Genomic DNA, 57268 nt, shown 5'->3' on the forward strand with positions numbered 1-57268 from the left:
CTTGACAAGATTGGGCTAAGCCCTATATCCTCCTCCCTAAGCTGCGGAGGGAGGAGGACATGGATAGGAGGTTTTTGCTCAAGCTGAGTGCGGCCTTAGGGGCGGGCTCGTTCCTCAGGGCCCAGGCCAACGAGCGGGTGGAGTATAGGGAGTTTAAGAAGGAGACTCCCATCGCTGTGGTCTACCATCTGGACTTCGGGGACCCGGGCCGCTTCGGCCAGATGCTCACCAACATCGCTAACCACCTCTCCGTCTACGACAACGACCCCTTCAAGATCAAGATCGTGGTGGTGGCCCACGGGGCGGGGGTTCAGTTCTTCTTGAGGGACCTGGAGGGCACTCCTTGGGCCCAGGCCCAGTACGACCGGGAGGCCCTCTTTTCCCGGGTGCGCCAGCTGGCCCAGCTGGGAGTGGAGTACTACCTTTGTGAGATCACCTTCGCCCGCAACAACATCCCCAAGGACAAGCTCCGCTCCGAGGACTTCCTCAAGTGGGTGCCTTCGGGCGTGGGGGCTCTGGGGGAACTCCAGGCCAAGGGGTACGCCTATATCAAGGTGGGTTAAGTCCGCAGAGGGCTCGGCGGGTGGGGGCATATAATGCCCCCATGCGGCTTCTTTTCATCGGGGACGTGATGGCCGAGCCCGGCCTCCGGGCGGTGGGCCTCCACCTCCCGGACATCCGCCACCGCTACGACCTGGTCATCGCCAACGGGGAAAACGCCGCCAAGGGCAAGGGCCTGGACAGGAGAAGTTACCGCCTCCTGCGGGAAGCGGGGGTGGACCTCATCTCCTTGGGCAACCACGCCTGGGACCACAAGGAGGTCTACGAGCTTTTGGAAAAGGAGCCCATCGTGCGGGCCCTCAACTACCCCCCGGGCACTCCGGGGAAGGGGTACTGGCGCCTCGAGGCCGCCGGGGAGAGCCTCCTTTTCACCCAGGTGATGGGCCGCATCTTCATGGACCCCCTGGACGACCCCTTCCGCGCCCTGGACGCCCTCCTCGCCCGGGAGCGGGCGGACTACGTGGTGGTGGAGGTCCACGCCGAGGCTACCAGCGAGAAGATGGCCCTGGCCCACTACCTGGACGGGCGGGTCTCGGCCGTCCTCGGCACCCATACCCACGTCCCCACCCTGGACGCCGCCCCCCTGCCCAAGGGGACCCTGTACCAGACCGACGTGGGCATGACCGGGACCTACCAGTCCATCATCGGGGGGGAAGTGGAGACCTTCCTGGCCCGCTTCCTCACGGGCCGCCCCCAGCCCTTCCGCGCCGCTCAGGGAAGGGCGCGCTTCCACGCCACGGAGCTCGTCTTTGAGGGGGGAAAACCCCTCTCCATCAGCCCCTACGTCTGGGAAGAGCCATGACCGAGCCCTTTGACCGCCTTCGCGCCGAGGTGGACCTCCTGGGCCGCCTCCTGGGGGAGGCCATCCGCACCCTCTCGGGGGAGCGGTTCTTCGCCCTGGTGGAGGAGGTGCGCCTTCTGGCCAAGGCCCGGCGCCAGGGGGACGGGGAGGCGGGGGAGGCGCTTTTGCGCCGGGTGAGGGAGCTTTCCCTGGAGGAGGCCGAGGCCCTGGTGCGGGCCTTCACCCACTACTTCCACCTGGTGAACCTGGCGGAGGAGCGCCACCGGGTACGGGTGAACCGCCTGCGGGCCCAGGCCGAAACCCTGGAGAACCCCAGGCCCGAGGGCTTCCTGGCCCTGGCTAAGGCCCTGAGGGAGCGGGGGCTCTCCCTGGAGGAGGCCGAGGCCCACCTGAACCGCTTGGAGCTCCTCCTCACCTTCACCGCCCACCCTACGGAGACCCGCCGCCGCACCCTGCGTCACCACCTGGAGGCCCTGCAAAAGGAGCTGGAGGCGGGGGAGAGGGAGAGGCTGGCTGCCCGGGTGGCCCTCCTCTACGCCACCGAGGAGGTGCGCAAGGCCCGGCCCAGCGTGGAGGACGAGATCAAGGGGGGGCTCTACTACCTGCCCACCACCCTCTGGGAGGCGGTACCCCGGGTGGTGGCGGGCCTCGAGGCCGCCCTGGAGCGGGTCTACGGGAAAAGGCCCCGCCTGAAAAGCCCCGTGCGCTTCCGGAGCTGGATCGGAGGGGACCGGGACGGCAACCCCTTCGTCACCCCCGGGGTCACCGCCTTCGCCGCCCGCTACGCCCGGGAGGTGGCCAGGAGGAAGTTCCTGGAGGCCTTGGAGGCCATGGTGCGCGACCTCTCCCTCTCCGGGGCCCGGGTGCCCGTTCCCCGGGAGGTGCAGGAGGGCGGCCAGGGAGTGGAGCGCTTCCCGGGGGAGCCCTACCGGCGCTACTTCGCCGCCCTCTACCGCAGGCTGGAGGCGGGGGAGGCCACCTTGGAGGAGATGGAAAGGGCCCTCCGGGTAGCGGCGGCGGGGCTTGAGCCCCTGGGCCTCGGAGGGGTGGTGGAAAGCTTCCTCCGCCCCTTGGAGGCCCGCCTTTCCGCCTTTGGCCTGGAGCTCGCGCCCCTGGACCTCCGGGAGGAGTCGGGGAGGCTTTTGGAGGCGGCGGCCGAGCTCCTCCGGGTGGGCGGGGTCCACCCCGATCTCCTCTCCCTTTCCCCGGAGGAGAGGGAAGGCCTCCTCACGGAGGAGCTCAAGACCGCAAGGCCCCTCCTTCCCGTGGGGGAGGCCCCCCGGGGAGAGGCCTTGAGGGTGGCCCTCGAGGCCCTCCGGGCCTGGCAGGACAAGGGGGCCCACGTGGTCTCCATGACCCACCACCCCGCCGACCTCCTCACCGTCTTCCTCCTGGCCCGGGAGGTGGGGCTTTACCGCCCCGGGAAGCCCCTTCCCTTGGACGTGGTCCCCCTCTTTGAGACCCTGGAGGACCTGAAGCGGGCCCCGGAGGTCTTGAGCCGCCTCCTGCGAAACCCCGTCTTCCGGGCCCACGCCGAGGGGAGGGGCGGGGTGGAGGTGATGATCGGCTACTCCGACTCCAACAAGGATGCGGGCTTCCTCATGGCCAACCTGGCCCTCTACGAGGCCCAGGAAGCCCTGAGCCGGGTGGGGGAGGAGGCGGGGCTTCCGGTCTTCTTCTTCCACGGCCGGGGCACCTCCACGGCCAGGGGCGGGGGCCCCGCGGGCCGGGCCATCGCCAGCCTACCCCCGAGGAGCGTGGGGCGCCGCCTCCGCCTCACGGAGCAGGGGGAGGCCCTGGCGGACCGCTACGGCCACCCGGACCTCGCCGTGCGCCACCTGGAGCAACTCCTCTTCCACTTCGCCCAGGCCGCCCTGGGGGATGGGGTGGAGCCCAAGCCCCTCTGGCGGGAGGCCCTCTGGGAGGCCGGGGAGAGGAGCACGCAGGGCTACCGGGCCCTCCTCGGCGAGGAGGGGTTTTTCCCCTTCTTTGAGGCCTTGACGCCCATAAGGGAGCTGGGAGAGCTTCCCATCGCCAGCCGCCCCGTCTACCGCCACGGCCGGGTGCGGGACATCCGGGACCTAAGGGCCATCCCCTGGGTCATGGCCTGGACCCAGGTGCGCCTCCTCCTTCCCGGCTGGTACGGGCTTTCCGCCCTAAGGATCCTCCCTTTGGACCTCCTCCGGGAGATGTACCGGGAGTGGCCCTTCTTCGCCACCACCCTGGAGAGCGCCGCCATGGCCCTGGCCAAGGCCGACCTGGGGGTGGCCCGCCTGTACCTCTCCCTGGTGCCCGAAAACCTCCACGGGTTCTTCCACCGCATCGCCCAGGAGTACGAGGCCACGAGGGCCCTGCTGGAGGCCGTCTTCCAAGCCCCCTTGCTTCACAACCAGAAGACCCTGGAGCGGCAGATCGCCCTGAGAAACCCCTACGTGGACCCCATCAACATCCTGCAGGTGGAGCTTCTGCGCCGTTACCGGGCCCCGGGGGGAAGGGAGGACGAGGGGCTTAGGCGGGCCCTGCTCCTCTCCCTCCTGGGGGTGGCGGCGGGCCTCAGGAACGCGGGGTAAGATGAGGACCGATGGAACTCCTCGGCCACCACCAGGACCAGCGGGTTGGGGTTTTCGTGGACACCCAGAACCTCTACCACTCCGCCCGGGACTACTACGAGCGCAACGTGAACTTTGAGAGCCTCCTGCGCTACGCCGTGGGGGGGAGGCGCCTGGTGCGGGCCACCGCCTACGTGGTGGAAAAGGAGGGGGACACCTCCGCCTGGCCCTTCATCTACAAGCTTTCCACCATCGGTTACCGGGTGCGGCGCATGTACCTCACGGTGAAGGAGCTGGGGGAGGGGGGAAAGCCCATCTACGAGGGAAACTGGGACATGGGCATCGCCGCCGACATGGTGCGCCTCATGCCCTACCTGGACGTGGTGGTGTTGGGGAGCGGGGACGGGGACTTCGTGGAGATCCTGGAGGTCCTGATGGAGCGGGGCATCCGGGTAGAGGTGGTCGCCTTCCGGGAGACCACCGCCCAGAAGCTCATTGACGCCGTGGACCGCTTCACCCACCTGCCCGAGATCCCCAACCCCTTCATGGAGCCCCGGTCGTCCGAGCGCTAGGATGGAGGGTTTGGAGGCTTACGACTACCACCTCCCCCCCGAGCAGATCGCCCAGGAGGGGGTGGAGCCCCGGGATCTGGCCCGGCTGATGGTGGTTTACCGGGAAGGCCCCTTTCGGGTGGAGCACCAAAGGGTGCGGGACCTGCCCGGGTTCCTGCGCCCTGGGGACGTGGTGGTCTTCAACGAGAGCAAGGTGATCCCGGCGAGGCTTCTCGCCAGGAGGCCCACCGGGGGCCGGGTGGAGATCCTCCTGGTGCGGGAGCGCTCCCCGGGGCTTTGGGAGGCCCTTCTGGGCCCGGCGAGGAAGGCCCCTCCCGGCACGAGGCTATCCCTCCTTTCCCCCAAGGACCTAGAGCCGGTCCCGGGCCTTCAGGCGGAGGTGGTGGGGGTGGAACCCGATGGGGTGCGCCTTCTGCGCTTCCAGGGGGACCTCATGGCCCACCTGGAGGAGGTGGGGGAGGTGCCCCTTCCCCCCTACATCAAGGCCAGAATCCCCCTGGAGCGCTACCAGACGGTCTACGCCAGGCGCCCGGGCTCCGTGGCCGCCCCCACCGCCGGGCTCCACTTCACCCCGGAGCTTCTGGAGCGCCTGAAGGCCGTGGGGGTGGAGCTCTGCTTCCTCACCCTCCACGTGGGCCCCGGCACCTTCCGCCCGGTGAAGGGGGACCCCGAGCGGCACGAGATGCACCCCGAGCCCTACGAGATCCCCCAGGAGACCGCCTCCGCCGTCAACCGGGCCAAGGCGGAGGGGAGGCGGGTCATCGCCATCGGGACCACGGTGGTGCGGGCCCTGGAGAGCGCCTACCGGGAAGGGGAGGGGGTGGTGGCGGGGGCGGGGGAGACCCGGCTTTTCATCCGGCCCCCCTACGCCTTCAAGGCCATAGACGCCCTCTTCACCAACTTCCACCTGCCCCGCTCCACCCTCCTCATGCTGGTGGCGGCCTTCCTGGGGCGCGAGCGCACCCTCGAGGCCTACCGCCTGGCCGTGGCCCAGGGCTACCGCTTCTACTCCTTGGGGGACGCCATGCTCATCCTGTAAGGCCCGGGCTTCGCGCCACGCCTCAGGACAGGTTCAGGAGGAGGCGGGCCACGGAGAGGTAGATGAGGAGGCCCGAGACGTTGGAGAGCGTGGCCACCAAGGGGTTGGAAACCAGGGCCGGGTCCACCCCGAAGCGCCGGAGGACCACCGGAAGGAGGGCCCCCACCAGGTTGGCGAAGAGCACCAGGAGGAAGAGGGCGAGGCCCACCACGGGGGCCAGGAAGGCGTGCCCGTCCAGGAAGACCTTGCCCAGGAGGAGCAAGGCCAGGGTCAGGCCCAGAAGGCTTCCCACCAGGCTTTCCTTGAGGAGCACCCTTCGCCAGTCCTTGAGGTCCAGGTCCCGGGTGGCCAGGGCGCGGATGATGAGGGTGGCGGACTGGTTGCCGGTGTTCCCCCCGGTGCCCAGGAGGACCGGGACGTAGAAGGCCAAGGCGGTGACGGCCTCGAGGACGCTCTCAAACCCCTGGAGGATGGAGCTGGTGACCATCCCCGTGAGGATCAGGATCACCAGCCAGCGCACCCGGGCCAGCCATAGCTGCACGGGGCCCGCCTGGCTGTAGACCAGGTCGGGCACGTCCACGGCCCCCAGCTTGTGGATGTCCTCGGTGGCCTCGGCCTCGAGGACGTCCAGGACGTCGTCCACCGTGACGATGCCCACGAGCCTTCCTTCCTCGTCCACCACGGGGAGGACGGTGAAGTCGTAGTCGGCCATGAGGCGGGCCACCTCCTCCTGGTCGGTGTCGGTGCGCACGAAGACCACCTTGGGGTTCAGGATCTCCGCCACCTTGGTCCTGGGGTCGGCCACGATGAGGTCCCTTAAGGAGAGCACTCCCTTGAGGCGGCCCTTCTCGTCCACCACGTAGAGGTAGTAGATGGTCTCGGCATCTGGGGCGGCCCGGCGCAGGAAGCGGAGGACCTCCTCCACGCTCATCCCCTCCCGCACCGCCACGTACTCCGGGGTCATGAGGCCGCCGGCCTCGTCCTCCTCGTACCGGGTGAGCTCCTCCACCTCGGCCCGGGTCTTGGGGTCCAGGGCCTCCTTGAGCCTTTGGGCGAGCCCGGGGTCCTCCTCCTCCACCGCCTGCAGGGCGTCCGCCAGGTCGTCCAGGGAGAGCTCCTCCAGAAGCTCCTGCACCCGCCAGGGGGGAAGGGTCTTGAGGTACTCCGCCTGGGCCTCCGGCGGTAGGTTGGCGAAGACCTCCGCCGCCTTGTCCTTGGGGAGAAGGGTGAGGAGGACGTAGCGGTGCTCCCCTTTGAGCTCGTCCCAAAGGGAAAGGAGGTCCTGGGGGTGGACGTCTTCCAGGAGGCGCTTGAGGGTCAGGGTGTCGCCTTCCTCTAGGGCCTGGAGCAGGGGGGAAAGGGTGGTTTCCACGGGCGGCCTCCTTTCTCGCCGAAGGCCGCCCGGAGGCGGCCTTCAGGGCCTGGGACTCGAGGGCAACGCCTCTCGCATACCTTTTCTAGCCTAGGGGGGAGGGGTCCTCCCGTCAACCATGCCCACTAGAAGTGTGGGAAAAATTGCGGTTGACACGCTCAAGGAGCGTGCCCTATCCTGAAGCCCGGCCTTAGGGCCGGGAGGGGCATGTTCGGAAAGCTTTCGGCGCGATTGCAAGAGGCCATAGACCGGCTCCGCGGCCGGGGGCGGATCGGCGAGGAGGACCTGAACTCCACCCTGCGGGAGATCCGCCGGGCCCTCCTGGGCGCCGACGTCCACCTGGAGGTGGCCCGGGAGTTCGTGGAGAAGGTGCGGGAAAGGGCCCTGGGCCGGAAGGTCCTGGAGAGCCTGACCCCCGCCCAGGTGATCCTGGCCACCGTCTACGAGGCCTTGAAGGAGGCCCTGGGGGACGAGGTGCGCCAGCCCCTCCTCCAGGACCAAAACCTCTGGTTCCTGGTGGGGCTTCAGGGCTCCGGCAAGACCACCACCGCCGCCAAGCTCGCCCTCTACTACAAGGGCAAGGGGCGCCGCCCCCTCCTGGTGGCCGCCGACACCCAGCGCCCCGCCGCCCGGGAGCAGCTTAGGGTCCTGGGAGAGCGGATCGGGGTGCCGGTTCTGGAGGTGCGGGACGGGGAGCCTCCCGAGTCCATCCGCCTCCGGGTGGAGGAGGAGGCCAGGCGGGGGGTGCGGGACCTGGTCCTGGTGGACACCGCAGGCCGCCTGCAGATAGACGAGCCCCTCATGGAGGAGCTCGCCCGCCTCAAGGGCGTCTTGCGCCCCCAGGAGGTCCTCCTGGTCCTGGACGCCATGACCGGCCAGGAGGCCCTCTCCGTGGCCCGGGTCTTTGACGAGAAGGTGGGGGTCACCGGCCTCATCCTCACCAAGCTGGACGGCGATGCCCGGGGCGGGGCGGCCCTCTCTGCCCGGCACGTCACCGGGAAGCCCATCTACTTCGCCGGCGTCTCGGAGAAGCCCGAGGGCCTGGAGCCTTTTTATCCCGACCGCCTGGCGAGCCGCATCCTGGGCATGGGGGACGTGGCCACCCTGGCGGAGCGGGTGCGGGAGGCGGGCCTCGAGGCCGAGGCCCCCAAGGCGGCCAAGGAGCTCACCCTGGAGGATTTCCTCAGGCAGATGCAGAACCTCAGGCGCCTGGGGTCCTTCTCCGAGATCCTCAGGATGCTCCCCGGGGCGGGCAAGGCCCTGCCCCAAGGGCTTCAGGTGGATGACCGGGCCCTGAAGCGCCTGGAGGCCATGGTCCTTTCCATGACCCCCGAGGAGCGCAAGAACCCCCGCATCCTCAACGCCTCGAGGCGCAAGCGCATCGCCCAGGGCAGCGGCACCACCGTGCAGGAACTCAACCGCCTCATCAAGGCGTTTGAGGAGACCAAGGCCCTGATGAAGTCCCTGGAAAGGCAGAAGGGCCGGGGACTCATGGGAATCTTCAGGAGGTAGAAACGGTATGGTCAAGATCAGGCTTTCTCGGTTCGGCTCCAAGCACAACCCCCATTACCGCATCGTGGTCACCGACGTCCGCAGGAAGCGGGACGGGGCTTACCTCGAGAAAATCGGCTACTACGACCCCCGCAAGACCACCCCGGACTGGCTCAAGGTGGACGTGGAGCGGGCCCGCTACTGGCTTTCCGTGGGGGCCCAGCCCACCGACACCGCCCGGAGGCTTCTCCGGCAGGCGGGGGTCTTCCGGCAGGAAGGCTGACTTAAGTACCCCGCTCTGGCTTTCGCCAGAGCGGGGGCCCCAAAGGACGCTCTCGGCCCTGGGTAAAGGCCTTCATGTCGCAGAACCAAGGCAGGGGCACTAAATACCCCACCGCGGCTTTCGCCGCGGTGGGGGCCCCAAAAAAGCCTCCCCCAGCCCCGGCTTGGGCATCCCATGTTGCGAAGGCAAAGTGCGGGCGCTTAGAACATGGGCCCGATGCGGAAGTGGAGCCTTCCCGTGGGGCTTTCCGGGCTGAAGGCGTAGTCCAGCCTTAGGGAAGGCAGTAGGGCCCCGAAGACGTCCAGGTCCAGCTGGAAGCCGATGCCCGCCCCCCACTTGGGCCCCCCGGTGTTGTCGGCCAGGCCCAGGTCCAAGAAGGCGATGCCGTAAAGGTTGGTGCCTCCCTGGGGGGAGAGGCGGAAATCGTAGCGGTACTCCACCCCCCCCGTGGCGAAGGAAAGCCCCCCGTACTTGCGGTCCTCGTAGCCCCGGAGGAGGAAGGCCTCGGCCCCGCCCCCGGAGAGGTAGAAGCGCTCGCTCTCTGGGGGGAAGCCGAGAAGGGTGCCGGCGGAAAGGCGGAAGGCCAGGGCCTGGCGTTTCTCCGGGTCCAGGCCGAAGTAGGTCTTGCCCGTGGCCACCAGGGGCACGAAGAAGCTCCGGCCCCCCGTGTCCGGCAGGGAGAGGCCGAGGCCGGTGGCCAGGCTCGCCTCGTAGCCCTGGGTGCGGAAGCGGGGGTCGTCCACATCCAGGTAGGCGAAGGTGGTGTCCAGGCGGACCGTCCAACCGGGGGTGGGGAGGAGGCTTTGGGCCAGGGAGGGGTTTTTGTAGCCGGTGCCGTCGCAGTACTTGGGGCTCGTGGTATCGGTGACGCTGGGATCGCAGGGGGCGTTGGGGTCGTAGACCTCCAGGGCGTAGGTGGAACGCCGGGCGGAAAGCCCAAAGGAAAGGCGCAGGTTTTCCAGGTCCTTGGAGAAGGGCCGGGAGAGGCTGAGGCCGAAGCCCGTGCGGCGCTCCGTGTACTCCCAGCCGGTGTCGGTGGTGCCCTGGAGGAGCTTGTTGTTGCCGATGGGGGTGGAGAAGGCGCTCAAGGAAAGGCTCGTGCGCACCTCCTTGAGGTCGGCGAAGTCCAGGTAGAGCCAGGGCACGGTGTAGCTCAGGGAGAGGGAGAGGTTGTCCCGGGCCTCGTTTTGGAGGAAGGCCAGGTCCAGGCTTGCCTGGTGGGCGAGGCCGAAGAGGTTGGTCTCCTTAAAGGAGACGCTTCCCGACCACCCCTCCAGGGAGCTCCAGCCCAGGGCGGGCTGGAAGAGGCCGGTGCGGGCCTCCTTGAGCCCCAGGACCACCACCACCTCCTCCGGCCTCTCCGCGGGGGCCAGGGAGACCCGGGGCGGTTCGGCCAGAAGCCCCGTGGCCAGGAGGCGGGCCATGGCCTTCCGGAGCTCGGGGACGCTGAAGAGGGAGCCTGGCTTGGGAAGCTCCCGGAGGATCACCTCCTCCTGGGTGCGGTGGGGGCCCTGCCACTCCAGGCGGTAGCCCGCGATCTTGAGCTCCACCACCTCCAGGCGGAAGACCCCTTCCCGGAAGCTATAGCGCACGTTGGCCACCTCGTAGCCCTTCTCCCGGTAGAAGCTCGCGATGCGGCGGGCGTCCTCCTGGGCCAGGAGGGGAGTGTAGACCTCCCCGGGCTTCAGGCGGAGGAGGGGGAGGAGGGTTTCCGTGGGGAAGGCCGTGTTCCCGGTGATCTCCACCCGCTCAATCCTGCCCCCCTCGGCCCCCAAGGAGAGGCGCACCACCACCTGCTCCCCCTGGGGAAGGAGGCTAAAGTCCACCACCCGGGAAAGCTTCCGGGAGAGGGCCTGGACCCCTTCCAGGAGGCGGGGGTAGTTCAGGTAGTCCCCCGGCTTCAAGGGGAAGTCCCCGAGGTCCAGGCCTTCCCCCTCCACCCGGGCCACCCGGAGTTCCCGCACCTGCACGGTGAGGATGCCCCCCTCCAGGGCGGAGGCCTGGGGGTCGGGGCCGCTAAAGCGGTAGCCCGCCTCCTCGTAGCGGCCGGCCAGGGCCCTCAGGGCCTCCTGGTACCTGGCGAAGTCAAAGGGGCCCTTGAGGGGTTCCAGGAGCTTTAAAAGCTCCCCTTCCGGGAGGAGGCTCACCCCCTGGAGGCGGACCTCCTTCACCTCGGGGCTTTCCGCCACCCGGAAGGTAAGGGCCATCCTGCCCCCCGCTTCCTTGGCCTCCACCTCCACCTTGGGGGCGAAGGGGAAGCCGTTTTGCCGGAAGGCCTGGGCCAGGGCCTGGGCGGCCTCCTGGGCCTTGAGGGGGTTGTAGGTGGCCTCCTTGCCGATGGCGAAGTTCTCCTCCAGGAAGCGCAGGAGGGTTTCTTGGGGGAAGGCCTTGGCCTCCACCGTGACCTCGGCGATGGCGGGGTAGGGGACGAGGCGGACCTTGAGGACCTCCCCTTCCAGGCGCACCTCCGCCTCCCGGAAGTAGCCCGTGGCCAGGAGGGCCTTGCGGGCGGCCTCGAGGTCGCCCGGCTCGTCCCCTTCCCCGAAGGGCAGGGCGGCCCGGGCCAGGGCCTGGAGCACGGGGTCGCCCCCTTCTATGACCACTTCCTTCAGAGGGGCGGCCAGGGCCAGAAGGCCCAAAAGGGCAAAGGACAAAAGGCGCTTCATGCCCCAGAGCTTACCCAGGAGGCGTGAAGGGGCGGTGAGAAGTAGAATGCAAGGGTATGGGGGTTTACGAGAACATCCAGGAGGCCGTGGCGGCCATCCGGTCTAGAACCGACTTCCTCCCCGAGGTGGCCGTGGTCTTGGGATCGGGCCTGGGGCCTCTGGCCGAGGAGGTGGAGAAGGTGGCGGAGATCCCCTACGGGGAGGTCCCCCACTTCCCCCTCTCCACCGCCCCGGGGCATGCGGGAAGGCTCGTCCTGGGGTACCTCGAGGGCAAGCGGGTCCTGGTCTACCAGGGCCGGGTCCACTACTACGAGGGCTACTCCGCAGAGGAGGTGGTCTTCCCGGTGCGGGTGGGGTTTTTCCTGGGGGCCAGGACCTTCCTCCTCACCTCGGCGGCGGGGGGCCTCAACCCCCGGTTCAGGGCGGGAGGCATCATGCTCCACCTGGACTACCTCAACTTCGCCGGGGCAAACCCCTTGCGCGGCCCCAACGACGAGCGGCTTGGCCCCCGCTTCCCGGTGATGTTTGAGGCCTACGACCCGGGGCTCATAGCGTTGGCCCGCAAGGTGGCCCGCAGGCAGGACCTCCACCTCTTTGAGGGCGTCTACGCCTGGTTCATGGGGCCCTCCTTCGCCAGCCGGGCCGAACTCAGGATGCTCAGGGAGCTGGGGGCGGACGCCATCGGCATGTCCACCGTGCCCGAGGTCCTCGCCCTCCGCCACCTCGGGGCCAGGGTCTTAGGGCTTTCCACCATCACCGACATGGCCGTGCCCGAGCGGGAGTACCACGCCACCGAGGAGGAGGTCCTGCGCGTGGCCGCGGAGACGGGCCCCGTCTTCCGGCGCTTCGTCCGGGGCATCCTCGCCGAGCTCTGATGGGGCTTCCCCAGGTCCTGGAGCGTATAGAAAGGGCCTGCCGCCGCGCGGGCCGACGGCCCGAGGAGGTGCGCCTGGTGGCGGTGACCAAGGGGCGTACCCCGGAGGAAATCCAAGAGAGGGTCCTCCGCCACGGGGCCTTCCCCTTGGGGGAGAGCCGGGTCCAGGAGGCCCTGAGGAAGATGGAGCACCTCCAGGCGGAGTGGCACCTCGTTGGCCACCTCCAGCGGAACAAGGCCAAGTTCGCCCCCCGCTTCGCCCTGATCCACTCCCTGGACTCCCTGCCCTTGGCCGAGGCCCTGGCGAAGGCGGCGGAGAAGGCGGAAACCCGGCTTAAGGTCCTGGTGGAGGTGAACCTGGGGCGGGAGCCCCAGAAGCACGGGGTCTTGGAGGAGGACCTTCCCGGGCTCTTGGAGCGCCTCCGGGAGATGCCCCGCCTCGAGGTCCTGGGCCTCATGACCGTTCCCCCCATGGGTCCCGAGGGGGTGGTGCGCCCCATATTCCGCAGGCTTTCCGAGCTCGCCGACCGCTTTGGCCTTCCCGAGCGCTCCATGGGCATGTCCGACGATTTTGAGTGGGCGGTGGAGGAGGGGGCCACCCTGGTGCGCGTGGGCCGGGCCCTTTTTGTAGACTGAGGGGCACATGGACCTTACGCCCTTGGACGTCCGTTACCAGGAGTTCCCCACGGGGTTTCGCGGCTACCAGAAGGAGGCGGTGCGGGCCTACCTGGCCCGGGTGGCCGAGGTGATGGAGGGCCTCATGGGGGAGAACGAGGCCCTGAAGGAGCGCCTGAGGGGCCTGGAGGAGGAGGTGGCCCGCCTCAAGGAGGCCGAGGGGGAGTTGAAGCGGGCGGTGGTGGCCGCGGAGAAGATCGCCCGGGAGCTCAAGGCCCAGGCGGAGCGGGAGGCGGAGCTCATCCGCAAGGAGGCCCTGGCGGCCAAGGAGCAGGTCCTGCGGGAGGCCGCCGAGGAGCTTAGGCGCCTCCGGGGGGAGATAGAGCGGGCCAGGCAGGAAAAGGCCCTCTTCCTCTCCCAGTTTCGGGCCCTCCTCCAGGGTTACCTGGATTCCGTGGAACGCTTGGCCAAGGAGTAGTCCCCCTCCGGGAGGCGGCTCTGCCCTTTTAGAAAGGGCCTGAAGCCCAGGTAAAGCCAGAGGCGGTAAAGGGTCTCCCTAAGCCGGTAGCCCAGGGGGTAGGCCCCGGGTACCCCGTAGCCCTCCGCCCGAAGGCCCAGGGCGCGGGCCAGGAAAAGGGCCCGGGGTAGGTGGGGGGCATCGGTGACCAGGAGGACCTGGCCTCGGAGAAGGGGCTTGAGGAAGAGCAGGTTCTCGTAGGTGGACTGGCTTTGGGTCTCGCAGAGGAGGGCTTCCCGGGGGATGCCCCTTTCCCGGAGGTAGCGGCACCCCACCTCCCCTTCGCTATAGCGGTCCCCCGGGGCCTTTCCCCCGGCCACGGCGATCCTGGGGGCGAGGCCTTTATGGTGGAGGGCGAGGGCGGCCTGGAGCCGCCTTTCCAGGACGGGGGAGGGGTGGCCGCCGTACTGGGCCGCCCCCAGGACCACGATCCAGGCGTAGGGTTCCTGGGCCCAGGCCAGGGGAAGGAGGAGGGCGAGGGAGGCGAGGCGCCGCACGCCCCCCACTCTACGGCAGGGCGGCTTTTTGGTATACTGAGAGGGCGTTGGAGAAGATCTTCGGGAAGACGGAGGGGCTCAGGAAGAGCGACCTTAAAAGGCTTTCCAACCTTTACCGGAGGCGGTTGCCCCCGGAGCGGGTTCTGACCCCGGAGCTCGCCCACGCGCTGGCGGGGCTTTCCCACGAGATCCACCGTCCCATTGCCCTCCTCCTGGACCGGGGCGGCCGGGTGGTGCGGGTGGGGGTGGGGGACGCCAAGGACCTCCCCATCCCCGAGGGGGCGAGGGCGGAAAGGCGGCTTTCCGGCTTCCGCCTCCTCCACACCCACCTCTCTCCCGGCGGGCTTTCCCGGCCCGACCTGTCCGTCCTCTTCCTCCACCGCCTGGACAGCCTGGCGGCCCTGGAGGTGGAGGGGGGCCAGCCCACCACCTTGCACCTGGCCTTCCTCTCCCCCCCCAAGGCGGCGGAGGAGGACTGGCGCCTCCTGCCCCCCAGGCCCTACTTCCAGTATTTGGACCTGGACCTGAGGGCCGAGGTGGAGGCCCTGGAGGAGGAGCTCTCCCGCCAGGCCCGGGTGCGGGAGGTGCTGGACGGCGGCGGCGAAAGGGCCATCCTGGTGGGGGTGGACACCGGGGAGGGTCCCGAGGCCGAGGCCGCCCTTAGGGAGCTGGCCGAACTCACCCGCACCGCCGGGGGGGTGCCGGTGAAGCGGGTCCTGGTCTTCCGGCCGAGCCTGGACCCCCGGTACCTGGTGGGCCTGGGGAAGCTGGAGGAGTTGAAAAGCCTGGCCTACCACGAGAACGCCGCCACCCTCATCTTCGGCCTGGAGCTCTCCCCGGCCCAGGCCCGGGAGATAGAGAGGGCCACGGGGCTTAAAGTCCTGGACCGGACCCAGCTCATCCTGGACATCTTCGCCCTCCACGCCAAGACCCCCGAGGCCCAGGCCCAGGTGGAGCTGGCCCAGCTCAAGTACCTCCTCCCCCGCCTGGTGGGGAAGGGGAAGGAGATGAGCCGCTTAGGGGGTGGGATCGGCACCCGGGGCCCGGGGGAGACCAAGCTGGAGGTGGACCGCAGGCGCCTTCAGGAGCGCATCGCCCACCTCACCCGCAGGCTGGAGGAGTACGCCAGAAGGCGCGAGGAGGCCCGGAGGCAGAGGAAGCGCCGGGGGGTGCCCCTCGTCGCCGTGGTGGGCTATACCAACGCCGGCAAGACCACCCTCCTCCAGGCCCTGGCCCGGGGCGGGGAGCCGGGGGAGGACAAGCTCTTCGCCACCTTACGGCCCCTCACCCGGAGGGGGTTCCTGCCCGGGGTGGGGGAGGTGCTCTTCACCGACACCGTGGGCTTCATCCGCCACATGCCGGGGGAGCTCCTCACCGCCTTCCGGGCCACCCTCGAGGAGGTGCGGGAGGCGGACCTTTTGGTCCACGTCCTGGACGCTTCGGAGGAGGGAGCCTTGGAGCGGCACCGGGTGGTGGAGGCCCTCCTCCAGGACCTCCGGGTGGAGGCCCCAAGGGTTCTGGCCTTGAGCAAGGCCGACCGGGCGGCGCCCTACGACCTCCACTACCTGCGGGAGCGCCTGGGAGGGGTGCCGGTTTCGGCGGTGAAGGGCACGGGGCTGAGGGAGCTCAAGGAGGCCCTGGCCGAGGCCCTCTTGGCCTCGGGGGTGAGGCCCCAGGCCTGGGCTCAGTACACGTAGAAGCCCTTCAGCCCCATCTCCTCGGCCCACTGGACCTCCACCGCCTCCACCCGGGCCAGGCGGGGGCCTTGCCTCAGGTGGTGGAGGAAGGCCTCGAGGTCCTCCTTGGGGCCTTCGGCCACCACCTCCACCCGGCCGTCGGGGAGGTTCTCCGCATAGCCGGCAAGGCCAAGCTCCAGGGCCTTCTTCTGGGCGAAGGCCCGGTATCCTACCCCCTGTACCCTTCCCTTGACCAAGGCCACCAGACGCGGCATGGGGGCATTTTACAAAAAAGAGGAGGTGTGGGGGAGCTATGTCAGCCCAAAGGGCTACCTTGTTTCCCCTGGTTTTTAAACCGGAGATACATGGACTCCCCCACGTGCTCCGAAGGGGCACATACCATAGTGGGCGGCGAATGTGCTAGCATACGCACGTGCCCGAAGAACGCACCACACGCCACTATCAGGACGACCATGCTTAAAGCCTTCAAATACCGCCTTTACCCCACCAAGCCCCAAACCCGGGACCTGGAGAAAACCCTGGACCTTTGCCGCCAACTGTACAACGCCGCCCTGCAAGAACGCAGGGGTGCCTACAAGAAGGCAGGAAAGACCGTAGGCTTCTACGAACAGAAGAGGTATCTACCCGAGATACGGGCCGAGCTGCCGGAGTACAGAGGCATTCATTCCCAGGTCTTGCAGAACGTCATCAAGATACGGGCTCTGCCCGTGACCGAGCGGGTGGATAAAGCCTTCCAGGGCTTCTTCCGCAGACTGAAGGAGAAAGGGAAAGCCGGATACCCTCGCTTCAAGGGAAAAGGACGCTACGACTCCTTCACCTTCCCCCAGGCCGGGGCTACCGGGGTCAAACTTCAAAAGGATGGAAAACGAGTTCTCATCTACGGCATCGGCTCGGTGAAGATAAAGCTACACCGCCCCCTGGAAGGCAAGGTAAAGACCGCTACCGTAAAGCGGGAGGGGGACCACCGGTACATCGTTTTCACCTGTGAGGTGGAGCCCAAGCCTCTTCCCCCAAACGAAAGGGCCGTAGGCATAGACCTGGGCACCAACCCCCACTTCCTCATCACCTCGGATGGCAAAACAGTGGAGGCCCCACGGTACTTCCAGAAGTCACAGGAGAAACTAGCCAACGCTCAAAGGGAGCTTTCCCGCAAGAAGATGGGCAGCTATCGGTACAGGCAGATCCAAACCCGGTTGGCCAGGCTGCACCGCAAGATTGCCAACCAGCGCAAGGACTTCCACCACAAACTTGCCAGGGGGTTGGTGAAGGAATATGGCACCATCGTCCACGAAGACCTGAACATACTTGGCCTGGCTCGTTCTCACATCGCCAAAGGGGTACTGGATGCCGGTTGGGCACAGTTTCTCCAAATCCTCGCCTACAAAGCGGAGGGTCAGCCCGGCAGGGCTAAGCTTGTGGCTGGTAGGCGGGTCATCGGGGTAGACCCCAAACATACAAGCCAGGATTGCCCGGTGTGCGGTCATCGGGAAAAGAGGCCGTTGTGGGTGCGGGAGTACACCTGTCCCCGGTGCGGTACCCACCTACACCGGGACATAGCGGCGGCACGGAACATCCTGGCAAAGGCTCGCACGGAGCCTGCGGGGACAGGGACGGCCCACGCCGTCCCATGAGAACCGCGGTCACGGGCGTAGCCCGTATCTTGTAGCCCTGCTCTTTAGAGCGGGGAGTCGTCACCTTCCTCCTGAGGAGGCCGCTCGGGTAGCGGATGATGCCGTGTACGGCCCCCTGCCCTTCTGAGGGAGAAAGGGGTTCCCAAACTACCTTGTGTTGGGTTAGAGTGAAATAGGGGTAAGTACAAACATGAAGTTCCTGGGTCGCTGGTGGCTGGTTGTAGGGTTCAGCGGACTTGTGGCGTCCTGTCAGTTGGGCGGGGTTCAACCCTCCAGTGCATCCCCTTCGGATGGGGACCCCATCCCTCCTGCTCTGGCTGAATCTCTTGCTGTGGGTCTGAAGGTTTCCACGAGCGGGCTTAGTCCACAGGCGGCAAAAGGGAAGAGCTACAGGATTGCCAGGGAAATGGTCTACGATATGTCTGGCAAGCCGCTACACCACTTGATTCTATTGGGGCCTGGGACTGGCGAGTTCTGGGCAACCCTGAGTGCACCGGACCCAGAGCATGCCCTCTTTGCGGTTGGGGCCACGGATAAGCGTAGCTTCTTCTCCTTCATCATCCCTGCCAGCAGTTTCAAGAGCATAGTGGAAACCCGGGACCGGGCAGGCTCCTTTAAGCGGTTCCTCAGCCCCACCCCCGGGGTTCTCTACCTGGAAGACCGCAGTGGGCGCATCTGGGATACCACCACGGCGACCGAGGTGGACCCGGCGGTTGTAGAGCAGTGGAGAAAGGCACAGCGGACCCTCATTGAGCAGAGGCAAAAGGACGGCATCCTGGACAAGATGAAAGAAGACTGGGCAAGGGTCCTTGCCGAAGCCAGCGGACAGGGCCTTAGCCCTCAGAGCACCGGAGTACCGACCCTAAGGGCGCTTACCTTGCCTGACGGCAGTCTGGATGTAGAGGGGTTTTTGACCCTCCTGGAAACCCAGATGGCTTCCAGGGGTATAAGCCCGCAGTATGTCAACGAGCGGGCTTGGTGTATGGGCTGGTTCTGTGCTGGCATGGGCTATGCCAGTGTGGTGAGGGGAAACCGCTACAACGGCGACATTGCCAACGACAGCCTTTACAACCCCAATGACCCGCAGGATTGCTCCACGCAAAACAAATGCGACATTGCTAATGGTCTTTTAGAGGGAGACCCGTTTGGGAATGAGCAGACAATAGCAGAATATCGTTATCTGCCGGACGGTACTTGGGGTGCTTGGGATTTTGGTCCTAGCGGGCTAATGCGCCTGGACTATGTCGGTTGCGGCCCCATGTCCATAGTTCGGCTCTTCAACTGGTACGCCTTCCACCGGGAACGGTTTGGAAGCGGCCCCAATGTGCATTTCGTAACCGTGAACGGAAGACCGCCAAGCTCTGAAAGGGAGCTCGCCCAAATCATGTTCGACCCGGTGCTCCTCGGGACACGGGATGGCATCAACTACTACCAGCCCAGGATTGCCCGCTACACGGACACCTGGCATTTCATGGGGCAGGGTATGACCCGGGATACCAATATGATTCCTGGGGCCAACACATGGATTAGTTACCACGCCAGCCCAGAAGGGAAAAACTGGGAGATGCGGGGTAGCCACAAGGCATTTGTGAACCTGGCTTATGCTGGGTCAGTACTCACTGTCGTAGGTATACCAATCTCCCTGATTGACTTCTCCCAACACACCTGGCGTGTGCGGGACATTGTGCGGGGTAAGATTGGACGGGACAACGAACCTGTTATTGCCCTCTATGCTACTGGTCGTGCTTTGGGGCTTGAGGGCCACTACGCCATGTCCCAGGCATACATTGTGCACGAGGGTTGGTTTTCCGCCAGTGTCCTCCTGTGGACAACAAAAGGTGCGGGGGACATACCACAAGGGCGGTATGTCAATGTAACCGATATGGGCTCTTTCTACAGCGGAGCATACGGCATGTACCGGAGGTGAAAGAGATGAGGTCCCTCAGAACAGTTGGGTTTTTTGGGCTTCTTGCCGGCCTCTCCCTCCTGCTTACCGCTTGCCCGGGGTTTGTTCCTGAGCGTATTCCGAGTTTGTTCGTGATGTACGAAGCCGGGGGTGTTTGTCAGGGGGTGATGGTGACGAATCACATGGGGGAGCAGTGGCGGATGTGGAGTTATGATCGAGGCAATGAGGAGTTCGTAACACTTCTCCCCCCAGGCCAAACCGTGCGCATCCCAGACCCCTTACCTTACCCCGAAATCACACGGTACAGCTTGAAAGGGCCTCAACTCCTTCCTCTGGGCCAGAAGGTACCCATAGACATAAGCTGGCACTGCTTGCCGGATAGACCTCCCGAGAGGTTTACGAGGGAGATTGAGAACGACCCCTCCAGGTACCTGTATGTCAGGGAAGACCCCAGGGCACCCAGCGGATTGCGCATCTACCTGGTCCTGGGAGAGCCACCCCGACAGTGAAGACCAATGCCGCCTACGGGCTTGTCAGCCTGCTGGCTAAAGTGTTCGGACAGCTTCACCCAGGGGGTCTGTCCACTCATCCCCCCAAAGGAGCAGGGCTTCATGTAAGGCTTCCTCGGGGGACATGTGGTTTTCCCCTTGGGGGAAGAAGAGGTCTAGAACAGGCTTTGTAAGGCGTATACCTCCTCCTAAGGCTAAATACGCGGAAGGCACTTCTGGGTACAGGGCGATTTTTCCTTTACCGGGACATAGCGGCCGCACAGAACATCCTGGCAAAGGCTTAGGCGGAGCCTGCGGGGATTGTGGTGGCAGTAAATGCTCTACACGAACCGTGGTCACGGGCGTAGCCCGTATCTTGTAGCCCTGCTCTTTAGAGCGGGGAGTCGTCACCCTCCTTGCCACGCGGTTTTCATCTCCGGTGCCTATGCTAATAGGGATGCGGCGGGGGTTTCTCCTCCTCCTGGGGTTCGCCCTGCTCCTCCTCCTTTTGGCCTGGCCTTCCCTTTTGCGTCTTGCCGTGGAGCGGGGCCTGGTTCTGGCGGGCTTTAAGGGCCAGGTGCAGGAGGTGAGGGGGCACCTCCTCCTGGGGCTGCGCTTAAGGGGGGTGGTGCTTAAGGGGGAAGGGCTTGCCCTCGAGGCGGAGGAGGTGCGCCTGGGCTATGATCTATTGGGACTTCTTCGCAAGGAGCTTCCCGTATCCCTGGTGGTAAGGGGGGCTAAGGTCCGGCCCACCTGGGAGGCCTTGATCCCGGAGAAACCGGGGCCTCCCCCCGCCATCCGGGTGGTCTTCCGGCAACTCCGTTTGGAGGAGACCCAGGTGGAGCTTCCCAAGGGGGAAAGGCTCTTTCTGCCTCCCGTCCGCCTCACCCTACTGGGGGAAAACCCCTATACCTTCGTGGCCCGGCTCCCCGGGGGGAGCTTCCAGGGGGAGGCCAGGGCCCTGGCCCCGGACCTCTCCGCCTGGGAGGTGCGCTACCAGGGAGAGGTGCGGGGGCTTTCCTTCTTCTACGAGGGGCTGAAAGGGGGCAGGCTCTGGGGGAGCTGGCGCCTTGGGCCCGGAGGACTGGAGGGGGAGAACCGGGTAGAGGGCGGGGTGGTGGAGCTGGTGGGCTTCCTCCTCACCGGGGTCAAGGGGGAGGTGGCCTTCCGGGAGGACCGGGTGGAGGCCAGGCTTCAGGGGGTGGGCCTCGAGGGGCCCCTTTGGGCCACGGGGGAGGTGGACCTGAAGGCCGAGCGCTACCGCTTCCAGCTGGAGGGGCGCCCGAAACTTCCCGCCCTGGCCCGCCACTTCCACCTGAACCTGCCCGTGGAGGGGGACGGGGCGCTCTTCCTGGAGGGGGAGGGCTGGGCCGAGGTGCGGCTAAGGGGGCGCTTCCAGGGGGAGGGGCGCTTCCTGGGGGAGGCTTTCCGCCACCGGGGACGGCTTTCCTTTGACCGGGTCTTCGCCCTGGGGGCGGAGGCCGAGGGGCGCCTTTTTGACCGCACCTACGCCCTGGCCCTGGACCTGAAGGGCGGGGGCTACCGCCTCCGGTACCAAGACTCCTTGGGGAGCGCCCTCGGGCTCTTTGGGAAAGGGGCCCGGGTCCGGGGAGAGGGCCTCGCCGCCTGGCCCAGGCCCCTGGAGGGCCTGGCGAGGGTGGCCTTCCGGGGGGAGGGGGGGCGCTGGCGGCTTTGGGTGCAAAGCCCTGGGGTCCGCCTTCCCCTTTTCCGGCCCTTGGACCTCTCGGGGGAGGTGGCGGGGGAAGGAAGCCTGGTCCGGGGGGCCCTGGGGCCTCTGGCCCTGGAGGGCTCCTGGGGGGACCTGGGCCTTTCCCTGCGCCCGGCCTCCCTGGTGGTGGGGCGCCTTCAGGGCCAGGGCCGCCTGCGGGGAGGCCGCCTTAGGGCCGACCTCCGCTACACCTCCCCCTACGCCGCCTTTCCCCTCTCCGTGCGCCAGGAGGGGGCGGGCTTTCGCTTTTATAGCCCTTACGGGGAGGGAAGCTACCGGGGCGGGGCCTTGGCCCTAAGGTTTACGGGGCTTCCCGTCCGGGCCCTGGACACCCTGGTCCTCTCCGGGGAGGCCCTTTACCGGGAAGGGGCCCTTTCGGGCAGGCTCCGCCTGGCGGGGCGCTACCTGGACCTCGTGGGAACCCTCCGCCCTCTGGGGGCGGACCTGGAGGGGCGCCTCCTTACCCCCTTGGGGGAGCTTCCCCTTTCCGGGCGCTACGAGCTTGGGGAGGGCCTCCTCCTCCGGGGCCAGGGCCTCACCCTCACCTACCGGGAGGCCCTGCGCCTCGAGGGGGAGGCGGACCTAGGCCCCTGGGCCCTCCGGGCGGACCTGGCCTTCGGCCAAGGCTTTTCCGGATGGGCCCGGGTGCGGGGGCCCTACGGGCTGGAAGGCCGCTTCCGGGGGGAGGGCGGGCGGCTTCTCCTCAGGCTTTTGGGGCCCGTGGAGGGGGAAGGGGAGGTCTTCCCCGCACTCCGGGTGCGGGGCCGGCTGACCCCGCCCCTTCCCCAGGGCCTGGAGCTTCCCCCCTTGGCCTTCCGCCTGGAGGGAAGGACCCTGGACCTCCCCGGGGTGGGGCGGGTGGCCTTCCCCGAGGGGGCCTTCCGCCTGGCCCTCCCCTTCCGCTACCGGGGGGAGGAGGGGAGGCTTTGGGGGGAGGGGGACCTAAAAGGGGGCCTTTTCCGCCTGGAGACCCGGTACGGGGCCCTGGAGGGAAGGGGGCCCTGGGGCGGCTTGGTCCTGGCCGGGGAGGGGGAGGTGCCCCTTCTCGGGCCCTGGCGCTTCCGGGGGAGGGCGGACCTCCCCGGCCTCCGCTACGGGGGAGAGGCGGTCTGGCCCCGGGCGGCCCTCCGCCTGGACCTAACGGGGGCGGGCCTTAAGGGGCGCCTCCTGGGCCAGGCCCCCGGGCTTAGGGTCATGGGAAGTTACGGGGAGGGGCTTGCCCTCCTCCTGCAGGCGGAGGGGTATGACCTTTCTCCCTTGGGCCTTCCCCTAAAGGCCCGGGGCACCTGGGGGACGAGGGGGGGGAGGCTTCGGCTGGAAAGCCCCTACGGGGAGGCCTCCCTCTGGGGGGAGGAGCTCCTCAGGGCCAGGGTGCGCCTCCTTGGCCCCTACCTGGAAGGGGAGGGGACGGCCTCCCCCCTGGGGGCCGCCCTGGCCTTCCGCGCCCACTACCGGCAGGGGGGGGTGGAGGTGGAGGCCCAAGGGGAGGGGGGCGGCCCCTGGCGGGCCCTGCGCTTCCGGGTGGCGGGGGAGGCCCGGGTGCCCTATTTGGGGCCCGTTCCCTTCCGGGGGGAGGTCTGGACCGAGGGGGGGGTGGGGTACCGCCTCCAGGGGCCGGTGTCCTTGGAAGGGGAAGGGGGGCGCTACCGGGGGAGCCTGGACCTGCCCCTGGCCCTCCTGGGCAGGGAGGGAAGGGTTTCGGGGAGGTTCCAGGGGGAGGGGCTCCGCCTCCACGGGGAAGGGGAGGGGGTGTGGGCGGGGCTTCCCTTCGCCTTCCAGGGGGGGTACGGGGAAGGGTTTTCCCTGAGCCTCCGCTACGAGGGGGGGGAGGTGGCCTTGGCGGGGGAGGAGGTCCTCCTGAACCTCTGGGAGGTGGCCCCCTTGGCCAAGGCCTTGGGGGTTCCCCTGGAGGGCGGGGTGGAGGCCCGGGTTTCCCTCCGGGGCGAGGGGGAGGGAAGGGCCTCCCTGCGCTACGGGGAGGAGGCCCTGGAGGCCACCTACCGGGGCAGGCTTTTGGAGGTCTTCCTGCCGGGGAGGGAGGCGGGCCTGGCCTGGGACTGGAAGACGGGGGAGGTCCGGGGCCTGGGCGGGCTCCGGGGAGAGGGCTCCCTCCGCTTCCGGGGTTTTCCCCAGGGGGAGGCGGAAGGGCGCTTCGCCTACCGGGGGGTGGAGGTGGCGCTTTCGGGGCCCTTGGAGGCCTTGGACCTTCGGGCCCGCTACGCTCAAGCGCCCTTGGGGGAGACCCTCCTCTCCGCCCGGCTGGACCTTCCCGCCTTAAGGGGCGAAGGGGAGGTGCGCCACGCCTCGGGCTACGCCGAGGGCCGGGCCCGGCTTTCCTGGCAGGGAGGCCGCTACCTCCTGGAGGGCCAGCTCAAGGGCCTCCGCTACCTGGAGCAGGAGGGGCCCTTCTGGCTTAAGGGCGAGGGGAGCCGGGTGGAGGCCCGCTGGGAGGCCCCCCTGGCCTTGGGCGCCCGGTATGGGGGGAGCCTGGACCTTTGGGCCAAGGGGAGGGGGGAGGTCCTGGGCCTCCAGGTGGTGGCCGACCTCGCCTACGGGCCCCAAGGGTACCGGGGCACCCTGGAGGCCCAGGGGAGGGGCTTGGCCCTCTTTGGGGAGGGGAAGGGGCCCTTGCGGCTTCGTCTGGAAGGCGAGGGCCTCCCGGGGAAGCTGGAGGCGGAGGCCTCCCTGGAGGGCCTAAGCCTATCGGGGGAGGGCCGCTACGCCCACGCCTTGGGCCAGGCCCGCCTCGAGGCCCAGGCCCGCTTTGCGGGAAGCCTTTCCCCCCTGGCCCTGGAGGGGGAGGGGGCCCTGGTGGGGCTGCCCTTCCGCTTCGCCTACCGCCCCGGGGGGGCCGGGCTGGAGGTTTTCGGGGAGGCCGAGGGGTTCCATCTGGCCCTGAGGGAGGGGCACCTTTCCCTGAGGCTGGACCGGGACCTCACCCCCTTCGGCCTGCCCGTGCGCCTCAAGGCCCAGGGGGAAGGCCCCTGGGACGCGCCCCTCTGGGTGGCCCTGGAGGGGAGGGAGGGGAGGATGGCCGGGGAGGTGGGGCTTTGGCCCCTTAGGGCGGAGCTTTCCGGGGAGGTCTTGGGGGAGGCCCTCCACCTCCGCTACGGGGAGGGGCTTGCCCTCACCTTCCTCGGCCCCCACCTCCAGGGGGAGGCCCGCTACCAGGGGGGGCTTTCGGGGGCCTTGGCCCTCCACTACCCCTTGCCGGGCGGGGGGCTTAGGGGAAGGGTGGACCTGGCCCGGGGCACCCTGGACCTGGAGGGGGAGGAGGCCTGGAAGGGGAAGGTGGAAGGGAGCTTCTGCCTGCCCCCACCCCTGGGGCCCTGCCCGGGGCTTAGGGCGGGGCTCGAGGGGGATCTGGCCTACGGGGAGGTGGCCTTCAGGGGAGCTTATCGCTACGTTGCCCGGGAGGGCTACCTGGGGGAGGTGGCCGGGGAGGGCGGGGTGTCCACCCCTTACGGGGGCCTCCGCCTTCTGGGGCGGGGATTGGGCCTGGACTTTCTGGGGGAGGGCCTGCCCCTTAATGGGAGGCTGGACCTCTTTCCCTTCCGCCTGGCCTACCGCTACCAGGGCCCCTTGCCCCGGGGCCTGGGGGAGCTTTCCGCCGAGGGCCTTTACCCCGGGGCCTGGCTTTCCGGGAGGTACCGCCTGGGGGAGGTGGAGCTTGGCCTTATGGGCCTCCCCGGCTTCCGGGTGGCGGTGGAGGGGGAAGGGCTTAGGGGAGAGGTGGGGCCCGGGGGGGTCTTTCTGGCCTTCTCGGGCTTCCGCTACGGGCCCCTGGCCCTCACGGGGAAGGCCCAGGGGCCTTGGTCGGGGGTGGCCCTGGAGGGGGTCTTTTCCGCCTTTGGGCGGGAGGCCAGGGCCACGGGGGTCTGGGGAAGGGAAGGCCTGCGCCTGGCCTTCTTTGGGGACCTGGAGGGGGAGGTGGCCTGGCGGGAGGCCTGGGAGGGCCGGCTGGCCTTCCCCGGGGGGGTCCTGGCCCTTTCCGGCCGGGGCCTGCCCCAGGTGGAAGGGGAGGTTTTGGGGGAGCGGGTGCGCCTCTCCTGGCCCCTTTTGCAGGTGGGGGGCCTGCGGGTAGACCTCCTCCGCCGGGAGGCCGAGGGGGAGGCGAGGCTATTGGGGAGCCTTGGGGTTTCGGGGGAAGGGGAGGCCCTGCGCCTGGCCTACCGGGTCCCGGGGGTGGGGCTTCCCCTGGAGGGGAGGCTTGGCCTTAGGGACCTGGCCCTGGACCTCACCAGCCCCAAGGGGGAGGGCGGGCTCCGCTACCGGGGGGGGAGGGTGGAGGGGAGGCTTGCCCTGGACCTCGGGGGTTTCGCCCTCGTCCTCCTGGGGGAGGGGGACCGGGTGGGCCTTTCGGGGGAGCACCCCGCCTACCCCTGGTGGGTGGCGGGGGCGGGGAGGCTCGAGGGAGAGGTGGGACTTGCCGGGACCTACCGCCTCCGCTACCGGGCGGGCCCCCAGACCCTGGCCCTGGAGGGAAGGCTCCTGGAGGCCACCTTGCGGGCGGAGGGGCCTTACGTGGAGGGGCTTCTCCGCTACCCTTCCTCCGGGGACCTGCGCCTGGACCTTCCCCTTCCCCCCCTGGAAAGCCGCTTCCAGGGCCGGATAGGGGGGGAGGGCTACCGGGTGGAGGGGACCCTGGTGGGGGGTGTGGGGCGCCTCCAGGCCAAGGGGCGGCTCCTCCCCTTGGAGGGGGAGCTCCTCCTGGAGGAGGCGGCCCTGGAGGACTTCCTGGGCCGCTACGCCCCCTATCTCCAGGGGAGGGTTTCCGGAAGGCTCGTCCTCCGGGGGTCGGAGGCCCAGGGCCAGGTGCAGGGCCGGGTGGAGGCGGCGGGGACCTCCCTGCCCTTCCGCTTCCAGGGGGCCCTGGGGGCAGGGCTTTTGCGGGGGGAGGGGAGGCTTGGGGAAACCCCCTTCCGGCTGGACCTCGAGGCGGGCAGGCTGGACCTAAGGGCCTCCCCCCGGGCCTTCCCCCTGCACCTCCTCCTGCAAGGGGTGGCGGGGCCCCTGGAGGGGGAGGCCTACTGGACGGGGGAGGTGCGCCTCCGCCTTCCCCTGGCCGAGCCCCTTTCGGGGGAGGGGGTGCTGGTGGGGGAGAGCCTGGTCTTCCGGGGAGGGGGGGACGAGCTCAGGGGAAGGGCGGCCTTCCGCTACCGGGAGAAGAGGCTTTACGTGGACTACCTCCGCCTTTCCGGCAAGGGCTCCTGGGAGGGTGGGGGGTACTGGAGCCCCGAGGGGAGCGACCTCTATCTGAACCTGAGGGACACCGTCTTCACCCCCGTGCTCCAGGTGGTGCCCGCCCTCAAACCCTACCGGCCCGAGGCCTCGGGAACCCTCCTCGCCCGGCTCAGGCGGGACGGTTTCCAGCTCGCCTTTCAGGACTTCCGCTTCCGCCTGGGGCCCGTGGCGGGCTACCTGCCCAAGGGGCTTCTGGCCCTGAACGGGGGGGCGGAGGCGGAGGGGGAGCTGGTCCTGAGCGCCCCCTTCCCGGGCCGGGGGCGGCTTGGCCTCGAGGGAAGCCTCGGCGACTTCCGCGTGACCGCCCAAGGGGCGGTCTCCCTCCCCGGGCTCAAGGAGGATACCCCCGCCCAGGTGGCCTTCCGCTACCCCACCTACGGGGTGGAGGTCCGCCTGGGGGAGGCCGAGGTCCAAGGCACCCTCTTCCCCCTGCGCCTCGCCGGGTACGGCCGCCTTCCCCTTTACTACCCGCAGTACTACCTGCAGGAGGGCCTCCTGGACGTCAAGGGCTTCTTCCTCTACGAGGAGAAGGGCGCCTACCACCTCACGGGGAACGCCGAGGTGGTGAGGGCCCGCCTGGCCTTGCCCGAGGGAAGCCAGCGCCAGCTCAAGGAGGGGGTGGCGGTGGGGGAGGCCCGGGCCTCCCTGCCCCTCTTCTTTGACGGCGTGCGCCTTTATGCGGAAAGGGGCATCCTGGTCCAGGAGAGCCTGGCCCAGGGGGAGCTCAGGGGCGAGGTCTACCTGGGCGGGACTTACCAGGACCCCTTCCTCACCGGGGAGGTCCAGGCCCTCTGGGGGAACTTCCGGCTCTGGGAAAGCCTCTTCGCCCTGGACCCCACCGCGAGCTTCCTCCGCTTCCGGCCAGACCGGGGCATCCTCCCGGAGTTCGCCCTGAGGGCCCAGGCGGAAACCCGGGGCTACAAGGTGTTCCTCGAGGCCAAGGGGGAGTTCCTCCGGGAAAACGGCCGGGTCAAGGTGCGCCTCGAGCCCCACTTCACCTCCGAGCCCCCCCTCACGGAGCCCGAGATCTACGCCCTCCTCACCCTGGGGACCCCGGACGTGGCCCGCCTTGGGGAAACCCTGCCCCAGGCGGCCTTGGGGGCGGCCTTGGAGAACCTGGTGCTGGGCCAGCTTGAGCGGGAGCTCTCCCGCGCCCTGGGCCTGGACCGCTTCCAGGTGCAGGTGCCCCTTTTCCAGGGCGGGGAGCTGGAGGCCACCCGCTTTTCCGTGGGCAAGTACCTGAGCCCGGAGCTCTTCCTGGGCTACGAGGTGGACCTCCGGGGGGAGCAGACCTTCTCCGCCCAGTACCGGAGGGACGGCCTCACCTTCACCCTCTCCTCCACCTTCCTGCCGGGGGACGGGAGGCTTGCCCGCTTCAGCTTCGCCCTGGGCTACGACCTCACCCAGGCCCTGGGCCTGACCCTGGCCCTCGAGGCCAACGACGCCACCCGCTTCAGCGTGGGCGCGGCCTACCGGTGGTAGCATGGCCCCGGTATGCGCGCTTTGGCCAAGCTGGCCCCGGAGGAGGGCCTAACCCTGGTGGACCGCCCTGTGCCCGAGCCGGGCCCCGGGGAGGTCCTGGTGCGGGTGGAGGCGGCGAGCATCTGCGGCACCGACCTCCACATCTGGAAGTGGGACGCCTGGGCGAGGGGCAGGATCCGCCCGCCCCTCATCACTGGCCACGAGTTCAGCGGGGTGGTGGAGGCCGTGGGCCCCGGGGTGAGGCGCCCCCAGGTGGGGGACCACGTGAGCCTGGAAAGCCACGTGGTCTGCCACACTTGCCCCGCCTGCCGCACGGGCAACTACCACGTCTGCCTGAACACGAAGATCCTGGGCGTGGACCGGGACGGGGGCTTCGCCGAGTACGCCCTCGTGCCCGCCGAAAACGCCTGGGTGAACCCCAAGGACCTCCCCTTCGATGTGGCGGCCATCCTGGAACCCTTCGGCAACGCCGTGCACACCGTCTACGCCGGAAGCGGGGTCTCGGGGAAGAGCGTCCTCATCACGGGGGCGGGGCCCATCGGCCTCATGGCGGCCATGGTGGCCCGGGCGAGCGGGGCCGGGCCCATCCTGGTCTCCGACCCCAACCCCTACCGCCTGGCCTTCGCCAAGCCCTACGCCGACCGCCTGGTGAACCCCCTGGAGGAGGACCTCCTAAAGGTGGTGCGGGAGGTCACGGGGAGCGGGGTGGAGGTGCTTTTGGAGTTCAGCGGGAACGAGACCGCCATCCACCAGGGCCTCATGGCCCTCATCCCCGGGGGCGAGGCGAGGATTTTGGGGATCCCTTCCGACCCCATCCGCTTTGACCTGGCGGGGGAGCTTGTCATGCGGGGGATCACCGCCTTTGGCATCGCGGGGAGGAGGCTCTGGCAGACCTGGATGCAGGGCACCGCCCTGGTCTACTCGGGGAGGGTGGACCTTACGCCCCTCCTCACCCACCGCCTCCCCTTAAGCCGCTACCGGGAGGCCTTCGGCCTTTTGGCCTCGGGCCAGGCGGTGAAGGTGATCCTGGACCCCAAGGCCTGAGGCGGCTATTTCGGTTCGGGGGAGAGGGGGCGTGGCCCCCCTCCCCCGTTAAGGTTTTTGTAAGCCCCCCTGATGGAGAATGGGGATAGGGACCATAGGGGTCCCGGAAAGGAGGCAGTATGCGTAAGGGCAAGGGATACGGGCTTCTCGCTAGGGGCTGGCTCTGGGTAGGGCTCCTTCTAGGGGTTGCCGCCTGCAGCGTGCCCTTCAACTACGAGATCAACGTCCTGAACTTTACGGACCTCTCGGGAACCTTCACGGTGGGGCAGGGGGGGATCAGCCCCAACCCCAAGACGGTGGGCCCCGTGGAGATCCGCTACACCCCCGACAGCAGGGTGAACCTCACGGGGGCTACCCTGGACTACAAGGTGTGCTTCACCTCGGAGACGCCGGGGGCGAGCTTCCAGGGGAGCGTGGTCTACACCGCCTACCTGGGCGGGGATGGGGGGACGCTCTTCCAGGACGCCAACAAGCTGGCCGAGGGCACCAAGGAGGTCTCGGCCCTCTCCACGGGGGCGGTGTGCGTGGAGGGGCAGGCCCAGGCCACACCCGCCCAGGTCCAGGCCCTGCAAAGCGGCACCTTCTACGTGGGGGCCAGGATCTCCGGGGACGCCACCAGCTCCCAGGAGGCCACGGTACGCTACCAGACCGAGCGCTTCCTCCTCCGGCTTTCCGGGACGGTGCGTCCGTAGGGGCCTTCTCTAGGGACGTGGGCCCCGCCCCAAGGGCGGGGCCTCGCTTTGGGGTAGCCTCTTCCTTAAGGAGGGGCTATGCTGAGCCGGAGGCGGCTTCTTTGGGGGCTTCTGGGCCTGGGACTTTCCCGGGCCCAGGGCTTGAGGGCCGAGGAGGTGGTGGGGGGCCTCGAGGTCCCCTGGGCCTTGGCCTTCCTGCCGGACGGGGGGGTTCTGATCTCGGAGAGGCCCGGGAGGATCCGGCTCTTTAGGGAGGGAAGGCTTTCCACCTACGCCGAGCTACCCGTCTACCCCCGGGGGGAGTCTGGGCTTTTGGGCCTTGCCCTCCACCCCAGGTTTCCCCGGGAGCCCTACGTCTACGCCTACCGCACCGTGGAAGAGGGGGGCCTGAGGAACCAGGTGGTGCGCCTTAGGCACCTGGGGGAGAGGGGGGTACTGGACCGGGTGGTCCTGGACGGCATCCCCGCCCGCCCCCACGGCCTCCACTCGGGGGGCCGCATCGCCTTCGGCCCGGACGGGATGCTCTACGTGACCACGGGGGAGGCCTACGAGCGGGAGCTCGCCCAAGACCTGGCCTCCTTGGGGGGGAAGGTCCTCCGCCTCACCCCGGAGGGGGAGCCCGCCCCCGGAAACCCCTTCCTGGGGCGAAGGGGGGCGAGGCCCGAGGTTTACAGCTACGGCCACCGCAACCCCCAAGGGCTTGCCTGGCACCCCAGGACGGGGGAGCTCTTCCTGAGCGAGCACGGGCCGAGCGGGGAGCAGGGCTTTGGCCACGACGAGGTGAACGTGGTCGTTCCCGGGGGGAACTACGGCTGGCCCAGGGTGGTGGGAAGAAGGAACGACCCCCGCTACCGCGACCCCCTCTACTTCTGGCCCCAGGGCTTTCCCCCCGGGAACCTGGCCTTCTTCCGGGGGGACCTCTACGTGGCGGGCCTCCGGGGGCAGGCCCTCCTGAGGCTCGTCCTGGAGGGGGAAAGGGGAAACTGGCGGGTTTTGCGGGTGGAGACCGCCCTCTCCGGCTTCGGCCGCCTCAGGGAGGTGCAGCTCGGCCCCGATCACGCCCTCTACGTCACCACCTCCAACCGGGACGGCCGGGGCCAGGTGCGTCCCAAGGACGACAAACTCCTCCGCCTCCTTTAGGCTTAGGGCGTGGAGCGGATCCTGCCTTTCCGCTTTGACGAGGAGGAGGGGGTCTTCTGGCTTCTGGACCAGAGGCGGCTTCCCCTCGAGGAGGCCTGGGTGCCGGTGCGCACCGCCAGGGAGATGGCCGAGGCCATAAGGGCCATGGTGGTGCGGGGGGCTCCGGCCATCGGGGTCTCGGCGGCCTTCGGCGTGGTGCTGGCCCACCTAAGGGGGGAGGACCCCCTGGAGGCGGACCGCCTCCTGAGGCAAAGCCGCCCCACGGCGGTGAACCTCTTCCACGCCCTGGACCGGATGCGCCCCCACTTTGGGGACCTAGAGGGGAGCCTAAAGGAGGCCAAGGCCCTCTGGCGCGAGGTGGAGGAGACGGAAAGGGCCATAAGCCGCCACGGGGCGAAGGTCTTGAGGGGCCAGGTCCTCACCCACTGCAACACCGGGCCTTTGGCCACGGGGGGCTTCGGCACCGCCCTCGGGGCCATCCTCGAGGCCCACCGCCAGGGGCGGGTCACCCACGTCTGGGTGGACGAGACGAGGCCCTACCTCCAAGGGGCCCGCCTTACCGCCTTTGAGCTCATGAAGGCGGGGGTCCCCGCCACCCTCATCCCCGACAGCGCCGCGGGGTTCCTCATGCAGCGGGGCCAGGTGGACGCGGTCGTGGTGGGGGTGGACCGCATGGCCCTGAACGGGGACTTCGCCAACAAGATCGGCACCTACGCCCTGGCGGTGTTGGCCCACCACCACGGCATCCCCTTCTACGCCGCCCTGCCCCTCTCCTCCGTGGACCCAAGCCTCCCAAGCGGGAAGGGCATTCCCATTGAGGAGCGCCCCCCCGAGGAGGTCCTGGAGCTAAGGGGGGTGCGCCTCGCCCCCGAGGGCTTTCCCGCCTACCACCCGGCCTTTGACCTGACCCCCCACCGCTACCTCACCGGCATCGTCACGGAAAAGGGGGTGCTCTACCCCCCCTTTGACGAGGCGCTGAGGGATGCCCTGGGCCTTTCTTGAGGGGCTTCTTGGGCACACCTGCCCGGGCTGCGGGGGAAGGCTGGACCGCCCCCTGCTTTGCGCCGCCTGCCGGGCGGGGCTTAGGCCCTGGGTGCGGGAGGAGTTGGTCTACCTGGGACCCTACGGCCTGAGGGGAGGGTTGGTGCGGGCCCTGAAGTACGGCAGGCGCTCCGGCCTCGCTCCCCTCCTTGCGGCTCCCTTGGCGGAAGGGGTGCGGGAGGCGGGCTGGCCCCTCCACGGGGTCACGGCGGTGCCCACCCTTCTTCCCCGGCTCCTCCTCCGGGGCTATAACCCCCCTGAGCTCCTTGCCCGGGAGATGGCCCGCCTCCTCGGCCTCCCCTACCGCAGGGCCATCCGCCGGGTGCGCTACGCCCCGAGCCAGCCCTCCAGGGGCAGGGCCCGCCACAAGCTCCCAGGGGACCTCTTTGCCCCCGCCCTTAGGGTGGAGGGGGCCTGGCTTCTGGTGGACGATGTGCTCACCAGCGGGGCCACCTTCCTGAGGGCCAAGGAGGCCCTAAAGAGGGCGGGGGCAGACCGGGTCTACGGGGCCTTTATCGCCGTGAGGGACCCGGAGGCCTTGGGCCCTTACCGGTAAGGGGCACATTCCTTACAAGGGGTTTCCCCTAGACTGGGGCGCAAGGGGGTGGTTCCCCGTGAAAAAGCCCCGCCTCCGCCGCCTCCCGGACCTCCTTCCCCACCTCAAAGAGGGCCGCTACCGCCTGGGCCCCCACGTGGCCCGGCACATGCTCCAGGAGGGCTTCACGGAGCTGGACGTCCTCCGGGCCTTGGAGTGGGGGAGGGAGCTCGCCATCTATCCCGAGGACCAGAGGATGCTCGTCCTGGGCTACATGGTCTTTCCCCCCAGGCTTCGGCTTCCCCTCCACGTGGTTCTGGAGTACGCCACCCCCCGCCAGGTGGACATCGTCACCGCCTTCATCCCCAAGGACCCCTACAGGGTCTACTCCAGAAGGCGGCTTGCCGCCATCCTGCGCTTTGACGGGGCCCTCGAGGAGGTGCGCTGGACCAAACCCTTGGACCTCTACCCCGCCCGGGAGTAGCACTGGGGACAGCGTCCGTAGACCGTGACCTCGTGGGCCTCGGCCAGGAAGCCCGGGGGCAGGTGGGTGAGGGCCAGGTCGCACCCCAAGAGCTCGTACACCCGGCCGCAGACCCGGCAGAGGAAGTGGTGGTGGTGGGCCTGGCCTGCCCGCTCGTACCTCGGGGGCTCCCCGGGCAGGGCCACGGGCACCAGAAAGCCTTCCTCCTGGAGGTTCCTCAGGTTGCGGTAGACGGTGGCCAGGCCCAAGGAAGGCACTTTCTTGCGGGCCAGCTCCAGCACTTCCTGGGGGGAGAGGGGGCGGTCGGTCTCCAGGAAGACCTCCCGGATGGCCCGCCGCTGCCGGGTGGAGCGCTCCATGCTTAGGAGGATAACCATCTGAGAAGAAATTTTCATCCTCCTGCGATACAGTTGACCCATGCGTTCCCTTATGGCCCTGTTCTTCTTCCTGTGGTCCCTCTCCGCCTGGGCCCAGGGGGCTGGGGAGTACCTCCTGGGGCGCATCCTCGGTCTGGACCGGGAGAGGGGCGTGGCCCAGGTGGAGGTGCGGGAGGGGGTGAGGGAGGCCCTCCTGCCCACCGACGGGGGGGGCTTTAGGGCGGGCATGCGGGTGGTCCTCTACCGTGAGGGAGGGAGGCTTTACGTGACCGAGCCTGACCGGATGCCCGGGCTTTTGGGGCTTTTGGGCCTCTTCGCCCTGATGGCGGCCCTCCTGGGCCGCGCCAAGGGGGTGCGGGGGCTTCTTGGCACCCTTCTGAGCCTTCTGGTGGTGGTCTACTTCGTGGTGCCCCGGGTAGCCTCCGGGGGAAACCCCCTGCTCTACGCCCTTCTGGGGAGCCTGGGGGTGCTCCTCTTCACCATCTACCTCGTCCACGGGGTCAACCGCAAGACCACGGCGGCCCTTCTCGGCACCCTGGGCGCTGTGGCCTTCGTCCTCTTCTTGAGCGCCTTCTTCGTCCGGGCCATGGGCTTCACCGGGCTGGCCTCGGAGGAGGCCCTCCTCCTCCGCCAGTGGGGCGGGGTGGACCTCCTCTCCCTCTTCCTGGCCGGGGTGGTGGTGGGGGCTTTGGGGGCCCTCACGGACGTGAGCGTGACCCAGGCGGCGGTGGTCCAGGCCCTAAGCCACGCCAACCCCCGCCTGGGGCTTTACGAGCTCTACCGCCGGGGAATGGAGGTGGGCTACGACCACATAGGAAGCCTGGTGAACACCTTGGTCCTGGCCTACGCCGCGGGCTCCTTGCCCCTGTTTCTCCTCCTCACCAAGGACCCCACCCCCTTGCGCTTCCTCCTGAACACCGAGCCCTTCGCCGCCGAGATCGCCTCCATGGTCCTAAGCTCCTTGGGGCTTCTCCTGGCGGTTCCCCTCACCACCCTGGTGGCGGCCGGGTTCTTCCAGGGGGGAAGGGGGGAGGCCCCGGAGGACCGGGGGCATTTTCATTAGAGGCCTTCGTGTCGCAGGGCCAGGGCCCGGGGGGGTTCTCCTACAATGGGGGCGTGCGCCTATTGCATACCGCCGACTGGCATTTGGGAAAGGTGTTGAAGGGCATAGACCGCACTCCCGAGATCGGGGGGGCCTTGAAGGACCTTTTGGAGGTGGTCCGCAAGGAGCGGGTGGACCTGGTGGTGGTGGCCGGGGACCTCTTTGACCGGCCCCAGGTTTCCGCCGAGGCCGAGGCCTATGCCGTGGAGTTCTTCCTGCGCCTTAGGGAGCTTGGGGTGCCCGCCTTGGTCATCGCCGGGAACCACGACCCCAAGGAGCGCCTCGAGGCCCTCTCCCCCCTCCTGGCCCTGGCGGGGGCGGTGGTGAGGGGGAGGCTCCTTTTCCGGGAGGAGGGCGGGGTGGTGGAGGCCAAGGGGCTGGCCGCGGCCCTGGTGCCCTTCGTGTCCGAGAGGGTCCTGGTGAGGCGGGTGTGGCAGGAGGCGGAGGAGCGCCACCGCACCTACGCCGAGGCCATGCGGCGGGTCCTGGCCAACCTGGAAAGCCCCCTGATGCTGGCCCACTTCGCCCTGGAGGGGGTGAGGCCCGGGGGCGGGGAGTTCTTCTTCCACCTGTCCGGTTCCTACGCCGTGCCCCCCTCGGTCCTCCCCTTGGGGGCCCGTTACCTGGCCCTGGGGCACGTCCACCGCCAGCAGCAGGTCTCGGAGGCCCCCCTGGCCTGGTACGCGGGAAGCCTGGTGCAGCTGGACTTCGGGGAGGGGGAGGAGGGGGAAAGGGGGGCGCTTCTGGTGGAGCTCCCTCCCTCGGGGCCCCCCCGGGTGCACCCCATCCGGGAGCGCTGGGGGAAGCCCCTTAGGACCTTCCGCCTGAAGAGGGAGGAGCTGGACGGGAGGTTTTCCGAGCTTGAGCGCTTCCCCGGTTACCTGCGCCTGGTGGTGGAGGGGAGGCTTTCCCCGGCGGAGAAGGAGCGGTTTTACCGGGACCTTCCCCACCTCCTGGCCTTGGAGGCCCTCTCGGAGCCGCAGGAAGGCCTGGGGGAGGTGGGACCTGAGCCCGGCCTGGTGGAGGCCTACGGCCGCTACCTGGAGGAGCGGAACCGCAAGGAAGAGGCCCTTCTCTCCCTTTTCGGGGAGGTGTTGCGCGAGGTGGAGCGTGAGGCCCTGGAAGTTGGAGCTTGAGGGCTTCGGCCCTTACCGGGAGAGGCAGGAGGTGGACTTCTCCGAGGTAGAGCTTTTCGCCATCACCGGCCCCACGGGGAGCGGGAAGAGCACCCTTTTGGACGCCATCGCCTTCGCCCTCTACGGCCGGGTTCCCCGGGTGGGGCGAAACGTCAGGGACCTCGTCCACCCCGCCAAGAGCGAGGCCCGGGTGCGCCTCACCTTTGCCGTGGGGGAGAGGCTGTACCGGGTGGAGAGGGTGCGGGGGAAGAGGAGCGAGGCCCGGCTCTTTGAGCTCGGGGCGGGGGAGAGGCTCGTTCCCCTGGAGACCCTGGAGAAGGTGAACGAGGCCTTGGAAGGGCTTTTGGGCCTTTCCTACGAGGCCTTCACCCGGGCCCTCCTCCTGCCCCAGGGGGAGTTTGACCGCTTCCTCAAGGGGGAGGCCAGGGAGAGGCGGCAGCTTCTTATGGACCTCTTTGAGCTTTCGCGCCTGGAGAGGGCCAGGGAGAAGGCCGCCCAGGAGCGGGAACGGCTCAAGGGGGAAAAGGACCGCCTGGAGGGGGAGCTTTCCTCCCTGGCCGGGGCCACGCAGGAGGCCCTGGAGGCCTTGGAAGCGGAGCTGGAGGCCCTGAGGCGGGAGAAAGCCCGCCTGGAGGGGGAAAGGAAGGAGGGGGAGAGGGCCCTTAAGGAGGCGGAGGGCCTTCTGGAGAAGATCCGGGAAAAGTCCCGGCTGGAGGCGCGAAGGGCCCGCCTCGAGGCCGAGTCCAAGGAGATAGAGGGGCTCCGCCACCGCCTGGCCCGGTCCGAGGAGGCGGCGCGGGCCCTGCCCCTTTGGGAGAGGTACCGGGGGTGGGAAGAGGCTTTGCGGAAGACCCAGGAGGAGTTGGCCCGGCTGGAGGGGGAACTCCGGGGCCTAGAGGCCCGGCTCCGGGACCTGGGCTTTGACCCCGAGGCCCTGAAGGAGGCCCGGGATAGGCTTCGTGAGGACCAGGAGCTCAAGGCCCTGGAGGCCCTCTGGAAGCGGGTGGCCCAGGCCTTCGTGGGCGCGCCCCAGCACCCCTCCCCCCGCCTGGACCCCGGGGCCCTGGAGCGGGTCCTGGAGGAGGAGGCCTCCTTAGGGAGGGCCCTGGAGGTCCTGAGGCGGCTTGCGGAGCGGGAGGAGGCCCTGAGGAGGGCCCAGGAGGCCCTGGGGGAGCTGGAGGAGAAGGGGAAGGCCCAGCGGGAGGAGGTGGAGGGCCTGCGGGCGCGCCTAAGGGGGGCCTTAGCCCACCGCCTGGCCCAGGTGGAGGCGGCCCTTCTGGCCTTGGAAGAGGAGGCCGAGGCCAAAAGGGAAGCCCTGGAGGCCCTGAGGGAGGAGGAGCGCCGCCTGGGGCTTCTCGCCTACCACGACCTCCTCCGCCCCGGGGAGCCCTGCCCCCTCTGCGGCGGGGTGGTGCACCGCCTGCCGGAAAGGCCCCCCGCCCGGGACCTGGAGGGGGAAAGGAAGGCGCTCCAGGGGCGGCTGGGGGAGCTGGAGCGCCTGCGGGGCGCCCTCCTCTCCGAGAGGGAGGCCCTGAGGGGCCTTGTGGGGGAGGCCGGGCCCGGGCCCGTCCCCGAGGACCCCAAGGCCTTGGAAGGGAAGCTCAAGGAGGCGGAGCAAGGGCTTTCCGCCCTCCGGGAGGCCTACAGGGAGGAGAAGGGCCGGGTGAAGGCCCTGGCGGACGAGGTCCAGGCCCTGAAGGACCGGGTGGCCCGGGAGGGCCTGGGGACCCTGGGGGAGGTGGAGGCCAGGCTTTCCGCCCTCGAGGAGGAGAAGGCCCTTCTGGCGGCGGGGCTTCACCGCTACCTGGAGGGGAAGACCGGGGGCCTCGGGGTGGAGCGGTACCTGAAGGGCCTGGAGGCCAGGGTCAGGGAGCTGGAGGCCAAGGAGGGGGAGCAGAACGCCCTAAGGGAGCAAATCGGCCGGGCGCAAAGCGAGCTCTCCGGGCTGAGGGCCCGTGGGGAGGAGCAGGCCCGGGCCCTGGAGGAGGCCCGGGCTGCGGTGCAGGGCCTCATGCCCGAGGAGGAGGCCCGGGCCCTGGTCCTCTCCCCGGGGGAGAGGGAGGCCCTGGAGGGGAGGGTCCGGGCCCACGAGAGGGAGTGGGCCGAGGTGGAGGCCGGCCTGGGGGCCCTGGGCCCCCTTCCTCCCCTCTCCCTCGCCGAGGCCGAGGCCCGGGTGAAGGCGCTTCGGGAGGGCCTGCGGGCGGTGGAGGAGGGGCTCCAGGCGCTGGGCAAGGAGATGGGCGCCAAGGAGGCCCGGGCGGAAAGCCTGCGGGAAGGCCTCCAGCGCAGACGGGCCCTGGAGGCCCGCCTGGCGGAGGTGGTGCGGGAGATGGCCCTCTGGGAGAAGCTGGCCTGGGACCTCCAGGGGAACAACTTCCCCACCTACCTTCTGAGTTTCCGGCAACGCCACCTGGTGGAGCGGGCGGATGGGCTTCTCTCCACCCTTTCCGGGGGGCGGTACCGCCTGCGCGTCCAGGAAGACGAGTACTGGGTCTTGGACCTCTGGACCGAGGCCGGGCGCCCGGTGAAGACCCTCTCCGGAGGGGAGAGCTTCCTGGCGAGCCTGGCCTTGGCCCTGGCCCTTTCCGAGGAGCTTTCCCGGGGGCGTCTTGGGGCCCTCTTCCTGGACGAGGGCTTCGGCACCCTGGACCCCGAGGCCCTGGAGCAGGTGGCGGGGATCCTCGAGGCCCTCCCCACCCGGGGGCGGCTGGTGGGCATCGTAACCCACGTGGAGGCCCTGGCGGAAAGGCTCCCCGCCCGCCTTCGGGTGCGCAAGCACCCTTCGGGAAGCCGGGTGGAATGGATTTGAGCACCCCGCTCTGGCGGGGGCTGGGCCCCGGGGCGTTTGTCCCTGGAGGGCCCCTACCCCGAGGAGGTATTCTCGTTTTGCCCAGAAGTCCTTTCCATGGGCGAGGAGGTGCGCCATGAAAAAGGCCAGGGACATCATGTCCACCGAGGTGGTGATGATCCAGGGCTCGGCCACGGTGAAGGAGGCCATCAACCTCATGAAGGAGACGGGCCTCAGGGCCCTCCTCGTGGACCGCCGCCACGAGGAGGACGCCTACGGCATCCTCACCGAGACGGACATCGTCTACAAGGTCATCGCCTACGGCAGGGACCCGAGCGCCGTCCAGGTCCACGAGGTCATGACCAAGCCGGTCATCACCGTGAACCCGGACCTGGGGGTGGAGTACGTGGCCCGCCTCTTCGCCAACACCGGCATCCGCCGCGCCCCGGTGATCCAGGGGGAGGTCCTGGGCATCGTCTCGGTGACGGACATCCTCCGCAAAGCCGTCTTCTGATCCGGGATAGGGGCCCCGGCGAAAGCCTCGCCGGGGCCTGGTTGCAACGTGGAGGCCTCTGCCTGGGGCCGAGAAGCTTTTTGCGGCTTTTCCTTGACCTGGTATAAGAAGACCCGTACAATGGCGGCGGAGGTGGAAAGATGAAGCGGCTTATCGCCCTGGTTCTCCTATTCGCCTTGGCCCTGGCCCAGGGCCTCGAGGCCTTCTGGAAGGCGGTGGAGGTGCCTGGGGGGGTCTGCTCGGACGGCTCCCCCTACCGCTTCTACGTGAGCCCGGGAGACCCCAAAAAGGTGGTCATAGACTTTCAGGGGGGCGGGGCCTGCTGGGACCAGGCCACCTGCGGCCCCGAAAGCCGCACCTACCGCAAGCGGGTGGACGTGCAGGAACTCCTCCTCGCCCAAGGTATCTACAACCGCATGAGCGTGGCCAACCCCTTCTTCGGCTGGACCCACGTCTTCGTCCCCTACTGCACGGGGGACCTGCACGTGGGCCGGGCCACGGTGGACTACGGGGGCTTCAAGGTCCACCACCAGGGGGCTCGGAACGCCCAGGCCGCCCTGGAGTACGTCTTCCGCAACCACACCAACCCCGAGCGGGTCTTCGTCACCGGGTGCAGCGCCGGGGCCTACGGGGCGGTGCTTTGGGCGGACAAGGTCCTCTCCACCTACAAAGACGCTAAGATCGCCGTATGCGGGGACGCCGGGGTGGGGGTGGTCACGGGGGACTTCCCGGGCTTTGCCGTCTGGAACCCTCGCTTGCCCGAGCTGTCCGGCCTCTCCTCGCCGCCTCGGGTCTCGGAGGTCTACCGGGCCCTGGCCCAGGCCTACCCCCAGGCGGTCTTGGCCCAGTACACCACCCTTTTGGACGGTACCCAGATCTACTTCTACGCCCTCATGAAGAAGGAGGCCTCCCCCTCCGAGGCCACGGCCCGGGAGTGGGCGGCAAGGGCCCAGGAGGCCCTCTCGGCCCCGGCGCAGGCGCCCAACTACACCTTCTTCCTGGCCCCGGGGAGCCAGCACTGCATCCTCCCCCGGCCCGAGCTCTACACCCTGAAGGTGGGGGAGGTGGCCTTCCTGGAGTGGCTCAAGGCCCTGGCGGAGGGGAAGACCCCTCCGCGGGTCCGGCCTTGAGGCCGAAGGCGGCGAACCAGGCCTTGAGTTCCGGGTAAAGTTCCAGCAAGAGGCGGTGGCCCTTCCTGCGGTCCAGGGGGGCCGCCGCCAGGAAGGCGATGAGGAGGCGGTCCCGGCCCTTACGCCAAAGCTCCTCCGCCTTTAGGGTGAAGTTGGCCTGGAACCAGAGGGCGCTTTCCAGGCCGCCCCGCCGCCTTTCGTAGGCGGAAAGGCTCCGCCTGGCGGGCCTGAGCCCCGAGAGGTACCGGCTCCAGGTGAGGAGGGTTTCCAAAAGGTCTGGCCTGGACCCCTGGAGGCCGAGGAGGAAGAGGTAGTTGGCGAAGAACTCGTCCAGCCAGCGGGCCCCGGTGCGGAGCTTCCAGGCCACCTGAACGGCGTGGGCGTACTCGTGGCCTAGGTTTAGGTCTAAGAAGGCCGGGATCTCCCCCGGCGGGGGGCCCAAGGGCAGGAGCACCTCCCGCAGGCGGTGGAGGAGCCTTTCCGGGTAGACGAGGGGGGCGTGGACGGCAAGCCCATCCGGCCCCGTGTGCTGGAAGGGGAGGCCGTAGGGGTAGGGAAGCCGGGCCCGCCAGTCCCGTTCCGAGAGGACGAAGAGGCGCACCGGGGGAAGGGGGGCGTAGGCGGCGTAGGCCCCTGAAAGGGCGAGGAGGTAGTCCTGGAGGGCCTTGGCCCGCAGGGCCCCCCCTTCGGAGAAGAAGGCGGGGAGGTGGGGGTGGGGAAGGGCCTGCATCAGATGACTTCCCGAAAGCCGATGCGCTCCGCCTGGGCCCGCAGGGCCTCCTTCAGGGCCCGGTGCTCGGGGAGGTCCAGGGTGGGGTCCTTCTCCACCACGGCCTTGGCCAGCTCCCTGGCCTTCTCAATGATCCCCGTGTCCTCGGCGAGGTCGCCAAGCTTAAGCTCCGGGTAGCCGGACTGGCGGGTGCCCCTAAGCTCCCCGGGGCCCCGGAGCTTCAGGTCCATCTCGGCGATGTAAAAGCCGTCGGTGGAGGCCTCGAGGACCTTGAGGCGCTTCATGGTCTTCTGGCCCGCCTCCCCGGCCAGGAAGATGGCGTAGCCTTGAAGCCCTCCCCGCCCCACCCGGCCCCGAAGCTGGTGGAGCTGGGCGAGGCCGAAGCGCTCGGCGTTCTCCACGATGATGAGGGTGGCCCGGGGGATGTCCACCCCCACCTCCACCACCGTGGTGGAGACCAAGAGGTCAAACTCGCCCTTACGGAAGGCCTCCATGACCTCGTCCTTCTCCCGGGCGGGCATCCTCCCGTGGAGGAGGGCCATGCGCACCTCGGGGAGGAGGCCCTTGAGCTCCTCGTAGAGGGTGGTGGCCGCCTTTAGGTCCAGCTCCTCGTTCTCCTCAATGGCCGGGGCCACCACGAAGACCTGGTGGCCCTTTCTCACCTCCTCCCGGGCGAAGGCATAGGCCTGGAGGCGGAGGCGGTGGGGGAGGACCTTGGTCTTCACCGGGGTGCGGCCCGGGGGCATCTCGTCCAGGAGGCTCACCTCCAGGTCCCCGTAGAGGGTTAGGGCCAGGGAGCGGGGGATGGGGGTGGCGGACATCACCAGGACGTCCGGGGGAAGAGGGGCGAGCCTGAGGAGGGCCCGGCGCTGCAGCACCCCGAAGCGGTGCTCCTCGTCCACCACGGCGAGGCCCAGGTCTTGGAACCCCACCCCCTCCTGGATGAGGGCGTGGGTGCCCACGGCCACCTGGGCCTCCCCGCTTTTGAGGCGGAGGGTGGCCGCCTCCTTTTCCCGCTGGCTCATGGAGCCCAGAAGGAGCTCCACCCTGACCCCCAGGGGGAAGAGGTAGCGGGCGAGGTTCTGGAAGTGCTGCTTGGCCAGGATCTCCGTGGGGGCCATGAGGGCCCCCTGGGCCCCGTTTTGGGCGGCGAGGTAGAGGGCGAAGGCCGCCACCACCGTCTTCCCCGAGCCCACGTCCCCCTGGAGGAGGCGGGCCATCTGCCTTGGGCTTTGCATGTCCTTTGCGATCTCCCCCATGACCCTTTCCTGGGCCCGGGTGAGGGGGAAGGGGAGGGCCTTCCTGAAGGCCTCCACCCAGGCCTCCTCCACCCGGAAGCTCCGGCCCAGCACCACCCCCCCGGCCTCCAGGAGGGCCTTGAGCTCCAAGAGGAGGTACTCGTCAAACTTGAGGCGGAGGAGGGCCTTCTTTAGGGCTTCCTCGTCCTCGGGGAAGTGGACGGCCTTCAGGGCCTCGGCGTAGGGGAGGAGGCCCAGCTCCCGGCGGTAGGCCTCCAGGGGGTCGGGAAGGGGCAGGGCCTCCTCCAGGGCCCGGTGGACGGTGCGGCGGAGAAAGGCCTGGCTTATCCCCTCCTTGGCGGGGTAGATGGGGACGATGCGCCCGGTGGAGAGGGACTCACCCCCCTCGTCCTCAAAGTGCTCCACGTAGAGCTGGACCCCGCTTCGCCGCTGCACCCTCCCGGTGACGATGAGGGTGGCCCCCTCCTCCACCTGGGAAAGGACCCAGGGCTGGTTGAACCAGACCAGGGTGAGACGCCACCCCCAGGCGTCCTGGGCCTTGACCTGGACGAGCTGCATCCCCTTCTTGGGGGTCCTGACCAGCTCCTTGGCGAGGACCTTCACGGAGAGGGTGGCCTTCTGTCCGTCCTCCAGAAAGCGCACCCCGGGGAGGGCCCGGCGGTCCTCGTAGCGGCGGGGATAGTGCTGGAGCACGTCCCGCACCGTGCGCAGCCCGAGTTCGCTGAGCTTTTTCCGGCTCTGCGGAGGGGCGAGGAGGTGGGCGGGGTCCTCGAGGCCGAGGCGGCCCCCGGCCCCGGGCGGAGCTTCCTGGGGGTTTTCCAGAAGGCGCAGGGCCTGCAAGAGGAGCCCTTTGCGCTCCTCCGGGGTCTTTTCCCGGTAGCCCCGGAAGAGGGCCAGGATCTGGGGGAAGGGGCGGGCCAGGTTCTCCACCAAGGCCTCGAGGCCCCCCACCACCACCCGGTCCTGGGCCCCGTCCTTAAGCTCCCGGAGGAGGGGCCGCCGGAGCCTTTCCCGAAGTGTTTCTAGGCTGTTTTTGGCCGAGTCCTTCATCGCTTTGCCCGTGAGGTGGTGGCGTCCCGGGCTCCATGATACCCTTAGGCCTGTGAGTCGGGTGGAACGATTGCCCACGGGTCTGGTGGTGGCCCTGGAGGAGCGGGACTTTCCCGGGGTGGCCTTCCAGCTTCTGGTCCCCGCCGGGGCGGTGAACGACCCCGAGGGGATGGAGGGGGCGAGCACCCTCCTGGAGGGATGGCTTTGGAAGGGGGCGGGGGACCTGGACGCCAGGGCCCTGGCCCAGGCCCTGGACGCCCTAGGGGTGCGGCGGAGTAGCGGGGCGGGCCTGGAGCACACGGCCTTTTCCGCCGCCTTCCTCCCCGAGGTCCTGGAAGAGGTCTTCCGCCTCTACGCCCTCCTCCTCACCAGGCCCCGCCTGCCCGAGGAGGGCTTGGAGGCGGTGCGCTCCGTGGCCCTCCAGGCCCTCCTTTCCCAGGAGGACCAGCCCGCGAGGAAGCTCTTCTCCGAGCTCCGGCGGAGGGTCTTCCGCTCCCCCCACGGGCGGGACCCCTTGGGCCGGGAGGAGGACCTGAAGGGGGTGGGCCCCGAGGCCCTTCGGGCGGACTTCCAAAGGCGCTACACCCCCAGGGGGGCCATCCTCGCCGTGGCCGGGGGGGTCTCCTGGGAGAGGCTTCTTGATGCCCTCGAGCCCTTCCTCGCCTGGGAGGGGAAGGAGGCCTCTTATCCCCGCCCGGAGCTTTCCGAGCCCCACCGCTTCGCCCTAAAGAGGCCCACGGCCCAGGTGCAGATCGGCCTCGCCTACCCCAACGTGGGGCCCGAGGACCCGGGCTTCTACACCTCGAGGCTCGCCCTGGAGGTCCTCTCCGGGGGGATGAGTAGCCGCCTCTTCACCGAGGTGCGGGAGAAAAGGGGCCTGGTCTACGCCGTAAGCGCCTTCCCCGCCGGGGTCAAGGGCCAGGGCCTTCTCATGGCCTACGCCGGGACCACGAAGGAGAGGGCGGGGAAGACCCTGGAGGTGATGCTCACCGAGCTGGAGCGCCTGGCCCTGGGGGTGACGGAGGAGGAGCTTTCCCGGGCCAAGGTGGGCCTGAAGACCGCCTTGGTGATGGCGGACGAGTCCATTAGGAGCCGCGCTTCCTCCATGGCCCGGGACCTCTACATGCTGGGGAGGGTGCGGTCCCTTTGGGAGATAGAGGGGGCCATAGAGGAGACGGACCTGGAGGCGGTGAACGCCTTCCTAAGGACCCACCCCTACCAGAACCCCTGGGTGGGCCTTTTGGGGGAGGTGGCGGATGTTTAGGGAAGCCGAGCTTGGAAATGGCCTACGGGTCATCGCCGAGGTGGTCCCGGGGGCGAGAAGCGTGGCCCTGGGTTACTTCGTGCGGACCGGGGCCCGGGACGAGGCCAAGGAGGAGAGCGGGGTGAGCCACTTCCTGGAGCACATGGTCTTCAAGGGCCCCGAGGACATGGACGCCCTTTCCGTGAACCAGGCCTTTGACCGCCTGGGGGCCCAGTACAACGCCTTCACCTCCGAGGAGGCCACGGTCTACTACGGGGCGGTCCTCCCCGAGTTCGCCTACGAGCTCCTGGGGCTTTTCTCCCGCCTCATGCGCCCCGCCCTCCGGGAGGAGGACTTCGCCACGGAGAAGCAGGTGATCCTGGAGGAGATCGCCCGCTACCAGGACCGCCCCGGGTACATGGCCTACGAGTGGGCCCGCGCCCGCTTCTTCCGGGACCACCCCCTGGGCCAGAGCGTCCTGGGCACCAAGGAAAGCATCGCCGCCCTCACCCGGGACCGGATGGCGGCCTACCACAGGAGGCGCTACCTCCCCAAAAACATGGTCCTCGCCGCCACGGGGCAGGTGGACTTTGACCGCCTCCTGGCCGAGGCCGAGCGCCTCACCGAGGGCTGGCCCGAGGGCCTGGCGGAAAGGGCCTACCCACCCCTGGACCCCGCCTCCGGGGTGGAGGAGCGCCCCTACGAGAAGGCCCGGGCCCTCTACCTGGTGGCCCTCTTTCCCGGTTTCGCCTACCAGGAGGAGGCCCGCTACCCCGCCCAGGTCCTGGCCCACCTCCTGGGGGAGGAGGGCTCGGGGAGGTTCCACTTCGCCCTGGTGGACAGGGGCCTGGCGGAGGCGGCCTCCTTCGGGCACGAGGAAGGGGACCGGGCGGGGTTCTTCCACGCCTACGTCCAGGGGGACCCCGCCCGCAAGGGGGAGATCCTGGCCGCCCTAGAGGAGGAGCTTGCCCGCCTGGGGCGGGAAGGGGTGGGAAAGGAGGAGGTGGAAAGGGCCAAGACCCCCCTCGCCACCGCCCTGGTCTTCGCCGGGGAAACCCCCATGCAGAGGCTTTTCCACCTGGGGATGGAGTACCTCTACACCGGCCGCTACCTCTCCCTGGAGGAGGTAAAGGCCAGGGTCCAGGGGGTCACGGCCCAGGGGGTGAACGCCCTCCTGGAAGGGGCCTTCTGGCAGAAGGGCCTTTACTATCTGGTGATTCCCCATGGAGCCTAGGGCCTTAGGGGCGGCCCTCCTCACCCTCCTCTTCTGGGCCAGCGCCTTCGCCGCCATCCGGGCGGGGCTTCAGGGGCTTTCCCCGGGGCATCTGGTCCTCCTCCGCTTTCTGGTGGCGGGCGGCGTCCTTCTCCTCTACGCCCGCCTCCGGGGCCTGCGCCCCCCCAGGCGGGAGGACCTTCCCCGCCTCTTCCTCCTGGGCTTTTTGGGCATCACCGTCTACCACACGGCCTTGGTCTACGGGGAGCTTTCCGTGAGCGCCGGGGCGGCAAGCCTCCTCATCGCCACGGGGCCCGTCTTCACCGCCCTTCTTTCCTACGTTCTCCTGGGGGAGAGGCTCAGGCCCCTCGGGATCTTGGGCTTTGCCCTGGCCTTCTTTGGGGCCCTGGTCCTGGCCTTAGGGGAGGGCGGGGGGGTGCGCCTGAGCCCGGGGGCCTTCTTGATCCTTCTCTCCGCCCTTGCCACCTCCTTTTACTTCGTCCTGCAGAAGCCCCTCTTCGCCCGGTACAAGAGCGAGGAGATGACGGTCTACACCCTGCTCCTGGGCACGACCCCCCTCCTCGTCTTCCTCCCCGGGCTTCCCGAGGCCCTCCGGGAGGCCCCAAGGCCTGCCCTCCTCTCCGCCCTCTACCTCGGGGTCTTCCCCGGGGCCCTGGCCTACCTCACCTGGACCTACGCCCTTTCCCGCACCCAGGCCTCCCGCCTCTCCTCCTTCCTCTACCTCTCGCCCCCTTTGGCCATCCTCATCGCCTACCTGTGGCTGGGGGAGGTGCCCTCCCTCCTTTCCCTCCTGGGCGGGGGGCTTGCCCTCCTTGGGGTCCTCCTGGTGAACCTCCGGGGCGTAGAATAGGCCGGGGTGAAGCCTATGGAGGTCAAGACCGTGGGCGTGGTGGGCGCGGGGCAGATGGGAAGCGGCATCGCCCAGGTGGCGGCCCAGGCGGGCTACCAGGTGGTCCTGGTGGACGTGGCGGAAAGCTTCCTAGAAAGGGGCCTTTCCGCCATCCGGCGTTCCCTGGGTAAGTTCTTGGAAAAGGGCAGGATCACCCGGGAGGCCCACGACGAGGCCTTGGGGCGGATCCGCACGAGCCTCCTTCTGGAGAGCCTCGAGGAGGCCGACCTCATCGTGGAGGCCATCGTGGAGGACGAGGGGGAGAAGCGGAGGCTCTTTGAGCGCTTGGGGGCTTTAGCCAAGCCCGGGGCCATCCTGGCCAGCAACACCTCTTCCATCCCCATCACCGCCCTGGCCCGCTACTCGGGGTGGCCCGAGCGCTTCATCGGCATGCACTTCTTCAACCCGGTGCCCCTCATGCCCCTGGTGGAGGTGATCCGGGGAGAGCTCACCTCCGAGGCCACCCGGGACACCGTGGTGGAGGTGGCGAAGCGCATGGGGAAGACCCCCCTGGAGGTCCAGGACTACCCCGGCTTCGTCTCCAACCGCCTTCTCATGCCCATGATCAACGAGGCCATAGAGGCCCTGCGGGAGGGGGTGGCCACCAAGGAGGCCATTGACGGCGTCATGCGCCTGGGGATGAACCACCCCATGGGGCCTCTGGAGCTCGCCGACTTCATCGGCCTGGACACCTGCCTCGCCATCATGGAGGTCCTCCACCGGGGCTTCGGGGACGACAAGTACCGGCCTTCCCCCCTCCTCCGCCGCATGGTGCAGGCGGGGCTGTTGGGCCGCAAGACGGGCCGGGGCTTCTACACCTACGACGAGAAGGGGAACAAGGTGGGTTAAGTACCCCACCGCGGCTTTCGCCGCGGTGGGGGCCCCAAAAGCCTCCCCATAGCCCCGGCTTGGGCATCCCATGCTGCGAAGCCAAAGTGCGGGCACTTAGGCCCGGGGCGGGGTTTCTGGAAGCCCTTCCAAGACCTGGGAGTATACTGGGGCCATGGAGCTTCCCCGCGCCTTCGGCCTCCTCCTCCATCCCACGAGCCTCCCCGGCCCCTACGGCATCGGCGTTTTGGGCCAGGAGGCCCGGGGCTTCCTCCGCTTCCTGGAAGAGGCGGGGGGGCGGTACTGGCAGGTCCTCCCCTTGGGCCCCACGGGCTATGGCGACTCTCCTTACCAGTCCTTCAGCGCCTTCGCCGGGAACCCCTACCTTATAGACCTGAGGCCCCTGGCGGAAAAGGGCTACGTGCGCTTGGAGGACCCCGGCTTCCCCGGGGCCCGGGTGGACTACGGCCTCCTTTACGCCTGGAAGTGGCCCGCCTTAAAGGGGGCCTTCCAGGGTTTCCGGGAGAGGGCTTCTCGGGAGGAGAAGGAGGCCTTCCAGGCCTTCTTTGAGAAGGAGGCCTGGTGGCTTCGGGATTACGCCCTCTTCATGGCCCTGAAGGCGCACCACGGGGGGCTCCCCTGGAACCGCTGGCCCCTTTCCCTGCGCCTTCGGGAGGAGAAGGCCCTGAGGGAGGCGGAGAGGGCCCTCTCCCAGGAGGTGGCCTTCCACGCCTTTACCCAGTGGCTCTTCTTCGGGCAGTGGGGGGGCTTAAAGGCGGAGGCCGAGGCCTTGGGGATCAGGATCATCGGGGACATGCCCATCTTCGTGGCCGAAGACTCGGCCGAGGTCTGGGCCCACCCCAGGTGGTTTTACCTGGACGAGGAGGGAAGGCCCACGGTGGTGGCGGGGGTGCCTCCCGACTACTTCTCGGAGACGGGCCAGCGCTGGGGCAACCCCCTTTACCGCTGGGACGTTCTGGAGCGGGAGGGGTTCTCCTTCTGGGTCCGGCGTCTGGAGAAGGCCATAGAGCTCTTCCACCTGGTGCGCGTGGACCACTTCCGCGGCTTTGAGGCCTACTGGGAGATCCCCGCAAGCTGCCCCACGGCGGTGGAGGGGCGCTGGGTCAAGGCCCCAGGGGAAAGGCTCTTCCAGAGGATCCAGGAGGTCTTCGGCCAGGTGCCTGTGCTGGCCGAGGACCTGGGGGTCATCACCCCGGAGGTGGAGGCCCTCCGGGAGCGGTTTGGCCTGCCCGGGATGAAGGTTTTGCAGTTCGCCTTTGACGACGGGATGGAAAACCCCTTCCTCCCCCACAACTACCCCCCCCACGGCCGGGTGGTGGTCTACACCGGCACCCACGACAACGACACCACCCTGGGCTGGTACCGCACGGCCACGCCCCATGAAAGGGCCTTCCTGGAGCGCTACCTGGCGGACTGGGGGATTTCCTTCCGGGAGGAAGAGGAGGTGCCCTGGGCCCTCATGCGCCTGGGGATGGAGTCCGTGGCGCGGCTTGCCGTCTACCCGGTGCAGGACGTCCTCTCCTTGGGAAGCGAGGCCCGGATGAACTACCCGGGGAGGCCCTCGGGGAACTGGGCCTGGCGGCTTCTTCCGGGAGAGCTTACCCCGGAGCACGGGGCAAGGCTTAGGGCCATGGCCGAGGGGACGGGCCGGGCATGAAAGCGCCCCAGGCTGGCCCAGGCCAACCTGGGGCCTTGGAAAGCCGCTTTAGCCCAGGGCCTTCTTGACCAGCGCCACGATCTCGTCAATGGTGTCGGCCACGGGGATGCCCGCCTGGGCGAAGGCCCGGAGCTTGGACTCGGGGGTGCCCACGTTGCCCATGATGATGGCCCCGGCGTGGCCCATGCGTTTGCCCTTGGGGGCGGAGCGGCCCCCGATGAAGCCCACCACGGGCTTTTTCATGTGCGCCTTGACCCACGCCGCCGCCTCCTCCTCGTCGGAGCCGCCGATCTCGCCGATGAGCACCACGGCCTCCGTCTCGGGGTCCTCGTTGAAGAGGGGGAGGAGGTCCTTGAAGGTGGTGCCGATGACGGGGTCGCCCCCGATCCCCACGGTGGTGGTGGTGCCGAGCCCTGCCTGGGAGAGGGCGGCCGCCGCCTCGTAGGTGAGGGTGCCGGAGCGGCTGATGAGGCCCACCTTCCCCCGCTTGAAGACGTGGCCCGGCATGATGCCGATCTTGGTTTCCTCGGCGCTGATGATCCCCGGACAGTTGCCCCCGATGAGGCGGGAGCCCAGGGCCTTGATCTCCTCCACCGCCCGCACCATGTCCAGGGTGGGGATGCCCTCGGTGATGAGGACGATGAGGGGGATGCCGGCGTGGGCGGCTTCCAAAGCGGCGTCCGCCGCCATGGGGGCGGGGACGAAGATGATGGAGGCGTCTATGGCGTGGCTCGCCACCGCTTCCTTCACCGTGTCGTAGACGGGCACCCCCAGGACCTCACTCCCTCCCTTGCCCGGGGTGACCCCGGCCACGATCTTGGTGCCGTAGGAAAGCATCTGCTGGGTGTGGAACTGCCCCTCCCGGCCGGTGATGCCCTGGACCAGGACCCGGGTCTCGCGGTTCACCAGGATCACGCCGCACCTCCCACCATGGCCACCATGGCCTTCGCCGCCTCAATGGACGTGGGGTACATGTAGATGGGCTTGCCCTCCAAAAGCTTCTTGGCCTCCTCCTCGGCGGTGCCCGCCACCCGCATCACCACCGGTTTGGTGAGGAGGCCTTCCTCCAGGGCGCGGATCACCCCCTTGGCCACCTCGTCCGCCCGGGTGATGCCCCCGAAGATGTTGATGAAGACCCCCTTCACCTCGGGGTCCTTGAGGACCACCTTCAGGGCGTTGTAGACCACCTCGGCCTTGGCCCCGCCCCCGATGTCCAGGAAGTTGGCGGGCTTGCCGCCCACGCGGTTCACTAGGTCCAGGGTGTACATCACGAGGCCCGCCCCGTTGCCGATGACGCCGATGTTCCCGGAAAGTTTCACGTAGGCGAAGCCGTAGTTGCTGGCCTCCACCTCCAGGGGGTGCTCGGCCTCTATTTCCCTAAGCCCGGCGAGGTCGGGGTGGCGGAAGAGGGCGTTGTCGTCCAGGACGACCTTGGCGTCGGCGGCCACCACGGCGCCCTCCGTGGTCACCACCAGGGGGTTGATCTCGGCGATGGAGGCGTCCACCCCCTCGTAGGCCCGGTAGAGGGCCACCAGGACCTGAGCCAGCTTGTTGAGGTTGCCTTCCAGCCCCGCCCGCCTCACCATCTCCCGGGCCTCAAAGGGGCGGAAGCCCTTGTGGGGGTCAATCCAGAACTTGTGGATGGCCTCGGGGTTCTTGGCGGCCACCTCCTCAATGTCCACGCCCCCCTCCTTGGAGAGCATGAGGACCACCCGCTTTTGGGAGCGGTCCAGGATGAGGCCGGCGTAGTACTCCTTGGCGATGTCCACCGCCTCGGCCACCAGGACCTTCTTCACCGTGAGGCCCTTGATGTTCATGCCCAGGATGGCCTGGGCCTTCTCGTAGGCCTCCTGGGGGGTGTCGGCGAGCTTCACCCCCCCCGCCTTTCCTCTCCCGCCCACGTGGACCTGGGCCTTGATGACCACCCGCTTGCCGAACTCCTCGGCGATCCTCTTCGCCTCGTCCGGGGTGTAGGCCACCTTGCCGGGCGGCACCGGCACCCCGTAGCGGGCCAGGATCTCCTTGGCTTGATACTCGTGCAGGTTCAAGCTCCACCTCCTTGGCCGGCCAAGGCCAGGAGGCATTATACCCTCAGGCCTCCGCGGGCCGGGCGAAGAAGAGGCGCCCCACCTGGGTCTGGATGGCCTGGGTGATGACCACCTCCACCTCCTGGCCCCGGTAGCGGATGCCCCCGTCCACCACCACCATGGAGCCGTCCTCCAGGTAACCCACCCCTTGGTGGGGCTCCTTGCCTTCCTTGAGGATGAGGAGCTTTAGGGTGTCCCCCACCTGGAGCTGGGGGCGAAGGGCCTGGGCCAGGGCCTGGACGGAGAGGGCCTTCACCCCGTAGATGCGGGCCATCTGCAGGAGGGCGAGGTCGTTGGTGACGAGGGCCGCCCCCAGGTCCCGGGCCAGGAAGAGGAGCTTCTCGTCCACGCTCTCCCCCTTGGGGGCTTCCTCCACCACCTCCAGGGGCAGGTGCTCCTTGAGCCTCTCCAGGGCCTCGAGACCCCGCCTCCCCTTGGCCCGCTTCAGGGCATCGGGGCTGTCGGCAAAGTGCTGGAGCTCCTTCAGGACGAAGTGGGGCACGTAAAGGGGGCCTTCCAGGAAGCCCGTGGCCGCCACCTCGGCCAGGCGCCCGTCCACCAGGACGCTGGTGTCCAGCACCTTGCCCCCCGGGGGGCGGCGCTCCCTTTGGGGGGGGCGGAGGTACTCCTTGTACCCTAGGGCCAGGTAGGCGAAGAGGGCCACTAGAAAGAGGGCCAAAAGGAGGCTGTGGTAGGGGCTGAAGCCCGGCACCTGGGAAAGGAGGCTGGTGAGGAGCACGGTGAGGAGGAGGCCCAGGGTGGCCCCCAGGGTGAGGGCCACCGGCACCTCGGGGGGGAGGGCCCGCAGGCGGGCGAGGCGCCTCTCCAGGAAGGCTTCCAGCCGGGGGGCCAGGAGGACCCCGCTCAGGAAGCCCGCCGCCGCCAGGTAGAGGCGGTTCAGGGAGAGGAGCCCGGCGGAGCGGGGGAGGAGGCCCAGGCCCTCCAGGGCCACTGCTCCTTGGTAGCCCAAAAAGGCGAAGAGGAGGTAGAGGAGGAAACGCCCGCTCATCCCAGGTACCGCTCCACCGCTTCCCCGAGGCTCCGGGTGTTGCCGGGATGCAGGAAGCGGGCGAAGCCCGCCCGCTCCCCCTCCCGGAGCCGCCTTTCCAGGCCGGTGACGCTCCGCACCTCCCCCAGAAGCCCCACCTCGCCCACGGCCGCCAGGTCCTGGGGCAGGGGCCTTCCCACCACCGCAGAATACACCGCCAGGGCCACGGCCAGGTCCAGCCCGGGGTCCAGGACCTTAAGCCCCCCGGCCAGGTTCACGTAGACGTCCAGGCTGGCCAAGGGCAGGCCGAGCCGCCTTTCCAGCACCGCCAGGACCATGTCCACCCGCCTGGCGTCCAGCCCCTGGACCACCCGGCGGGGGGCGGGGAAGGGGGTCTTGGCGGCCAGGGCCTGGACCTCGAGGGCCAGGGCCCTCTCCCCGGCCAGGGCCAGGGCGATGGCGCTTCCCGGCACCCCCAAAGGCCTTTCCAGGAGGAAGGCCTCCGAGGGGTTTTTCACCTCCAAAAGCCCCTCCTCCTCCATGCGGAAAACCCCGAGCTCCCCCACGGGGCCGAAGCGGTTCTTGGCGCTCCTAAGGACCCGGTAGACCCCGGCGGTCTCCAGGTAGAGGGTGGCGTCCACGGCGTGCTCCACGCTCTTGGGCCCCGCCACCACCCCCTCTTTGGTCACGTGCCCCACCAGGACCACGGCGGCCCCGCTCTCCTTGGCGAAGCGCACGAAGGCGGAGGTGGCCTCCCGCACCGCCACCAGGCTCCCGGGGCTCCCCCCGGCCTCTATGGTCTGGATGGAGTCCACGAAAAGGGCCTCGGGAGGCTCCCGTTCCAGGAGGTGGAGGAGGGGTTCCAGCCGGGTTTCCCGAAGGAGGAGGAGGTCCTTCACCCCAAGGCGCCGGGCCCGCAGCCTGATCTGGGCCGGGGACTCCTCCCCCGCCAGGTAGTAGACCCGCTCCGGCATGGCCTTGGCCATCTCCAGGAGGAGGGTGCTCTTGCCCACCCCGGGCTCCCCGCCCAGGAGGACCACCTCCCCCGGCACGAACCCCCCGCCCAGCACCCGGTCCACCTCGGAAAGCCCCGAGGAGAAGCGGCGCTCCTCCCCCTCGTCCACCTGGGAAAGGGGAAGGAGGGTGGCCGGGCGCCCCGGCGCCTCCTTGCGGGGGGGTTCTGGGGCGGCCTCCTGGAAACTCCCCCAGGCCCCGCACCCCGGGCACCGCCCCAGGGGCTTCGGGGTGCGGTAGCCGCACTCCACGCAGACGTAGCTGGTCTTCTCCTGCCTCCTCACGCCGGGGGTGGGCCTACACCAGGAACTCCTCCACCTCGTGGAAGGCCAGGTGCCCGTCCTCCACGTTCACATAGAGGCGGCCCACCGGCTTCTTGAGGAGGGCCAGGGAGAGGGGGTCCTCAATGCGCTCGCGGATGACCCCCCGGATGGCCCGGGCGCTGCCCGTCTTGGGGGCCTGGTCCACCACGAAACGGGCCACCTCGGGGGCGAAGACCACCTCTATGTCCCGGCTCCTCAACTCCCTTTGGATTTCTTCCAGCATGAGCCGGGCCACCTGCACCAGCTCCTCCTCGGTGAGGGGGCGGAAGCGGATGACCTCGTCCAGCCGGTCCAAAAACTCCGGGGTGAAGAGGGCCTTGAGGGGGGACTCGGTGTCCACCTCCCGGGAGGTGAAGCCGATGGCGGGGCCCACGTTGTAGCCGGTGTTGGAGGTCATGATGAGGATCACCCGGCGGAAGTCCACCGTGCGCCCCATGCCGTCCGTGAGGCGGCCCTCGTCCAGGACCTGGAGGAAGGTGTTGTAGATGTCGGGGTGGGCCTTTTCAATCTCGTCCAGGAGGACCACGCTAAAGGGTTGCCGCCGCACGGCCTCGGTGAGGCGCCCGCCCTGCTCGTACCCCACGTACCCCGGGGGGGCCCCGATGAGCTTGGAGATGGAGTGGGGCTCCTGGAACTCGGACATGTCAAAGCGGATGAGGGCCCTTTCCGAACCGAAGAGGACCTCGGCCAGGGCCTTGGCCAGCTGGGTCTTGCCCACGCCGCTTTGGCCCACGAAGAGGAAGCTCGCCGCCACCCGGGTCCTCCCCCCGAGGCCCACCCGGGCCCGGCGGAGGGCGCTCGCCAGGGCGCGGATGGCCTCCTCCTGGCCCACCACCCGCTTCCTGAGCTCCTCCTCCAGGTGCATGAGCTTCTGGTCGTCCTTGTCGTCCACGTAGACCCCACCCCAGGAGTCCACCACCGCTTCGATGTCCTCCCGGGTGACGATGGGGGTGCCGTCCTCCTCCTCGGCCACGGGGAGGCCCAGGGAGGCGTTGAGGCGCACCCTCGAGGCCGCCTCGTCGATGAGGTCGATGGCCTTGTCGGGGAAGTTGCGCCCGGGGAGGGAGCGGATGCCGATCTTCACGGAAAGCTCCAGGATCTCGTCGGGGATGATCACCCCGTGGTGGGCCTCGTAGCGGGGGCGGAGGCCCTTCAGGATCTCCAGGGTTTCCTCCGGGGAGGGCTCGAGGACGATCACCGGCTGGAAGCGCCTCTCCAGGGCGGCGTCCTTCTCTATGTAGCGGTGGTACTCCCCGGTGGTGGTGGCCCCGATGACCTGGATCTCCCCCCGGGCCAGGGCGGGCTTCAGGATGTTGGCGGCGTCCAGGGTGCCCTCGGCCCCCCCGGCCCCGATCAGGGTGTGGAGCTCGTCAATGAAGGCGATGACCTTGGCGTTCTTGAGCTCCTCGATGATCTGGCGCAGGCGTTCTTCAAACTCGCCCCGGTACTTGGTCCCCGCCACCACCCCGGCGAGGTCAATGGCCACCACCCGCGCCCCCTTGAGGATGGGGGGGACCCGGCCTTCCACGATGGCCTGGGCCAGCCCCTCCACGATGGCCGTCTTGCCCACCCCGGGGTCGCCGATGAGGACGGGGTTGTTCTTGGTGCGGCGGGCCAGGATCTGGATCACGCGGTTGATCTCCTCCTGCCTTCCGATGACCGGGTCCAGCTTCCCCTCCCGGGCCTCCTTGGTGAGGTCGCGGCCGTACTCGTCCAGGAAGGGGGTGTTCACCGGCTTTTCCCGCTCGCGCCCCTCGGCCATGGAGAGGATGCGCCAGCGGATGGCGTCCACGTCCTTGGCGAAGTGGCTGAGGATACGGTAGGCGATCCCGTCCCCCTCGCGGATGATGCCCAGGAGGATGTGCTCGGTGCCGATGACGGGGGCCCCCATGTTGCGGGCCTCGGCGCTGGCGAGCTCCATCACCCGCCTGGCCCTGGGGGTGATGGCGGGGGGCTCCCCGGTGCGGCTCCCCTCACCCCGGCCCACCAGCTCCTCCACCATGCGGCGCATGGCCTCGAGGCTCGCCCCGTACTCCTGGAGGATGCGGGCCGCCGTGCCCCCCTCGCGCATCAGGCCCAGGAGGAGGTGCTCTGGGCCGATCATGGAGTGGCCTAAACGGCTCCCCTCCTCCCTTGCGTAGTGGAAAACCAGCCTGGCGCGATCGTCGTACCTGTTCATGCTCCCCTCTACCTCACATTCTAGCCTAACCCCCCTTCCCTTGGGGGTTTGCGCCCAGGCTCACCTTGGCCCCATCCGGTAAGATGCCCTCTAACCGGGGGCTTTGGCCCCCCTTTTGAGGAGGAAGAATGCCGGCGAGCACCCTCGAGGAACTGGTGGCGCTTTGCAAGCGGCGTGGGTTTATCTTCCAGGGCTCGGAGATCTACGGGGGCCTGCAGGGCACCTACGATTACGGGCCCTTGGGGGTGGAGCTCAAGAACAATCTGAAGCAGGCCTGGTGGCGCAGGAACGTCTACGAGCGGGACGATGTGGAGGGGCTGGACGCCAGCATCCTCACCCACCGCCTGGTCCTCCACTACTCGGGGCACGAGGCCACCTTCGCCGACCCCATGGTGGACAACCGCCTCACCAAGAAGCGCTACCGCCTGGACCACCTCCTGAAGGACCAGCCCGAGGAGGTTCTGGGGAGGCTGTACCGGGCCATGGAGGTGGAAGGGGGCCTTCACGCCCTGGTCCAGGCCATGATGGGGGCCCCGGAAAGGGCGGGTGGGGCCATGACCGCCGCCGGGGTCCTGGACCCCGCCACGGGGGAGCCCGGGGACTGGACCCCGCCCCGCTACTTCAACATGATGTTCAAGACCTACGTGGGCCCCGTGGAGGAGGAGGCCGCCTTGGCCTACCTCCGCCCCGAGACCGCCCAGGGCATCTTCGTCAACTTCAAGAACGTCCTGGACGCCACGAGCCGCAAGCTCCCCTTCGGCATCGCCCAGATCGGCAAGGCCTTCCGCAACGAGATCACCCCCAGGAACTTCATCTTCCGGGTGCGGGAGTTTGAGCAGATGGAGATTGAGTACTTCGTCCGCCCCGGGGAGGACGAGCACTGGCACCGCTACTGGGTGGAGGAGCGCCTCAAGTGGTGGCAGGAGATGGGCCTGAGCCGGGAGAACCTGGTGCCCTATGAGCAGCCCCCCGAGGAGCTCGCCCACTACGCCAAGGCCACCGTGGACATCCTCTACCGCTTTCCCCACGGCCTCGAGGAGCTGGAGGGCATCGCCAACCGCACGGACTTTGACCTGGGGAGCCACACCAAGGACCAGGAGGAGCTCTCCATCACCGCCCGGGTCCTGAAGAACGAGCACTCCACGGCCCGCCTCGCCTACCGCGACCCCGAGACGGGAAAGTGGTTCGTGCCCTACGTCATTGAGCCCTCCGCCGGGGTGGACCGGGGGGTCTTGGCCCTCCTCGCCGAGGCCTTCACCCGGGAGGAGCTTCCCGGTGGGGAAGAGCGCATCGTCCTCAAGCTAAAGCCCCAGCTTGCCCCCATCAAGGTGGCGGTGATCCCCCTGGTGAAGAACCGCCCCGAGATCACCGAGTACGCCAAAAGGCTCAAGGCCAGGCTGCAGGCCCTGGGCCTCGGGCGGGTGCTCTACGAGGACACGGGCAACATCGGCAAGGCCTACCGCCGCCACGACGAGGTGGGCACCCCCTTCGCCGTCACCGTGGACTACGACACCATCGGCCAGAGCAAGGACGGCACCATCCGCCTCAAGGACACGGTCACCGTGCGGGACCGGGACACCATGGAGCAGGTGAGGCTCCACGTGGACGAGCTGGAGGGCTTCCTTCGGGAGAGGCTTAGGTGGTAAGCTGGGGGTGTCTTCGCGGGGTGCTTTGGGCAGGAACAAGCAACTTCGCAAGCGCTTGGAGGGGTTGGAGTACCAGATCCTTCGGCATCACCAAAAGATTAGGGAGGAGCTGGAAAAGGCCA

At 68.8% G+C, this 57268-nt stretch carries 43 protein-coding genes; 31 read left to right on the forward strand and 12 right to left on the reverse strand.

Annotated elements, in window-relative coordinates:
• Window positions 1–59: 59 nt before the first annotated feature.
• The 5 genes from ACZ5RK_RS06145 to queA are packed head-to-tail and all read left to right on the forward strand — an operon-like array spanning window position 60 to window position 5523.
• On the forward strand, window positions 60–563 hold the full coding sequence (locus tag ACZ5RK_RS06145; protein WP_054647588.1) for a DsrE family protein: 504 nt from the start codon (window positions 60–62) through the stop codon (window positions 561–563).
• Window positions 564–604: 41 nt separating this feature from the next.
• A complete protein-coding gene (locus ACZ5RK_RS06150; RefSeq protein ID WP_464908449.1) occupies window positions 605–1363 on the forward strand; it encodes a TIGR00282 family metallophosphoesterase in 759 nt (252 codons plus the stop codon).
• Window positions 1360–3933: a phosphoenolpyruvate carboxylase gene (locus ACZ5RK_RS06155; RefSeq protein ID WP_464908450.1), complete on the forward strand. Its 2574-nt coding sequence runs from the start codon at window positions 1360–1362 to the stop codon at window positions 3931–3933. The genes ACZ5RK_RS06150 and ACZ5RK_RS06155 overlap by 4 nt, the downstream gene beginning before the upstream one ends.
• Before the next feature lie 11 nt (window positions 3934–3944).
• The gene (locus ACZ5RK_RS06160) at window positions 3945–4484 is read left to right on the forward strand and encodes a LabA-like NYN domain-containing protein (protein WP_054647779.1); all 540 of its coding nucleotides are present in this window, start codon (window positions 3945–3947) and stop codon (window positions 4482–4484) included.
• Between the two features lies 1 nt (window position 4485).
• Window positions 4486–5523 carry a tRNA preQ1(34) S-adenosylmethionine ribosyltransferase-isomerase QueA gene (gene queA / locus ACZ5RK_RS06165; protein ID WP_464908451.1) on the forward strand — a complete coding sequence of 346 codons (1038 nt, stop codon included), beginning with the start codon at window positions 4486–4488 and terminating at the stop codon, window positions 5521–5523.
• A gap of 22 nt (window positions 5524–5545) precedes the next feature.
• Here queA and mgtE read toward each other — a convergent pair whose 3' ends face one another.
• Entirely contained in the window at window positions 5546–6895 is a 1350-nt protein-coding gene (mgtE, locus tag ACZ5RK_RS06170) for a magnesium transporter (protein WP_464908452.1), read from the reverse strand.
• A gap of 207 nt (window positions 6896–7102) precedes the next feature.
• Between mgtE and ffh the strand changes: the two genes are divergently transcribed.
• Window positions 7103–8407, forward strand: coding sequence for a signal recognition particle protein (gene ffh / locus ACZ5RK_RS06175; protein ID WP_464908453.1), 1305 nt, complete (start codon window positions 7103–7105; stop codon window positions 8405–8407).
• A 7-nt stretch (window positions 8408–8414) separates the two neighbouring features.
• Complete coding sequence (rpsP, locus tag ACZ5RK_RS06180; RefSeq protein ID WP_054647340.1) at window positions 8415–8669, forward strand: 30S ribosomal protein S16; 255 nt, start codon at window positions 8415–8417, stop codon at window positions 8667–8669.
• A 200-nt stretch (window positions 8670–8869) separates the two neighbouring features.
• Here the strand turns inward: rpsP and ACZ5RK_RS06185 are convergent, their stop codons facing one another.
• The gene (locus tag ACZ5RK_RS06185) at window positions 8870–11335 is read right to left on the reverse strand and encodes a BamA/OMP85 family outer membrane protein (protein ID WP_464908454.1); all 2466 of its coding nucleotides are present in this window, start codon (window positions 11333–11335) and stop codon (window positions 8870–8872) included.
• A 56-nt stretch (window positions 11336–11391) separates the two neighbouring features.
• Between ACZ5RK_RS06185 and ACZ5RK_RS06190 the strand changes: the two genes are divergently transcribed.
• From ACZ5RK_RS06190 to ACZ5RK_RS06200, 3 genes are read left to right on the forward strand one after another with little or no spacing between them, the layout of a single operon-like run.
• Entirely contained in the window at window positions 11392–12210 is an 819-nt protein-coding gene (locus ACZ5RK_RS06190; RefSeq protein WP_464908455.1) for a purine-nucleoside phosphorylase, read from the forward strand.
• The gene (locus ACZ5RK_RS06195) at window positions 12210–12845 is read left to right on the forward strand and encodes a YggS family pyridoxal phosphate-dependent enzyme (RefSeq protein WP_054647341.1); all 636 of its coding nucleotides are present in this window, start codon (window positions 12210–12212) and stop codon (window positions 12843–12845) included. Before ACZ5RK_RS06190 ends, ACZ5RK_RS06195 begins: the two co-directional genes overlap by 1 nt.
• 7 nt (window positions 12846–12852) lie before the next feature.
• Window positions 12853–13302, forward strand: a complete 450-nt coding sequence (locus ACZ5RK_RS06200) for a DivIVA domain-containing protein (protein ID WP_464908456.1) — start codon at window positions 12853–12855, stop codon at window positions 13300–13302.
• Here the strand turns inward: ACZ5RK_RS06200 and ACZ5RK_RS06205 are convergent.
• Window positions 13266–13838 carry a YdcF family protein gene (locus ACZ5RK_RS06205; protein WP_464908457.1) on the reverse strand — a complete coding sequence of 191 codons (573 nt, stop codon included), beginning with the start codon at window positions 13836–13838 and terminating at the stop codon, window positions 13266–13268. The genes ACZ5RK_RS06200 and ACZ5RK_RS06205 overlap by 37 nt on opposite strands.
• A 47-nt stretch (window positions 13839–13885) precedes the next feature.
• On the opposite strand from ACZ5RK_RS06205, the gene hflX reads away from it, so the two are divergent.
• A complete protein-coding gene (gene hflX / locus ACZ5RK_RS06210) occupies window positions 13886–15535 on the forward strand; it encodes a GTPase HflX (protein WP_464908458.1) in 1650 nt (549 codons plus the stop codon).
• On the opposite strand, the gene ACZ5RK_RS06215 is transcribed toward hflX, so the two are convergent.
• On the reverse strand, window positions 15523–15789 hold the full coding sequence (locus tag ACZ5RK_RS06215; protein ID WP_464908459.1) for an acylphosphatase: 267 nt from the start codon (window positions 15787–15789) through the stop codon (window positions 15523–15525). The genes hflX and ACZ5RK_RS06215 overlap by 13 nt on opposite strands.
• Window positions 15790–15987: 198 nt before the next feature.
• Here ACZ5RK_RS06215 and ACZ5RK_RS06220 point away from each other — a divergent pair, with 198 nt between their 5' ends.
• From ACZ5RK_RS06220 to ACZ5RK_RS06260, 9 genes are all read left to right on the forward strand, one after another.
• Window positions 15988–17166 carry an RNA-guided endonuclease InsQ/TnpB family protein gene (locus ACZ5RK_RS06220; protein ID WP_093008496.1) on the forward strand — a complete coding sequence of 393 codons (1179 nt, stop codon included), beginning with the start codon at window positions 15988–15990 and terminating at the stop codon, window positions 17164–17166.
• 190 nt (window positions 17167–17356) lie between these two features.
• Entirely contained in the window at window positions 17357–19093 is a 1737-nt protein-coding gene (locus ACZ5RK_RS06225) for a hypothetical protein (RefSeq protein ID WP_464908460.1), read from the forward strand.
• A gap of 924 nt (window positions 19094–20017) precedes the next feature.
• Window positions 20018–28015: a translocation/assembly module TamB domain-containing protein gene (locus ACZ5RK_RS06230; RefSeq protein WP_464908461.1), complete on the forward strand. Its 7998-nt coding sequence runs from the start codon at window positions 20018–20020 to the stop codon at window positions 28013–28015.
• 12 nt (window positions 28016–28027) lie between these two features.
• On the forward strand, window positions 28028–29059 hold the full coding sequence (gene tdh / locus ACZ5RK_RS06235) for an L-threonine 3-dehydrogenase (protein ID WP_464908462.1): 1032 nt from the start codon (window positions 28028–28030) through the stop codon (window positions 29057–29059).
• Between the two features lie 119 nt (window positions 29060–29178).
• Window positions 29179–29751, forward strand: coding sequence for a hypothetical protein (locus ACZ5RK_RS06240; protein WP_054647228.1), 573 nt, complete (start codon window positions 29179–29181; stop codon window positions 29749–29751).
• A gap of 78 nt (window positions 29752–29829) precedes the next feature.
• The gene (locus tag ACZ5RK_RS06245; RefSeq protein ID WP_464908463.1) at window positions 29830–30891 is read left to right on the forward strand and encodes a PQQ-dependent sugar dehydrogenase; all 1062 of its coding nucleotides are present in this window, start codon (window positions 29830–29832) and stop codon (window positions 30889–30891) included.
• A 9-nt stretch (window positions 30892–30900) separates the two neighbouring features.
• Window positions 30901–31893 (forward strand): S-methyl-5-thioribose-1-phosphate isomerase, encoded by a 993-nt coding sequence (gene mtnA, locus ACZ5RK_RS06250; protein ID WP_464908464.1) that lies wholly within the window; start codon window positions 30901–30903, stop codon window positions 31891–31893.
• Window positions 31874–32488: a ComF family protein gene (locus ACZ5RK_RS06255; protein WP_464908465.1), complete on the forward strand. Its 615-nt coding sequence runs from the start codon at window positions 31874–31876 to the stop codon at window positions 32486–32488. The genes mtnA and ACZ5RK_RS06255 overlap by 20 nt, the downstream gene beginning before the upstream one ends.
• A gap of 58 nt (window positions 32489–32546) precedes the next feature.
• Window positions 32547–32951: a DUF4258 domain-containing protein gene (locus ACZ5RK_RS06260; RefSeq protein ID WP_464908466.1), complete on the forward strand. Its 405-nt coding sequence runs from the start codon at window positions 32547–32549 to the stop codon at window positions 32949–32951.
• On the opposite strand, the gene ACZ5RK_RS06265 is transcribed toward ACZ5RK_RS06260, so the two are convergent.
• Window positions 32933–33310 (reverse strand): zinc uptake transcriptional regulator, encoded by a 378-nt coding sequence (locus ACZ5RK_RS06265; protein ID WP_054647229.1) that lies wholly within the window; start codon window positions 33308–33310, stop codon window positions 32933–32935. The two genes, ACZ5RK_RS06260 and ACZ5RK_RS06265, sit on opposite strands and share 19 nt — an antisense overlap.
• Window positions 33311–33368: 58 nt before the next feature.
• On the opposite strand from ACZ5RK_RS06265, the gene ACZ5RK_RS06270 reads away from it, so the two are divergent.
• From ACZ5RK_RS06270 to ACZ5RK_RS06290, 5 genes are all read left to right on the forward strand, one after another.
• Entirely contained in the window at window positions 33369–34391 is a 1023-nt protein-coding gene (locus ACZ5RK_RS06270) for a YibE/F family protein (RefSeq protein WP_464908467.1), read from the forward strand.
• A gap of 53 nt (window positions 34392–34444) precedes the next feature.
• Window positions 34445–35566 carry a metallophosphoesterase family protein gene (locus ACZ5RK_RS06275; protein ID WP_464908468.1) on the forward strand — a complete coding sequence of 374 codons (1122 nt, stop codon included), beginning with the start codon at window positions 34445–34447 and terminating at the stop codon, window positions 35564–35566.
• A complete protein-coding gene (locus ACZ5RK_RS06280) occupies window positions 35541–38375 on the forward strand; it encodes an AAA family ATPase (RefSeq protein ID WP_464908469.1) in 2835 nt (944 codons plus the stop codon). The genes ACZ5RK_RS06275 and ACZ5RK_RS06280 overlap by 26 nt, the downstream gene beginning before the upstream one ends.
• A 115-nt stretch (window positions 38376–38490) precedes the next feature.
• On the forward strand, window positions 38491–38868 hold the full coding sequence (locus ACZ5RK_RS06285; RefSeq protein WP_464908470.1) for a CBS domain-containing protein: 378 nt from the start codon (window positions 38491–38493) through the stop codon (window positions 38866–38868).
• Between the two features lie 140 nt (window positions 38869–39008).
• Entirely contained in the window at window positions 39009–39998 is a 990-nt protein-coding gene (locus ACZ5RK_RS06290) for a pectin acetylesterase-family hydrolase (protein WP_464908471.1), read from the forward strand.
• Here the strand turns inward: ACZ5RK_RS06290 and ACZ5RK_RS06295 are convergent.
• Together ACZ5RK_RS06295 and recG are read right to left on the reverse strand one after the other, a co-directional pair.
• Window positions 39952–40728: a hypothetical protein gene (locus tag ACZ5RK_RS06295; RefSeq protein WP_464908472.1), complete on the reverse strand. Its 777-nt coding sequence runs from the start codon at window positions 40726–40728 to the stop codon at window positions 39952–39954. The genes ACZ5RK_RS06290 and ACZ5RK_RS06295 overlap by 47 nt on opposite strands.
• A complete protein-coding gene (gene recG, locus ACZ5RK_RS06300) occupies window positions 40728–43037 on the reverse strand; it encodes an ATP-dependent DNA helicase RecG (RefSeq protein ID WP_464908473.1) in 2310 nt (769 codons plus the stop codon). Before recG ends, ACZ5RK_RS06295 begins: the two co-directional genes overlap by 1 nt.
• Window positions 43038–43089: 52 nt before the next feature.
• On the opposite strand from recG, the gene ACZ5RK_RS06305 reads away from it, so the two are divergent.
• From ACZ5RK_RS06305 to malQ, 5 genes are all read left to right on the forward strand, one after another.
• A complete protein-coding gene (locus ACZ5RK_RS06305; protein WP_464908474.1) occupies window positions 43090–44301 on the forward strand; it encodes a M16 family metallopeptidase in 1212 nt (403 codons plus the stop codon).
• Window positions 44294–45514 carry a M16 family metallopeptidase gene (locus ACZ5RK_RS06310; RefSeq protein WP_464908475.1) on the forward strand — a complete coding sequence of 407 codons (1221 nt, stop codon included), beginning with the start codon at window positions 44294–44296 and terminating at the stop codon, window positions 45512–45514. Before ACZ5RK_RS06305 ends, ACZ5RK_RS06310 begins: the two co-directional genes overlap by 8 nt.
• Window positions 45504–46364 (forward strand): DMT family transporter, encoded by an 861-nt coding sequence (locus ACZ5RK_RS06315; RefSeq protein WP_464908476.1) that lies wholly within the window; start codon window positions 45504–45506, stop codon window positions 46362–46364. Before ACZ5RK_RS06310 ends, ACZ5RK_RS06315 begins: the two co-directional genes overlap by 11 nt.
• Window positions 46365–46379: 15 nt before the next feature.
• Window positions 46380–47252, forward strand: a complete 873-nt coding sequence (locus ACZ5RK_RS06320; RefSeq protein WP_464910061.1) for a 3-hydroxyacyl-CoA dehydrogenase family protein — start codon at window positions 46380–46382, stop codon at window positions 47250–47252.
• A 154-nt stretch (window positions 47253–47406) separates the two neighbouring features.
• Complete coding sequence (malQ, locus tag ACZ5RK_RS06325) at window positions 47407–48909, forward strand: 4-alpha-glucanotransferase (RefSeq protein ID WP_464908477.1); 1503 nt, start codon at window positions 47407–47409, stop codon at window positions 48907–48909.
• Between the two features lie 48 nt (window positions 48910–48957).
• Here malQ and sucD read toward each other — a convergent pair whose 3' ends face one another.
• Genes sucD through ACZ5RK_RS06350 form a run of 5 tightly spaced genes read right to left on the reverse strand, consistent with a single transcriptional unit; the run spans window position 48958 to window position 55500 of the window.
• The gene (gene sucD, locus ACZ5RK_RS06330; RefSeq protein ID WP_464908478.1) at window positions 48958–49824 is read right to left on the reverse strand and encodes a succinate--CoA ligase subunit alpha; all 867 of its coding nucleotides are present in this window, start codon (window positions 49822–49824) and stop codon (window positions 48958–48960) included.
• A complete protein-coding gene (gene sucC, locus ACZ5RK_RS06335; RefSeq protein ID WP_464908479.1) occupies window positions 49821–50957 on the reverse strand; it encodes an ADP-forming succinate--CoA ligase subunit beta in 1137 nt (378 codons plus the stop codon). Before sucC ends, sucD begins: the two co-directional genes overlap by 4 nt.
• A gap of 43 nt (window positions 50958–51000) precedes the next feature.
• Complete coding sequence (locus ACZ5RK_RS06340) at window positions 51001–52005, reverse strand: PIN/TRAM domain-containing protein (RefSeq protein ID WP_464908480.1); 1005 nt, start codon at window positions 52003–52005, stop codon at window positions 51001–51003.
• The gene (radA, locus tag ACZ5RK_RS06345; RefSeq protein WP_464908481.1) at window positions 52002–53282 is read right to left on the reverse strand and encodes a DNA repair protein RadA; all 1281 of its coding nucleotides are present in this window, start codon (window positions 53280–53282) and stop codon (window positions 52002–52004) included. Before radA ends, ACZ5RK_RS06340 begins: the two co-directional genes overlap by 4 nt.
• Before the next feature lie 13 nt (window positions 53283–53295).
• Window positions 53296–55500: an ATP-dependent Clp protease ATP-binding subunit gene (locus tag ACZ5RK_RS06350; protein ID WP_464908482.1), complete on the reverse strand. Its 2205-nt coding sequence runs from the start codon at window positions 55498–55500 to the stop codon at window positions 53296–53298.
• Between the two features lie 128 nt (window positions 55501–55628).
• On the opposite strand from ACZ5RK_RS06350, the gene ACZ5RK_RS06355 reads away from it, so the two are divergent.
• Window positions 55629–57146 (forward strand): glycine--tRNA ligase, encoded by a 1518-nt coding sequence (locus tag ACZ5RK_RS06355; RefSeq protein WP_464908483.1) that lies wholly within the window; start codon window positions 55629–55631, stop codon window positions 57144–57146.
• Window positions 57147–57268 lie beyond the last annotated feature (122 nt).

The sequence above is a fragment of the Thermus kawarayensis JCM 12314 genome, assembly GCF_055393575.1.

Excerpts from the sequence above, each read along its gene's own strand:
- ACZ5RK_RS06145 (WP_054647588.1), top strand. The coding sequence starts at position 60 with ATGGATAGGAGGTTTTTGCTCAAGCTGAGTGCGGCCTTAGGGGCGGGC.
- ACZ5RK_RS06150 (WP_464908449.1), top strand. The coding sequence starts at position 605 with ATGCGGCTTCTTTTCATCGGGGACGTGATGGCCGAGCCCGGCCTCCGG.
- ACZ5RK_RS06155 (WP_464908450.1), top strand. The coding sequence starts at position 1,360 with ATGACCGAGCCCTTTGACCGCCTTCGCGCCGAGGTGGACCTCCTGGGC.
- ACZ5RK_RS06160 (WP_054647779.1), top strand. The coding sequence starts at position 3,945 with ATGGAACTCCTCGGCCACCACCAGGACCAGCGGGTTGGGGTTTTCGTG.
- queA (WP_464908451.1), top strand. The coding sequence starts at position 4,486 with ATGGAGGGTTTGGAGGCTTACGACTACCACCTCCCCCCCGAGCAGATC.
- ffh (WP_464908453.1), top strand. The coding sequence starts at position 7,103 with ATGTTCGGAAAGCTTTCGGCGCGATTGCAAGAGGCCATAGACCGGCTC.
- rpsP (WP_054647340.1), top strand. The coding sequence starts at position 8,415 with ATGGTCAAGATCAGGCTTTCTCGGTTCGGCTCCAAGCACAACCCCCAT.
- ACZ5RK_RS06185 (WP_464908454.1), bottom strand. The coding sequence starts at position 11,335 with ATGAAGCGCCTTTTGTCCTTTGCCCTTTTGGGCCTTCTGGCCCTGGCC.
- ACZ5RK_RS06190 (WP_464908455.1), top strand. The coding sequence starts at position 11,392 with ATGGGGGTTTACGAGAACATCCAGGAGGCCGTGGCGGCCATCCGGTCT.
- ACZ5RK_RS06195 (WP_054647341.1), top strand. The coding sequence starts at position 12,210 with ATGGGGCTTCCCCAGGTCCTGGAGCGTATAGAAAGGGCCTGCCGCCGC.
- ACZ5RK_RS06200 (WP_464908456.1), top strand. The coding sequence starts at position 12,853 with ATGGACCTTACGCCCTTGGACGTCCGTTACCAGGAGTTCCCCACGGGG.
- ACZ5RK_RS06215 (WP_464908459.1), bottom strand. The coding sequence starts at position 15,789 with ATGCCGCGTCTGGTGGCCTTGGTCAAGGGAAGGGTACAGGGGGTAGGA.
- ACZ5RK_RS06220 (WP_093008496.1), top strand. The coding sequence starts at position 15,988 with ATGCTTAAAGCCTTCAAATACCGCCTTTACCCCACCAAGCCCCAAACC.
- ACZ5RK_RS06225 (WP_464908460.1), top strand. The coding sequence starts at position 17,357 with ATGAAGTTCCTGGGTCGCTGGTGGCTGGTTGTAGGGTTCAGCGGACTT.
- ACZ5RK_RS06230 (WP_464908461.1), top strand. The coding sequence starts at position 20,018 with ATGCGGCGGGGGTTTCTCCTCCTCCTGGGGTTCGCCCTGCTCCTCCTC.
- tdh (WP_464908462.1), top strand. The coding sequence starts at position 28,028 with ATGCGCGCTTTGGCCAAGCTGGCCCCGGAGGAGGGCCTAACCCTGGTG.
- ACZ5RK_RS06240 (WP_054647228.1), top strand. The coding sequence starts at position 29,179 with ATGCGTAAGGGCAAGGGATACGGGCTTCTCGCTAGGGGCTGGCTCTGG.
- ACZ5RK_RS06245 (WP_464908463.1), top strand. The coding sequence starts at position 29,830 with ATGCTGAGCCGGAGGCGGCTTCTTTGGGGGCTTCTGGGCCTGGGACTT.
- ACZ5RK_RS06255 (WP_464908465.1), top strand. The coding sequence starts at position 31,874 with ATGCCCTGGGCCTTTCTTGAGGGGCTTCTTGGGCACACCTGCCCGGGC.
- ACZ5RK_RS06265 (WP_054647229.1), bottom strand. The coding sequence starts at position 33,310 with ATGGAGCGCTCCACCCGGCAGCGGCGGGCCATCCGGGAGGTCTTCCTG.
- ACZ5RK_RS06270 (WP_464908467.1), top strand. The coding sequence starts at position 33,369 with ATGCGTTCCCTTATGGCCCTGTTCTTCTTCCTGTGGTCCCTCTCCGCC.
- ACZ5RK_RS06285 (WP_464908470.1), top strand. The coding sequence starts at position 38,491 with ATGAAAAAGGCCAGGGACATCATGTCCACCGAGGTGGTGATGATCCAG.
- ACZ5RK_RS06290 (WP_464908471.1), top strand. The coding sequence starts at position 39,009 with ATGAAGCGGCTTATCGCCCTGGTTCTCCTATTCGCCTTGGCCCTGGCC.
- ACZ5RK_RS06295 (WP_464908472.1), bottom strand. The coding sequence starts at position 40,728 with ATGCAGGCCCTTCCCCACCCCCACCTCCCCGCCTTCTTCTCCGAAGGG.
- recG (WP_464908473.1), bottom strand. The coding sequence starts at position 43,037 with ATGAAGGACTCGGCCAAAAACAGCCTAGAAACACTTCGGGAAAGGCTC.
- ACZ5RK_RS06310 (WP_464908475.1), top strand. The coding sequence starts at position 44,294 with ATGTTTAGGGAAGCCGAGCTTGGAAATGGCCTACGGGTCATCGCCGAG.
- ACZ5RK_RS06315 (WP_464908476.1), top strand. The coding sequence starts at position 45,504 with ATGGAGCCTAGGGCCTTAGGGGCGGCCCTCCTCACCCTCCTCTTCTGG.
- ACZ5RK_RS06320 (WP_464910061.1), top strand. The coding sequence starts at position 46,380 with ATGGAGGTCAAGACCGTGGGCGTGGTGGGCGCGGGGCAGATGGGAAGC.
- malQ (WP_464908477.1), top strand. The coding sequence starts at position 47,407 with ATGGAGCTTCCCCGCGCCTTCGGCCTCCTCCTCCATCCCACGAGCCTC.
- ACZ5RK_RS06340 (WP_464908480.1), bottom strand. The coding sequence starts at position 52,005 with ATGAGCGGGCGTTTCCTCCTCTACCTCCTCTTCGCCTTTTTGGGCTAC.
- ACZ5RK_RS06350 (WP_464908482.1), bottom strand. The coding sequence starts at position 55,500 with ATGAACAGGTACGACGATCGCGCCAGGCTGGTTTTCCACTACGCAAGG.
- ACZ5RK_RS06355 (WP_464908483.1), top strand. The coding sequence starts at position 55,629 with ATGCCGGCGAGCACCCTCGAGGAACTGGTGGCGCTTTGCAAGCGGCGT.